Origin of the sequence: Escherichia sp. MOD1-EC6098, from assembly GCF_002965865.1 — a bacterium.
Taxonomy (GTDB): domain Bacteria; phylum Pseudomonadota; class Gammaproteobacteria; order Enterobacterales; family Enterobacteriaceae; genus Escherichia; species Escherichia marmotae.
Map to the genome: position 1 here is coordinate 1 of NZ_PTSN01000029.1, position 49,087 is coordinate 49,087.

Consider the following 49,087-nt stretch of genomic DNA (forward strand, 5'->3'; position numbering starts at 1 on the left):
TACCCAACTCCAATCAATCAATGCGTTTTAATCGACAATACAAATAATATAAGACGCGTGAGATGTCGCCCGGTGATTCGCTTTCTGGTGTTTTTTCGATCTTTCCGGGTTTTAAATTCCTATCGATGAACACGACTTTCCCGTTGTTATTCTTCAGCACCGCAGCCTTCTGGTTATCAACCAGCACCGTTTTCACACAACCACCGAAGTAGCGGAAGGCGCGAACCAGTGATTCGTAGGTATGCTCAGTATCCTGTTTTGGTGCGGCGAAGACATGGAAGCGGCGGGAGAACCCCAGCGTATTAACCGCAAAGTTAACTTTGCACCGTTGCCCGGCAACCTCCACCTCAACTTCGCCCCAGTCGTGCTGGAGCTGGTATCCAGGCTGAGTTTCGAAGCGAACTGTTCTTTTTGACGGACGCATTTTACGTTTGGGCTGGATGTAGTAACGCAGCATGGAACGTCCACCCGTATAACCCATTGCCTTAATCTCCGCGAAGATAACCTCGCTATTCCAGACATTCTCTGCCAGGCGCATGTCGATGTAATCCATAAACGGTTTCAGCTTAACCATTTTGTGGCGGGTCTTTCTGGCTGGCGGTTCAGGGTATTTGAGGTAGCGTCTGACCGTCCGTTCAGAGCAACCAATCTGAGTCGCAATATCGACAATGTACGCGCCCTGCTGGCGCATTTGCTTTATCATGTAAAAGTCCTCTCTGCTCAGCATGTTGATGTCCTTTCTGGTGTGAGAACCTTAAGGAAACAACATGTTGGGTGGAGCGGACAATCCAAATGGTGAATTACCGTCTTATATCACTGGCGCTGACACAGAAAATAGGAGCTAACAGGAAGGAATGTATGATTGGGAAAATAGGACAGAATAATATTCTAAATTCCAGCCAAAATATACAAGATGTCAGAGAAACAGGCCAACTTGGAGGCCGGGTCGTAAAAGTTTCAAGGCATCGTATTGCTCAGGAAAAACAATCAGAAATAGATGGTAAAACGGCTTCAGGCGTTTATCTATCAATGCGAGTGCTGGCTGACGATGTTGATAATTTTTTAAAGCCACTGGATATTCGCTTATATCCAGAAAGGTTACATAAATATATTAAATATGATGGCAACACTCCATATATCGAGATGGGAGCAGTCAAAGCAAAAGTTTTTGATTTCACAAATCAACGTCTTGTTGTATTTTATGGGGTTGATTCATTGCGTGATCTTCATTTTATATCAAAAAACATGATGGGGTTTGGGAAAAAGGAAATGGAGGATGCTCTTTTTATAATATCTTCTTTTAAAAATAAATCTAATACAACACTTGTTGGTCATTCAATGGGGGGCGTATTTGCAACATATGCTGGAGTTAAAACTGGCATGAAAGTGGTTAATTTTAATGCTTTAGGTTTAACCAACAGAACAGTAAAGAAACTACAGAGTGACTATAAATGCAATAATATAATAAATGTAAATTCAAAAAATGATTGGGTTAATGAAAAAATAAATCCCAAGTTTAAATTAAATCAAATTGGCAAAAGGTTTTTTGTTGATAACTACGAAAGCCACAATCCGATAACAAAAAATAAAAGTATATTAACATCTATTAGCGATTATATCGAAAAAGAACAGGGCGTCAGGTTCTGAGATAGCAGATTGCACTGCGGGGTAAAAGCGGAAGTGCAGTGGATACAGTCCGATCTCCGACTGAGGTGTACAGGCAATAGCAGACACCACCATGACACCGGCGTTATTACGTTAAACTCAGGCTACCTCATATGAAGCATGAGAGTTACCTCGGGTTTTGTATAAGGATTCGACATCCATATCAAAAGCGGTAACTCTCAATCTTTCAAGGTTATGTGTCAGATCAAGTCGCGACTGGTACAATTAAATGATGAGGCTTTTAAGAACTCTTTGGAGTATATTTTCGCCATAGTTCTGGCTCTCTCTCCCAAGGAGCAGAAACTTCAACTCCATTTTCATAAAAATGTAATTTACCTTTTAACTGTTCTCTTAATCTATAAGCACAGCGTAACTCCACTCCCGTATAAGAAGGCATGTTTATTGGTGAATAAGAACTATTTTTAGTAACAACACTATTCATATCAATTCCATCCAGCGAAAAATGTATATGATACTTGCTACTATCAAGTGTGACGGCCATAATCCCAGCCTTACAACTTCTTTTAATTATATTATAAAATTCCTTGGAAAGTAGACGCAGAGAATCATCATCAAGTTTTTCTCTTGCACCAGTTAGTTTTTTTTCCAACTTATAAAAATCTTCAAATCTTTTTCTGGTATTGAACTTTTGATCTTTTTCACCGATAGCGTCTTGTTGACGCATGGTATGGATATATGCATCAATATCTTCAAAAGACTCATGATTTTTACGAAGTTGAGTGTACTCATCATTGGCTGAGCCTTTATATACTGCATGCCAGGCACAGTCTCTTTTCGCCTCATTCATACTGTCAATACATTGAATGTGCGTATCTTTAAGTTGATCGCTGGGATATATTCTCTGTAATAGTTTAAACCTCTCTAGCCCAAGTCCATACACAAGGTCTCCTCGCTTAGAAGAGAATTGCTCTTTAATGCTCCGCCCTGATAAATAAGATAAAGAGGGCAAAGATTGTTTTTTTGCAGGCCCCCAGACAGAAGGTTGGTTTTTTGCAGGCCCTAAGACATATTTATAAGGTTGCTTTGTGCTTGTTTGTTGATTTACAGAGCGTTTCTCTATTCTTCTGGCGTCAGCAATTTTCTTTTGAGAATTAGTGATGCCTGAACGATGAAAAATATTCGGCATGCTATTGACTCTCCTTATTATTCTGTTTCCCGAATAACCGGCTTCGCCAGAGCTTTGTGTGTGCTGATGTAAACGTATGGAACCAAGACTTCCATTATATTGGACACGCCCAATCATTTGTACCTCACTATTTAACTAAAAAATCACCTGTTTTATATTGCAAATAACATTAAAACAACAACATCATTATAAAATAACGGAGACAATGTCAACTTGTAAATGCCGATAATTATCTGATTTTAGGCTGTTTCCACATTATTGAAGATGGCATAATATTAATTGAACGATAGGAATTTAAATCCCCAAAAGATACCCCTCCCCAAAAAAACGAATGGTTATTCAACACTGGCTGCGAGCCATGAATGCAGCACTGACAATTAAAAGGGGGTTATTGATTGATACCTGATAACAGTGACGCTTTTTTGCTCCATTTTTCTGAAAATAGACGCAACTTCCCCTCTGCGACTCTCAGCCATGCCACCGCATTCGGACCAGCGGCTCATGCATCATAACCAGCTCTGCCAGACGGTCCCCCCTCTTCAGCCCCGTAAACCGCATCTGACTCCCGCACAGCACGTACTTCAGCGGATCTACCTTCAGTAACCGCTGACACTTGCCGAGCAGGCGCTGGAATTCTTTAATCTGCTTCATGACGGCAGCAAGTTCAGAAGCCGGAACTTTATTATTTCTTATTCACTTTCATATCAGAAATGGCTGACAGATATCACGGAGTTCCAGCTTCCTGCAGGAAAGGTCTGGCTATTACCGGTGGTGGACTGCTTCGATGGAAAAGTTGTGAGCTGGTCTCTCAGTACATGCCCCGATGCTGAACTGGTCAACACTATGCTGGATAGCGCTGTCGAAACGTTAAATGCTGGCGAACGACCGGTGATACACAGTGACAGAGGTGGGCATTATCGCTGGCCAGGCTGGCTGGAAAGAGTGAATGCAGCAGGTCTTATTCGCTCAATGTCCCGTAAAGGATGTTCACCTGATAATGCCGCATGCGAAGGCTTTTTCGGCAGACTGAAAACGGAAATGTATTATGGGCGTAAATGGTCGGGCATCACGCCAGAAAAGTTCATGCAGCAAGTGGATGCTTACATCAGATGGTATAACGAGCGGCGTATAAAATTATCGCTGGGTGCCGTCAGCCCCAAAATGTACCGCCAACAATGCGGGCTGGAATGATAAAGCAGTCCAGGAAATCGTCCGCATCACCATAACGGTCAAACATCGTGGCGTTGACAAACTTCATTATCTGTACCCAGAGACAGCGCATTCAGCAGTGCCGGTGGGACGGTCAGCATAACTGAGCCGCCAGCCTTCTTCAGTCGGGTGGTATGCATTCTTCACCCCCATAAAAGTTATATTTAAATATAACATCCACTAAAAAAACACACCAGGCTTTAACGCGCAATGTTTAATAAAAATATAACTTTCAACCAAACAGTAAACCCAGCGTGGTTGCTTCCATATGCAGCAATACCGGCAGCAGCAGGCCACCACTTCTGATCCTAGTCGCTGATGTAATCAACCCCACCAAGAACAGTTCTACCAGTGTCAGCAGGTTCTGATACTGGCTGTGCGCGGTGACGTACAACAACGACGTTATCAGCGCCCCCAGCCACATCGTCCAGCAGTACCGTGAACGGAAGACGTTTAGCATAATCCCCCGGAACAGCGTTTCCTCATTCAGCGGGGCAAGGATAAAGATGGCCAGCAACGTCAGGTATGGACTTATCGGCAAAAAGTCTCGTTATAAATGGCTCAGCAGGCAGAGCTAGCACCTTACCGAGCAGAAATTCACCGACATACACCGCGGCCACCGCACCGACCAGCCACGGTACGCCAACGTTGCGCAGCTAACCAAAGATCGGTAGCGGAGCTATCCAACGGAGGTATACTAGGAAAACACACAGCAGAACAGCACCATGACTGAAGAACAAATAGTTTTTTCCTGACCTATAAAACAGAACTGCCTGCTCCATGACAAATCTGGCTCCCCAGCTAATGCCCCATGCAGCCAGCATAACCAGCAGATATTGATTACGTGTCTGAATCATTGCATCTCCTGTAAATTTTTAACTTGTCCTATTTTTGTCATTACCACGTATATACACATGTATATCAATTCAGATATCGTCACCAGGATATGCCGCACCAGCGGCATGGAAGGAGGCACTCAGTTGTTTCATATGACACTGGAGTAAAACCGCCGAAGCCCGGCATAAGCCGGTACTGATTGATAGCTTTCACCTTACCCATCCCCAGCCCTTGTATGTAATAGGGCTCGATGGCTAGCTACCATCATATGAAGCAGAGTGAGCTTGTCCCAGCCCTGAACAGTCAGACTTTGATTAGCAGCAAAAGCCCTCTGCTTCACCTTTCACGCCAGCATTAACATTGAACGGTTGCCAAGAGCGATGACTCTGCATGTACAAGGGGAATAGGCGTGATGGTTTGGTGAAAGGAGAATATTCATGTTTCAGTTAGGTATTGATGTCAGCAAGAAAACGCTGGATTTGTGCCTGCTGCGCGAAGGCGTAAAAGGCAGAGTTAAAACCCGAAAGCTTCAGAATGATATTAATGCTGTCAGCGCGGTAATAGCCTGGCTCAGTAAGCAACATTGTAAACCTGAAGATGTCCATATCATCATGGAAGCCACTGGTGTTTATCATAAATCACTGGCTTACGGGCTTCACAAAGCCGGGGGCCGGATATCACTTGCCAACCCACACAGGGCAAGTGAGTTTGCCCGGGGTATGGGAATGCTGACCAAAAATGACCGGGTTGATGCTTATATGCTGGCTTGCTATGGCGCGCTTAAAGCACCGGAGCCATGGCTTCCTCCACCGGAAGAAGTCCGCCATCTCAGTGCACTGCTCCGCAGACGTGATGCTCTTGTGGCTGACAGCACTCGCGAAAAAAACAGGCTGGAAAAATACCTGGCAACAGACACACCTTCTGTTATAGCTGAATCCGTAGAGGCAATGATTGGTCAGTTGAACGCAGAAATTAAACGTCTGGACAGACTGATCCGTTCACACCTTAACCAGCATCCTGAATTAAAAAAGGATTTTGACCTGCTGACGTCAATAAAATCCGTAGGTTATCAGTTAGGTCTGAATATGCTTGTCATCCTGCGGAGCCATGATTTCGCCACAGCAGAACAGGCGGCTACATTTTTAGGTGTCGTTCCCGTTGAAAAATATTCCGGCACCTCGGTCAGAGGGTGTCCGAAACTGTCAAAAATTGGTCCGCCGGAAATCCGGGCAAAACTGTATCTGGTTTCGTTGTGTGGTCTGAGATTTAACCCATTGATGAAAGCGATGTATGAGCGATTATGCCTGAGAGGTAAGGCCAAAATGTGTGCCATTGGTGCGCTGATGAGAAAACTCGTGCACTGGTGCTATGGCGTACTGAAGACCCAAAAACCGTTTGATGTGGGCTATTTGTCTTCATATGCGCGTAGCGCATGTAAGGCGGCATGATGTAGTTACATATGGTACAGGAGTAACACCGCCGAAGCCCGGCGTAAGCCGGTACTGATTGATAGATTTCACCTTACCCATCCCCAGCCCTGCTAAGCCATACCCGCTTTCAGCCATGATAGAGCATCTGTGCGCGGTCGGAGTGGCCCCGACAAGGGTTTACCCGAAGTCGGGGCGTATCTCCGCGTTAGCGGGCCTTTAGGGCCGCTTACGAGCGTGTACTCAATACGTCCAGCCAGAATACTGACAGCGATGATGTTGGATAGTTACAACATTCATAATTAAAAGCGACTCTGTTCCGGCCCGAAGGGCCGGGGCGGCGGCGCTTTTCAGTTATGATGGAGGGGCTTTGTGGTTTCAGTTCTGCGCGAAACCGGGGTTTTTCCGGGGTTTATGTTTGCATGTTGTAACTAAATCGGCTCCGGTCGGGGCCCGCCGCTTGCGGTGGGAGGTGCATATCTGTCTGTCCACAGGACAGGCAGTGAATAGGTTTTCTTTTTAAATGAATGTAATTAAGTAGTTTAAAGGAGATATAAACAGGTGTTTAAAAGATACATTGCACCCTGTAAGGCTGGCGGCTGGCGCTTTATGACATAAGCGGTTGTAACCTTATAGGGAAGTCCCTTGCAGTTTAATGTGGATAAGCAAAATTACCCGTCTGTTAGACGTGTTTTGAATCAAAAACAGGGGGAACCGGATGCAGCAGAAGGTGGATGATGAGGTTGTTTTTGTATGTGGTGCTGCTTTTTTTGTGCACTGCCAGGCTTCAGGTGTGCGGATACCTCCGGCGCGGGCCGGATTATTCTGAGGAGGTCACTTTCAGGGGGAAGCTGTGGCCAGCCGGCTGTAATTACGGTTACGTGACAGAATCATGCGCTCCTTCACACGACGCTCAACTTCGCGTTTTACCGCCTCACGACTGGCAGTGAAACGTCCTTCCGCGATTTCACGCGTCAGCTGCCGTTTCACCAGGGTGACGATATCCTGACGTTCCCTGTTCGCATCACGACGCGCACGGGCACGCTTTATTCCCCGGGACTTAAGCTCTGTCTGGTAACTGCGGAAACGCTCACGCACAAAACGCCAGGCTTTCGCAATCAGTTCATCCATACCCAGGGTATCCAGTCCCTGCTTTTTACGCTGTCTGTTTTCCCATTCCACGCGGCTGCGGCGTGCGGAAGCCACTGCCTCCTCAGACACATCGAGAGCAGCAAACAGTGTCGGTGTGAACGTGATATCGGTAGGAATGTAGCACCCGATAAGCGGGTCATATTCCGTCTGGTAGGTAATCAACCCCAGCTCTGACAGGAACGTCAGGGCACGGGTGGCACGGGTGATAGAGAGTTTTCCTGCACCAGACTCCGTCGCCAGCCCGCACTCAATGGCCAGCGTGGTGATGGAGCACTGGACACGGTTGGCCAGCGGGTCATAGTGGAAACACAGCCCCTGCAGCAGCGCATCAATAGCCCGTCGACGCAGCACCGGTGGCATGCGCCGACGCAGTCCCTTCGAACGGGCATGCGCCACATGAATAGCGAAATCAAAACGGGAGGTGAAGCCCACCGCCTTTTCCATCAGTTTTTCGCAGAACTTCAGCGTTCCGGCACCTTCACGGGGTGTGAACACCGGATTCGGGTTCTTTACCTGGCGGTAATACGTTTGTTGAAGATCAGTCACACCATCCTGCACTTACAATGCACAGAAGGAGTGAGCACAGAAAGAAGTCTTGAACTTTTCCGGGCATATAACTATACTCCCCGCATAGCTGAATTGTTGGCTATACGGTTTTTAGATGGCCCCGGTAATCTTTCTAGCTCGCCAAAGTTAAAGAAGATTATCGGGGTTTTCACTTTTCTGGCTCCTGTACATCCACATCAGAACCAGTTCCCTGCCACCTTATGGCGTGGCCAGCCACAAAATTCCTTAAACGATCAGTAATCTAGCATCCGCAATTCAAATGCTCAAGAAAGTAACTTAGTTACCTTCTATTCGCATCATCCATCGCAGCTTTTTCTTTCAAAATCCAGTGCTCTATCATTTCTTTTTGAGTTAAGCCCGAATCTTTACAAAGCTGTGTCAAATCATCTTTGAGTTCACTCTGGATGAAAACATTAATCGCTTTATGTGTCCCCTTTTTCCGGGAAACAGATATGCGTTGTTTCTCGGCTCCGGTTAACGGATTACCTTTTCTGTAAATGCGTTTCGGTGAGGAAGTTACTGCATTTTCGATCTGCGACATCTCGCCTCCTCAATACTCAAACAGGGATCGTTTCGCAGAGGATACTACAGTTTTTTGAAATCAGCGACTTGAAAGTTGTGACGATGATCTGTGTTGGCGCACAAATCATGTCTGATTACGACCGTTTAATGTGATTTTGATAATGAAATGACGAAAAAACAGAAAATAACTAAACATGTGTGCCGGCCCCGGGCGGGATCGGCGATTTCTAAAATGTGAAAGCTAGTCCGAGGGACTATCGATTTACATCATTATAAAGCTACGCCCAATAAAATTGCGTAACATCAAATTTTATAAAACAAGGTATCAGGTGCCACAACTGACTGAACAAAACCAAAATGCTCATAAAAAACTCTGGCGTCATCATCAATTGCATGAACCATAACAGCCTTAATGCCAACCTGTTCAGCCAGATTGGCAACCCGATGAATGGCATCACTCAGCAGCCATTTACCGAAACCATGTCCCTGAGTACAAACATCGACAGCCAGACGCCCTAAAAGAACAACAGGTACAGGATTGGGCATATTATGGCGCAAACTGCGCCCAAGCTCGGCATGTGTGACAGAACCAGTAGCTAATGAGTAATACCCCACAACACGTAAAGTATCCTCCAGACAAATGACGAACGTGCGGGAAGCATTGAGCATCTGGTTTTTCATAGCCCGACCACGCAACCAGTTACTTAACACCTCATTCCCACAATCAAATGGCTGAAGTATATGCTCATCTGTCAGCAATGCCGGCGCGGTGACATTTATTTCCATTCAGGCTTTACCGCCATCAGACGTTCACGCCCTTCTGCATTCTGTACAGGAGCTTCCAGTTGCGTAATAAACGAATTATAACGTTCGTTATCCAATACAAATAAACGTTGATCCAGAATGATGTTTTTAGCTTCCTGGTAAGCCAGTTCAATGATGAAATCGGTACGATTCTTATTGACCAGGCTCGCAGCATAATCAATAACGGCTCTTTCCTCATCAGTTGCCCGGATGTTAATCTGATTTTCTCGCGGTATTTTACGGACGCTTGCTGTAGTGGACATAAAACCTCCATTGGTAACGATTTGCTATACAATGAATATTATCGCAAATGGTAACAGATCGCTATACAAAATCACTTACGGGAAAAATACCCCCTGATAAAAACAATGATAGAGACTTGAAAATTGTGACAATGATCTGTGTTGGCGCACAAATCATGTCTGATTACGACCGTTTAATGTGATTTTGATAATGAAATAACGAAAAAACAGAAAACACCTGAACCTGCGTGCCAGCCCCGGGCGGGACCGGCGGTTTCTGGCATGTCGGGTGTCTGCCCCTGAAATACCTCACACTTCCGGAAAGCGGGGACTTCCGTCCCCGCCCGGCAGCTTACTTCCGTGCTTCGTAGGCCAGAGTTACCTGCACCACTGTATTTCCCCTGTGAATATTCAGCTCACATAACCGTTCCCTGAATATCAGCGAAAAACACAACACCGTGGCGCACACGGCGAGCAACCCGATAAGGGCATATTTCGTCATAAACTTTGACCTCTCTGCAAGGAAGAGGCTACAATCAGTAGTGTCGAGATACTTCATGCAGACCTCACGAGTTAATGGATTAACGAGTGGGGTCTTTGCATTTCTGGAACCTGCGTCTTGCCTGAACCAGAAAGGCTCAGACACCCGCCGCGATAATACCACATTCCTGTCTGGTTACGACGACCTCCATGCCCCCGCTTTTTATTGCAGAAACGCCGGAAGCGGGGAAAACTTGCTTTTTCCCGTTTCCGGGGTTGGACAACTGAGCAACGCGAAGGCGTCAGTGTCCGGAGTTCTGCCACGTATCAGTAACTCCCGTACCACCACTCATCGTCGCTTTTTTCCAGAATAATGGTGATACTCCGGACGTCATCCGGCAGTATTTCCCTGCAGAATCTGGCCGGAAGCGTAAACGTACCTGAAGACAACTTTACCCCTTCTTCATACGAGTCCGTCAGTTTCAGTCTGATTTTCCGGGCTTCTGAATCAAGTTCAGCAATAATAAATTCCTGCTTCCCCCGAACGGCAACCGTCACATAACACCCGGCAGAGCCTGAGTCTGTTCGTCTTATCGATAACCGGGTCTTGCTTGCATATCTGTACGGCGCTTTCTGTCTTGTCATGGAAATAAATGCCATTATTGATTTTCGACCTTTCTGTTTTTATAAAAAATATAATTCTATTTTCTGCTGCCTGTATTACCAGATGATTTTATTCCCCGGAATTTTCATTACCCCGCGGCGAACCAGTTCATCCCGGATACCATTGGTCAGGACATCACGCCATTCACCACGCATCTGTGATTTTAAATAAATATTAAATGCCCTTTCTGTTACCGGCATATTACGAACCTCCCGCGCTGCCTGTTGAATTTTGTTTGCCCACCGGATAACGATATCCATGTCGGGTGCAGCCATCTTTACTGATGACGCCTTATCCGGGGAGACGCGACGGCAGCGAATCCCGCGCGCCTGCAGTGTCCGGACAATACCGTCATATCCCTTGTCAGCGGAAACAATATGGTATTCCTTCTCCGGCCCGTAACGGCATACACACTGCCCCAGCTCCAGCACCAGATGAAAATCAACATTGTTCCGGGAGACTTCACTGACATGCCGGAGTGTGACTTTTACTGCTTCAGGGAAAGCGTTTACTGGCAGTGCCACATTATTCTGTTTCGCGCCCGCGAATATAATTAACTCCGTATATATATTTAAGGCAATTTCTGTCAGGTTACTGCAGTTCTCGTAATCGATAAAGGCAATCACCTGTTGCTTCTCTGATTTTCCGGTCGCCATTTTCTCTTCCTGATTAACAGACTTCACAACCAGATAAAAGAGTCATAAATAACACTTAACATCGCCTGATATTAACAGCCGGGCAACGTGATGTTATTATTTTGCTCTCCTTACTGAATGCATTTGTCCCTGACAGGACAACACTGACCGTCATATGACGGTCTTTTTTTTATCCATCTGACAGTTTATGGTCACAAAAAACATTCTGACAGATATTAACCACGTAATGACTGTGTGTTATCTTTCTTCCCGCAACCTCCCGGCATTAACCGGTGGTAGCTTCACAGGGTTGATGTACAGAGCATTCATTCAATGTCAGTGATACGCTATGAATGATTTTTGGCCTCCTTTGCTCAGGGGAGGTCTTTTTTTTGGCCGTTTTTTCGTTATCCCCGCCGCTGGCAGTGCTCAGCTCTCTGTCGGGCAAACTGCTGCCAGTCTGTACGGGGCGCCACACGGGCAGCCAGGAGCCATGCTTCAGCGGCCTCCTTCCGGAATCCCCTGACCTCCAGGCTGACGGCACGGCTTCCGGCACGCTGGTAACGCCAGACCTGAGCGTCCCGTGAATGGCTTCTGAATCCGTCCATTTGTATCTGCCCTCTCTTTCCTCTGTCAGTATTTCTGTGTTAAATAATTCACTGAACTGACTTCCTTCGGGTAGGAAGTTGTTTCCTTTTGAGCATTATTGTTTGCCTCCCTTGCTTCTGAGGGAGGCTTTTTTACTGTTTATCCAGCACGGTCTGAAGTTCGGCTTTTCTCCGGTTCTGGCGACGAATTTTTGCCAGACGCGCTGCCGCATACGCTTCCTCTTCCTGAGAAATATGCTCCGTCACATACCCTTCCGTGTCATACCGGCAGGCACCGGCTTTCATTGCGCCAAGATAGCTTTCTGAACGGGTAATGGCCTTCAGCGCCCTGCGCAGTTTTTTATGCGAGAGCGGGATATTCCGCCGCGCCACGTCTTCCAGTAACACGTCACGGATACCGCAGGCCAGAAGCCGGGGCGTGTCACCGTCAAATAATCCCGGCCACCAGGGCTTCAGGGTATTCACGGCCTCATCCAGCGTGGGCAGGGTCAGATAAATGGACAGCGCCTGTCTGGCCTGCGCCTTTTTAGCCGCCAGCTCTGCTTCCCGGGCCGCTTTCTCGGCCAGCTTCTGCTTTTTCACCTTCCATTTTGGTGGCGTGGTGACATTGATGATGGTTTTCCGGCTGCGGACAGGTGTTGTTCCCTCTGTTTTCCGCTTCAGTGTCAGTACCGGTCGTTTCTGCTCTGTCATTTGCGAATACCTGTCGTTATATTCTGCCGCTGGCGTTGCTTCAGCCTTTTATGCCATATTTCATCACGGTATGTTAAGCATGCACCTGCAGTCCGTTAACCATCCCGGCAATAATCAGCAGATGCAGGGCATAACCTTCTGCAAACCACCGGCTTATCTGCAGGCGCTTTGATGATGCAGGTACATACTCATGCACAAAACACAATACCATCAGTGTCATGCCCATACCGGCCAGCACGGGGGCGGCACCGTTTGCACTGTTCAGCCATACAACAGAGCACAGCCACAGTAAAAATAACCGCCCCTGGTACTGCTCCGGCACCTGCCAGACGGATACAGCTGCCAGCAGCATCACCAGTCCCTGCCAGCCATAACTGGCAGTACTGAACGGCAGATACAGTGCCAGCATGGTTCCGGTTATGGCACCTTTTATGGCATCAGGGCGTTGCCAGAAACAGACCACCTGCATCACCACGGCAAAGCAGAACAGAATGTTCAGTTCCCACCACTGATTTCCTGTCCCCCGAAATGCCAGCCAGAATACGGGTTGCGCCAGCACTGCCATCAGCCACAGGCGATTTACGGCAGCCTGTCGTATCTGCCGCCCCGCCAGGTTACAGCCCGCCATCAGTGCGAAAAGCGGGAAGGCGCACCGCCCGGTCAGGTTAAGCCAGGGACTCCCCACATGAAATGCTGTGGCAATGTGGTCACCTGCCATCGCCAGAAATGCCACGATTTTGATAATGTCACGTTGTAATGGTGCCAGAGACAACAAAGGCAAGGCACCGGGATTCCGTACATCATCCTTACAGGAACACTCTTTGTTTTCCATCAGAGCGTCTTCTCTCTGTCAATCACCAGTTCTTTCTCCATCTGCCGCAACTGCTCCTGTGCGTTTATGCGTTTCAGGGCAGCCACTTCATACTGAAGTAATTGTGCGTTTTCTTTCTCTTCACGGGCTGCTGTCTGTCCGGCTGCCCTGATTTCCTGTTCTGCCACCGCATTTTCTGCAGCCTGCATGGCCTCATTATCTGCCGGCAGTATGTTCCGCGTCTCATCCTGCTGCAGGGTTTCCCTGACCGCTTTTTCTGCCTCCTGGCGTGCCCGCTCCTCCGGCGTCTGCAGACTGAGCTGTTCTGCGTCGGTATTCTGTGCAGCCTGTGCAGTGTTCATGGCTTCAGGTGTCATTTCTGCCTGTCCCTGCGTTAACTTCTGAAGCAACCAGCCGGGAAGTGGCGCGGTATCCTGTTGCAGCACAACACCACTTTCAGGGTACTGTCGGGCCAGCGCCAGTGCAGATGCCGGGTCTGATGCCGTCAGCGTTACGCCATTGTGGCTCTGCTGCAGAACCACAACGCCGGCATCATCACGCCCCAGCCATCTGCCCTGCTCATCCAGTCCCTGCATTCGCCCCTCTTCATCCATACGGATTTCCTGCAACCAGACACCCTGTTGTCTGCCGTTCCGGTCGTAAGCCGGCCAGGCCACATGCGGTGCCGGATATTTGCGGCTGCCACTGATGAAGCGGGCTTCACTGTGGTCCGGTAACCCGGTTTCCCGCAGTAACGCCCGCCCCAGCGCATTCTGATTAAGCGTCCGGGCACTGTCCCACAGATTCTGAGCTGTTGTGGCATGAACATCCTGTTGAACGTCCAGCACATCATGCGCTGTCTTCCGGCTTTCACTGGCCGCCACGGATGCCAGCCATTTTCCGGTATCATCGGTATACACCTGCACATGCTGCTTCATCCTCGAGAGCGCCACATACGCATCACTGAGGGAGGCAAGCCGCTGGCGCGCGTCAGTTGCCCCGGCCAGGGCTATCACAAAGGCTTCACTGGCCCCCTGTGCCCGGTGTGCCGTACCGGCATAGCCGTAATCCAGATGCATATCCGACATCTCACGCCCCGGCTGAACCAGCCGGGTATTTTCACCGTGCTTCAGCGTGATATCACCGTTATCAGCTATCCCGGAAACCTCCCACAGTGTCTGGGTATCCCGTCCCTGTTCCCGGTCCTGGCGGGTGAAGCGCACCAGGTCACCTTCCGACAGCCGGATTTCACGCCGGGAAAATACCGCAATATCCCGCAGACTGCTTTCAAAAGCGGAAAGCAGGTGGTCCCGGCCTTCTGCATCACGCAGCATCACCACACCGTTTGCTGCATCAGGGCTGTGAATGGTGTAATACTGCTGATTTATCAGCGCCACACCGCCATTATGCTGTGCCAGTCCTGCAACGGATTTCAGGGCTTCTGTCTGTGTTTTTTCCCTGACCAGCACCGTTACCGGAAGTTCCTGCTCTCCGCTCTTTCCGGCCTCATGCAGACGGTCATGAATGCCGGCATTTATGGCCATTGCATCCGCGTTTGTCTGGGTGACAATCAGCGTCTGACGCCGGGCCTCTGCAGTGCGTCCGGTGTAATCATCCACGATGGCGGATATCACCCTGTCTCCCTGCGTTTCTCTCTGTTCGCGGGTCTGGCGAATTTCAGTCACCGATGATGCCGGTACATATGCGCCATTATCCCGGGGCACCTGTTCCGGTGAAACGCGGCGTATCGTGTCCAGCGCCTCGCCGGTACGCCCTTCCAGCAGGGCATACACCGCCGGTCGCAGTTCCGGTGACTGACGCACAATGTCTTTCATCACCGCCACATCGATGGCGCTGCGCTGCTGCATCAGGGTAAAAGGCGCACCACTGGCCACCGGCTGTAACTGCAGACAGTCACCGGACAGAACCGCACGACCTCCTGCGGCGGCGATGCGGACCAGTGCGTCAGCCATGTCCCGGTTGCCCACCATGGAGCTTTCATCGATAAGAAACAGGGTATTTGAGAAGTTAAGCTGTTCACCACTCTGCTGACGTCGCTCCGTGTCCATCAGAAAAGAGGCGATAGTCTGTGCTTTCACCCCTACACCCTGCATTTCACTGACGGCCCGGTGCGTGGGCGCCAGCCCCAGCACAACCGGCCGCAGCCCTTCCGGCAACGTGTCCAGCGCCGCCAGGACACTGCGAAACTGTGTGGTTTTCCCCACACCGGCATAGCCCTGAATGGCCACAAAACGGTCCGTGCTTTCAAGAATCAACCGGCTGGCTGCCTGCTGGCCTGACGTCAGACCAGTCAGGAGAGACGGGTCCACAGTTTCCATCAGCGGGCGTTGCGTGTTCTTTCCTTCTGCCATTGTGCGCAGAATGGCTTTTTCCTGCAGCCAGGTTTCAGCCGGCACATAACGACCGGCACTTCCGTCACCCGGCACGGACAGGATTTCTCCGCGCTGAACCAGTTCTGCAAATGTGTGGTGAATACCGTATGGTGTCACTGACGGATGCGCTTTCAGTGCCTCCAGTACCACATCCTGACGGGAAAAGACCACACTGCTGCCCTGTGCCAGCGTTATGGCCTGACGTACCGCTTTTTCAGTCACCGGCATCACACTGTCCCGGGCCTGCTGCATGGCTGTATCCAGCGGCTTACCCTCCGGACTGACCTGCTCCCGGGCCTGCCGGTAAAGTGGAGAACGGGCAAGACGCGCATGTGCGTCTTCTTCTGACAGTGACGTATAAATTTGCACCCGGTCACCACTGGTGGCCAGTGTGTTCAGCGTCTGTGCCTGCGTGTCACGGGCAGAGACGGCAGCCAGAACAACGCCCTGTTCACTCACCGTTTTTCCGGGCGTGGTCACGTATCCCTGACTGATTTTCAGTCCGTCTGCAACCGGAAGGCGATGCCGGCGCTCCCCCTGCCGGACCGTCAGCGTCCGGTCTGTGATGCGTTCAACCGTGACACTGTCACCTGCACGCAGTTTTCCGTGACTGCCGAGCAGCATCAGCTTTTCACCTTCAGCCACCGGAAGCGTTCCGGGCTGATACAACCGCCAGCTGCTGTCCATGTCCCGGACCTTTATCAGCTGACTTCTGCCTTTCTCATCCGTCAGCGTCAGTGTGCGACTGCGGGCCGTCACCCGGTCAATGGTGTAACGCTCAGACCTCCGGCGCTCTGCATCATACCGTTCCAGTATCTGTCCTTCCCGGTAGCTGTCCGTCAGTCTGCGGTTTTTACTGTCGAGGAACACCGGCGTCAGCGTGGATACCGTTACCTCCCTGTCGCCCAGCTCTCCGGCCGCTTTCAGTGACTGACGGATGGCCTCCGTCAGCGCCCGCTGCTCACGACCAGGGGCCTGCGCCACCACGCTCTCGCCCTGTGTGTGCAGAACAGCATAATCCAGGGCCAGCTGTTCATAACGCTGCCGGCGGTCACCGTGACTTATCACCGACACCCTGACGCCCCTGTCCGTTCCCCCCTGAAGCCGCACCACGCCGGCGTCTTCCAGTGTGGCCAGCGCATTTCCGGTGCCCTTACGACCCCCGCCATCCATCAGCAGCACCTGCACATTGTTACGCAACGCCTGGTCAAGCAGCGTGACTGTCTCCTTAACAGACAGTTTCTCCGCGCCGGCAATCACCAGCGTACTGTCATGCTTCAGCCCCTCCCCGGTCAGCAAATCCTTCCCGCTCACTTTTCCGTTCAGCCCCTGCTGCTCTGCCAGAAAAGTAGTCATCTTCCTGTCCGGTGCCATCACCTGCACCTGCCGTCCCTGACCTTCTGACATCGCCACTACAGCCTGTATCTGCTCCCGCTGTGTCGCCATTCCCCGCCCGGTGCTGATAATGGCCACCGCAGGCAGTGTGTCAGCCAGAATCGCAGCCGCGCCCTGCAGGGGCATTTCAGGTCGCATGGCCACCATTACCCGGTTTTCGCGCATCGCCTGCTGTGCCAGCTGCTGCACACTCAGCTCATCGAGCAGATGAATGGAGGAGGTGAAAAGCCCTTTTTCCTTATCAAGTGGCACCAGTTCGCCGCTGCTGATGGCCTGCTCAATCCCGGCACGAGCCATGGCAATACTGCCCGGTTCAGCCTCCACCAGTGCCAACGTCCTGCTCAGGACATCGGAGTAGGTAAACTGCGCCCTGCGGTCGCTCAGCAGGGAGATAGCCTGTGACACAGCATCCCGCATCACTGACGGTACGGTCACGCCTTCACGCTGGTCAGAAGTGGATGAAGACAATTGCTCCCGCTGAGAATACCCTCCGGCCTCTCCTGACAAAACAGCCTTTTCCGGTTCAGAAACAGAACGGGCAGACTGCAGCAGGGCTTCCCGTTCTGCCGCTTTCTCCCGCAATGCCCGGTAACTGAATCCTGTCCGGTCAATACGCTCATGCCACTCTGTCAGCAGTTCTTCTCTGTCCGGCTCTTTCTGTTTGGCACGACGGGTATCCAGCGCAGCCACACTGCGGGATTTAGCCGATGCATCATCCCCGACCGCTTCCCGGATTTGCTGACTGCGGGTTGAGAAAATATCGACCGGAACACCTTTAATCTCCCACAGACCATTTTTCCCGGTATCCACCGTCTCATAGCCCATCGCCTCAACCTGACGGCGCAATAAATTCAGTTGTATCTGCCCCAGAGCTAACTGGTTCGCATAAACAGCTTCAATAAATCCGTCTTTCCTGACCGTACCGCTTGCCAGCGTTCGCCAGCCACTTTCCGTTGGTGTCATATTCAGGAACAATGCATGGGTATGAAGTTGCGGATCCAGATTCCGTGAAGTGTCATGATTAAATGTGGCAATAACCGCTTTCTGTGTCAGTTGTGTCTCTGTCTCTCCCTCTTTCATCACCCGGCTGGAAACCAGCGATTCAACTTCTTTTAGCGTTTCACTTACTGCCCTGTTCCAGGCCTCCAGTAAACGATTCTCACCATACAGCGCAATCAGTACAGACACACTTTTGGGGGCAGAAAATGTCAGATCATAACCGCTGCGATGCACATTAATGCCGCCTTCCATTCTCTCCAGACTGACGCCATTGGGCAGACGTCCGGCAATCAGCTCATCCAGCCGGAAAGCATCCACCGGCCCTTCCAGTTGCAGCAATTTTGCCCCTTCCCCTAACCACCGGGACTGCATGCTGCCCAGAAAATAGTAGTTATCCTGCGATGTGTAATAGCCTGCGCCACCACCGGCAATGGGTGCAATACTCAGCATTACCAGTTCACCTCGCGGTCATCATCCTGTTCACGCGCTTCATTCGTCTGGTGACTCACCAGATTGCGTTCATCCTGTCGCATTGCTTCCTGTGCCTGGCCTGAATCTCTGCAGAGTTCGTCATACCGCTCATCGTCCGGATACAGGATTTCCCCGGTTTCTTTGTCCACAATTTCAGTCAGCTCCGCCACAGGTGCCTTTTCTTCCACAGGGTTGCTCTCACCCGTCCCGCCTGTCATCGCAGCCGCTGTCCCCTGAGTCACCGCTGCAGCCAGTACCGGATTGTTAAGTGATTCTGCCTGTTCAGGCTGGGGCGCCGTTTTGTTCTGTTCGTCATCTTTTCTGACCTCACCCTGCTCCAGCCGGGCCAACAGCGCCGTAATATCGCCCTCTTCCTCTTCGCGGCGGCTGATTTCAGATTCAATCTCCGGATCAAGGCTGTCGTTGATTTCCCGCATCTGCAGATCCTCTGCACAGTCCTTTATCTTTTCGTAACGCATACTCATACGAACAGCCGGATAATCACCGGGAAACGTGACATAGCAGCTGAGATTGGGCAGTTTCTGGATATCGGTGTAGTTCACCAGATAGCGGTCTTCTTCCACCTTGCTGAAGGAGACACCGTCACGCACGGTATCCGCACCATAGCTGTACTGCTCACTGAAAACCTTATCCCGGCGCTGCCCAATCTCACGTTGTACCCATTCCGCTTCTGTGCTGGATGGCGATCGAAAAAAGAAACGGGTATTCACCAGCCCCAGCATGGCGTCAGCCGTCTCTTTTCCGTAAGTAAAATCCATCTGGGCTTTGGCCTGAAACCCCAGCACAAAACACCCACCAAATCGTCGTGCCTCAGCCAGCACGCCCGGCAACTCCGGCAGTTTGTTCAGTGAAGGAAGCTCATCGTAGATAAACCAGACTCTGCGGTGCAGGTTTTCCCCCATACCCAGCAGACAGTTAGCCGCCTGCGCCAGCCACATGGAAATCAGTGGTTTCAGTGACTCATGCTGGCGGGCATTACTGGTCACCCACAACCAGCCATGTTGCTTAATCTGTGGATCGTTGACAGCACTCATCCACTCCCGGATGGTAAACGGACGACGTCCGGTACGTTCAATACCCTGCAGATAACGCAATGCCTTGACATAGTTGGTCAGCACACTACGGATGGAGATGGCAGTCTTTTCCACCTTCTCTTCCACCAGGTTGCTGGCCTCCGTTCCGGCCAGATAGTCACGCAGGGCCTTCAGATCAATGGCAAGCAGCGTACGCAACAACGCGTTGTAGGAGTGGATACCTTTCTTTTTCTGACGATATGACACCGCAGAAAAAATGGTACGGGCGGAACTCTGCCAGAAGGGGTCTTCTTTTGTGCCCATCGGAATCAGCGTGCTTGCTGCACTGTCAAAATCCGGAATGGACTCAAACTCACGGAACATATCCCAGTACGCACAGCGGCGATCAAGCGCATTAAGCAGGGTGTCATCCCGTTCATTAAAGTGCTTTTTAATCAGGGAACAGCCTTTATCGTAAATAATGGCCATATCGCCGCGTGCCCGGATTTGCTTCAGCAGCTTGTTGATGGTGTTGGACTTACCCGATCCCGGCGTGCCGTACATCATCAGATACTGCACTTCGCCATTTAATATCAGCGGAAGCTGATCGATACAGATAGAGGAAGCCTGCCCACGACGATGCATCTCCCGGGCCACAGCTTTCACATCATCAGTCAACTCACGGCCCCCCATGCGCTCATCCTGTGCCTGTTTTTCCCCCAGACGACGCAGAAAACGGAAAATCAGAAAGGCCAGCACGCCGACCGCCACAGAGGCCCAGAACAAAGCCAGATACAGCTCCTGGAGGAACATATTGCCGGCCCAGACCATATAATCGTCTTTCAGGATCTGCTCCGACGTTGCGTGCAACACCTGCCCGTTCCAGGGAATGTCATAGACAGGCGGAACCCGGTACAGCGCCTTTTCTCCACGGGCAGTAAGTGACAACCACCAGTACAGTCCGCCATTACGGATAGTTTCCCAGGGCAGACGCAACCAGAAAAATAGCGGCAAAAAAATAACGAAAAACCAGATTAACCAGAATGAAACGCGTTTGTTTACCTGCATGAACATATTCAGCATATAGCTGAATACCTGCCCACCCTGCGTGATATGTTTGGTTGAGCTCATATAAGTACCCGGTTATTAAAGAACATCAGAAAAATAAAAATCAGATATGGCGAATAATACTGGCGGCGACGTCATTCACCTGTTTAACAGAACGGGGCCGGTGCAACGGAATACCGGCCTGAATGACAACCAGATTAAATAACGCATCCCGGCGCTGACGTTCCGGGCGCAGATGAGAGCGATCATCCAGTTCGATAATGGCCCTGACAGTGAAATCCTGCTGATCCACAACCACATAATCACAGTGCCATTGCGAAATCTGCCGGAATAACCTTCTGTTCTCTGCCTCAGAGAACCCGGGGCAAACCTGAACCACATCAACCAGACGAACCTGCGCCATCACCAGCAAAGGGTATCCCGCCAGCGCGCGGCAGAGTTCACGAAAAAATTCACGTTCGCGCGCAGTCATAAAATGCTTTGACTGATAACAACGATGTTTTTTTAAAAGCCGGTCAATGTATTTCTGATTCCCTGTATATTTCTTCGTTCTTCCGGGAAGGATCAGGATAAGCAGTATTACTGCCAGAAAAACAACATACTCCATTTATTATCAGTCTCCATTCATATTCCACGTATATCCCTCTCCCCGGAAAATATGCCCTCCGGCACGATAGCCGCAGTTCATCATGTGCAATGCTCTTTCAATTAATCCAATGACAAACTGAATATCTTTTCCGCTTTTATACTGAATTTGCAGACACAGGCGCTGATGTGTTTCCGGGCCGCCAGATTCTTTTGGTCGAAAAAAATATCCGCCTTCCGGGTTGATTCTTCCTGAAAGTATTTCGCCGGATTTTTCATCCAGGCAGGCAGAATGCAATGCCCAGGTCACATTATCCTCCTGAATCCCGTCAATACGGCTTATTCCCGGCATCCAGACCAGCTGTTGCCCATGCTGACGAATGATATCCCCGATCTGCTGACAAAGCTGTAACAATGGTAACGTATCCGGAGCCACAACAACGAGAGTAAGGAGATGGTACTCTTTTCGCGTTGAAAGACACGCAGAATAGTCATAACACTCAACAGCGTGATTTTCTTTATTTCTCCGAAAAAAGAACCAGGCAATTATCATTACCAGAATAAAAAAACATAAAACGGTCATTATACCAATATTATCATTAATAAAATCGACAAGGTTATATGCGGGTTTATTGATATATTGTATGTGCGTGGTTGGTATTGGTGTTTCATGAATATATTCTGGCGGCGCAACAAGTTTATCTTCTACAGGAGTAGCCATAGAAACTCCATTATGTGAACAGGTCAGACACTGCGAAAAGAGAAATTATTTTTTTCGCTGTTGAATAAGATTTTGTGAAATGTCAGTAAAGGCATTCCCGCTGGCGGATTCAGCGGGAATCAGAAAAATTACAGAATATTAGCAATAGATTTTGCTAACTGATCTTCAAGAACCGGTTTGGCTTCTTCAAATTTCAGGTTAACTTTGTTGGCACTGGACACAATACGCGTCTGATATTTATGCTGGTTACCTGTTTCACTGCTGGTCTGCACTTTATAACCCGACGTTCCCTGCTTCAGCGCAGCCACATTGTCAGTCGTCACCTGCGCGGAAGTGCGCTCTGCGATCTGCACATCAGTTACCATGGTGTAGTTGATATCTTCCACCATCGCATCAGCCGCCATTCCCACAAGGCCGGCAGCCAGTCCTACCCCCAGCGTGGCACCGGCAGAATTGGAGTTATAGGCTGTAATGCCTGCCCCTAACGCCGCAGCCTGAACAGCCCCCTCGTACCCCCGACTCAGAAAGCCCTGTGCTTCCCGCAAATCCATTTTATCGGCTTTCAGTACGTTCGCCTGAATCCAGTAATGCGCGTCGGCAGGATTATTCACGATACGATAGCCTTTCGCCTGCACCTGGCTGTTAATTTTCCCCTGAAGGCCACTCATGTCCTTATCGGAAGTATTTTTGATTTGCAGATAAACGGTGCGATCCGTGGAAGGTTCAAGCCAGATGGTTTCACTCATCTGGGTTTTGACTTCCAGATTACGCTTTTTAATTGCAGTGCTCATCGCACCACAGCCAGAAAGGAGAAACGCCCCCAGAACAACCGCAGCGATAAAGTTATTTTTACGATTTAATAACATAGATTTATCCTTAAACGAAAAACAATTGCTGATAACACCTCTGGGTTATCGCATGAATCGTACCTGCATTTTCACCAACGGTCATCCCAGCTATGGCTATTGTGATTGTGATGGTGATCATTATAAAAATGGGATGTTGTCCCCAAAACATCTCCGTTAATATCAAAAGACTCATTCACCATTGGTAAACCGGATGCTGAATTGAATCCTGTTGATATATTATCTATAGAGTTGTCAAAAAATGTAGAAATACGATTTGACTGCAAAAAATCGCATCCGAAAGGGTTGCCTGCAGCATCGAATGCATCATTAATCATAGGAATTCCTGTTGCTGGGTTAACTCCACCAGAAAAAAAACTTTTACGTTTTTCTACTAATGAATTGTTACTCACAGCATTTATTTGCGAAGAAACTTCCTCAATAGATAATTGCTTCATTACTTCTGGTTGCAATCGCCCCATATTTTGCAAGTATTTTATTCTCAAAATATATAGAAATTCCTTAGGAAGGATACCATCTATCTTAAATGCAAAAAAAACAGAAAATATCAACCCTGTTATTGAAAACACACAACCAGAAAAAAATAAAAATGAAGAACTAACCGTAACACCAATAGCGATTACACTCAAACCAAGGCAAAGTCCATATACAACCATACTCTTTTTTATAGCCTTAGCCTCAGAAATAAGTTTTGACATCGGTAAAATATCTTCAAGTATCCCAAGCACCAAATGCGTCTGCCATAATATAAAAATCGTAATGATACCAAGAAATAAACAAAAGCCTCCTAAGCAGAACATGCTAATCCAAAACTCGCCATTATCAGTGACCGACACATATACAGCCATAATTAATGATATAATAAAACATACAGCAGAAATCTTTACACCAGGCTTACAACAGCGCCAATTTCGAGGCCTATCAGTACTCCAGTTAAAAGTGTTTAATTTTTCTGACCAATATGCAATAGAGTTATATTCCATAACTAATTACCCTTTCACTTCACAATATCCTTCAGATGCCGCATATTTTCTTCGTCCTTATCTGAATTCCACCCAAACGACTGCTCTGAATGCTCCTGCTTTAATGCTTCGTTATATGCTCCTTCACTCTCCTTATGCTGCCCCGCAAGCGTGTTCCGTTGTGTCTTCAGTTCCTGCTGAGATGATGCCATTTCCTGCTCATTTTTCAGCACCTGCGCTTCCACAGTCTGACGGGTATCACGCACCTGTTTCTGGATCTGCTCTGCACCCTGAACCGATGCGCCGGAAGCCCGTTGCTGCATATCAGCAAAATTCTCTGCATACGCTCGCTTCAGGTCACTCTGCATATCCACGGTCGGCCCGACGCTGCCCATACCTTCTGAAGCCCGCAACCGGTTTTCCCTGAATTCCTGCTCCAGCTGGGGTTTCAGTTTCTCATCCACAAATGCCTGCGCCAGTTGTTCCCGCTCTGCCCGCAGTGACGGATTTCCGGCATCGGTCAGCACGGTCGTGGCACGTCCCGGTGCAGACTGATGCACATAGTTAACAAACTCCTGGCTGTAGTTGCTGTTAATACTTGCACTGTTGTTTTCCGCATAACTGGCCATCTGAGCATATTCATGGCTGCGGTTAAGTGCATCATTATACTGCTTAATCTGGCTCTGCAAATCGCTCAGGTTGCTGGCCAGTTGCTCAGACAGGGACGAAGAGGCATTGTCGGTATGGCTGCTGTTATCCGTCGTGCGATGGTTATTAATGACATCCATGGCATCACGCACATCTTTGGTTTCCTGCGCGGTCAGGCTGCGATCATGCCCAGATCTTGAACTGATATCCGAGCTAATGCCATGCGCCGAGCCATTCGTACCTGTATACCCCAAATCGGTATACAGTTTCCCCCCTCCGCTAACTCCAGTTGTAAACTCAACAAGCTTTCCGAGTATTGGTTTTTTAGTATCTACCCCAATTTCAGCATGCCCGCCAACATTAAATTTCATATCCTGCGATTTATTCAGTACCTCCGTAACCGCTTCAGACGTACTGATACCGGCACGTTTTGCCAGTGAATCAGCCACGCTGTTCAGTTTGTTGATGGCCTGCGTCAGTGTGGTGGCCCGGCTGCTGTCAGCACCGCTTACCACTGTATCGCTGTTGCCCCGCTGCTGCGCCCACTGCGTCAGCTGACTGCCGACCAGCTGGCTGCCATGACTGATGCTGTTACTGAGACTCTGCACCTGGCTTTCCGCCTCGCGCTGTTGCGCCTGATAGCTGCTGCTGAGCATGCGACCAAACTGAATATCCGTCGCCAGACTGGAAATCGCCGATTTACCATCATGCAGAATGCCACCGCCTGCTGTTTTTGTTGTTGTCGCACCGCTGGCATGCTGGGTCAGCATCTGACCGTCACGCACGGACTGGTTGGTGTCCCATTTAAAGCCGGAGACATTCTCCATCTGCATGTTGTTAAACGCCCACGTACCGTCTGCAGCCTGAGAGGCAGCAGACGAGGCTGTGCTGTTAATGGATGAGCCCAGATAGTTCCCCGCCTGTGAAACCACACGCCACAGACCAAACACCAGACCGGCAGCAATAAACGGAATCGAATTTGACAGCCAGGCAGTCATCAGCCCGATATCACTGTGAGTCTGCTGGATGGTGTTCAGATTCGACAGGGAGAAATTCATCCCCTTCGTTTCGCCTTTCAGGTAAAACGCCATCGCGTAGTTCAGAATGGCATACAGTGGTGGCCAGCTCTGCAGATAAACAAGGGAGAACACATAGCCTTTCAGTACCGGCAGTGTCAGACCATGAATGGTGGCCAGCAGAATGATTATCGGGAACATTCCGACCAGCATGGCCATCAGGACAGTATGCATCACCGGCACAAATGTGGCTGCCAGACCACCTGACGCCGCCCAGCTGAGGCGCATTTTGCTGTTCGATGACTGGTCCGCCATATTCACCAGGCTGGCGACGTTGCCGCTGGCTGCCGTATGGGTGGTGATACCCTGTTTTATGGCGTTCATCACCACATTCTGGCGCAGAATTTCACTGGCATCCCGTCCGCCCTGATAGTAGAAACCATAGCTGTCCGCCATCATCAGACCGAACAGCGTATCGGCGCTGGCACGGGGGCCAATGAAGCGGTTAACATAATAATCCCAGGTCTTTCCGCCCTTTGTCGTATCCACTTTCAGTTCACGCTTCAGCACATTGTTGGCCAGCGCCTCACAGGTCTGGAATCCTGCCTGCGCCAGGCTGTTGCCACGTGGCACAATCACGCCACGCAGCGGGCTGGGTTTGCGGAAGATGATTTCATAAGGGTCGGATGACTGCATCAGTTCAGCCATGCTGTACTTGTGTGTCAGCATAATGTCGCCGATTACACACTGCTGCACATACTCGCTCAGCAGCATGGCCAGGTCGCCGTTCTGTGCCACCACATCCGTGGTGTTGGCCATCAGGGTGGCACCAAACAACATACCGGTTTTGCTGTAGGCCACAGAGTCCGGGGTATGGAACACGGAGTCATAAATTTTCGTCAGGGAGCCACCAATACTGGTGATAAACCGGAACGGCACCGACAGCCCGGTCGGCACATTGTCCACCCGCAGCACCAGGGTGGGATTCGTCATATCGATGATATGCACGGTACGTTTCGGAATAACCAGCACACTGGTTATCAGAATGAACACCGCAATAAACTTCAGCACTTCCTTCGGGTCATGACCCCGGATATAAACAAAAAAGAGTGCCATCGCGGAGAAGAATCCCACTATATGAAACAGGGAGTCCCATGTGGATGTGCCGATAAGCGTGGCCACGCCATTAAATGCCGCCTGGAAGAACTCACCGCCACTCATGACATAAACGGTATCCACCATGCTCATCAGTTACCTCCTGTCGTCAGCTGTGCAGAGGATACAGATGTATAGTTCAGGTTCTGCTCATAACGACTCATCAGTTGCGTGGATACCTGCTGGCGCAGATAGCCCATACGCTGCTCCAGCTCCATCAGCGTGTTCGCCTTCACATCCACCTGGGCCTGCAGCCCTTCCAGCTGGCGGGAGGCTTCAGAGAAGTTCTCCCGTAACATCTTCATCTGCTCTTCCGGGAAGTTTTTACTGCCGGCCTGCACCCGGGCCTGACTCAGCAGTTCGTTCAGGTACTGCAGCAGGATGTCATAGGCAATGTAATCAGAGAGTGACGGGTAGAAGGTGGAGATGTTCAGCATCTGCGGGTCCACCAGGTAACGCAGAATGGGCACGCTGGTGCTTTCAATAAAGCCTTTTTCCTGACTGGTCAGCGGGTCATCACTGACCAGTTTGTCAGAGATATTCTTTATCATGTTCTGCACACGCTGATTCAGGCTGTTGTTCTGGCTGACCGTCACTGTGCGGTTATTTGTTTTGGTGCATTTTTTAGTATCCGTGCAACCAAAAATAGTGGCCTGTCCTCCGTACATCAGTGCACGAATGAGTCCCTGATGATTAGCCTGCGGGCCAATAAACTTAATTTCACCTTTATCATCAAAAATCAGCGTTCCGGTCACATTCATGACCAGCTCCATCAGCTCGGTGTTGCCGTTCATCATGTCGTTCTTCTGCAGGATATCCCACATCAGATTGCGGTCTTTCATCACCTGGTCTTTCATGTTCTCCGGCGCTTTATCCAGCACCTTGTCCATCTGACCACCTACAGTGCAACCCTGTCGTGACGCCGCCCAGTCTGAGAACATGTTGGTTTCACCGGCAATGTCCTGACAGATTTTCTGTGACTGTACGGAGTTCTTCGGCCACAGGCCGCCGATGATGCCCTGCGCGGCCTGACAGGAGGAGACATTCATGTTGTTGAGGTCGCTGGCCAGCTTCTGCATAAAATCCTTAACCTGTTTCATCCCCGGTACGGCAGTCTGCAGCGCCAGGTCAAAAAAGTACCCCACAGCGTTCCCCATCAACTGCTTCACAAAACGCTCAATCTGTTCGCTGTTGATAAAGGAAAAGGACCCCAGATAGGCATCAATACCACCACAACCGGCGGAAATATGCGGTGGAGTGAAGGAGGCTATCTGCAGATTATTCACCTGATTGCGTAAGAACAGATTACCGCCGGTGGCATAGCCTGCCGCCTGCCCCTGCCAGACAGCTGCGCGGGTGGCATTGCCCTCGAAGCCCAGCTTGTTGAAGAATTTGTTCAGGTCGTTATTGACGTCAGCCTGCGCAGGAATAACCAGAACTGCAGCCACAAGGCATGACAGTGTTGTCTGCCGGAGCAGAGATGAAATTTTTTGGTTCATGGTGACCAGAATTCCGTCGGAGTAATCAGAAGAAAAAAGGGAGAATCAGAACTTAGCGTGGAAATTCAGGTGATGCTTTCATACTGCTGCCTGTTCCTGTAACAGCAGCATTCGCAAATCCCAGCCCTTCATCAATACGCTGCCTGAGCGTCTGCTCGTCCACAATGCCATACAGCAATGGCAGTGTTTTCAGGGTATTCACTTCCACCAGGAACGCTGCCGGGGTCACCGGTCGCATATTGCTCCACATATCACGAATCACAGCTTCTGTTGCCGGAATGGCATCCGGGAAAGACGCATCTCCCATGCCGTCCAGGGTGTACGGGAAAACATCCAGCCCCATCTGTGCGGTCACGCGCTTCAGTAACGGGTCAAACTGCTGGCAGTAACCACAGCGTGACTGCATGAACAACACCAGTTTGTAGTTCTTCAGATTGACCACCCGGCCGTCCGGCAGACGGTAATCCCGGCGTTCAGGGACTGCGGGAGCCACAGGTGATGAAGAAGTGGCGGCAGTCTGTATCTGGCTGGCCTTACCCGGCGTTGTCTTGTGCGCTTCAAGCTGGCGCAGTTCTTCCAGCGTGGACGACGCCTGCACACAGGCGGCAACCAGCAATAAACCCGTCAGGGCCTGCTTCCACATATCACTGTTCCTCTGCCGGTGCTGTGTGCCATTTCTTCCAGGCATGAAAAGCAGCCAGTCCCAGACCGGATAATCCCAGCGTCGCCCCGATAACAAATATTGCCAGTGCATCACGAACCAGCGTCATCTGGTACAGGGCATATGCCAGTTCATCACTGACAGCCTCTGCAGGCAGGGACAGAAGACCGGCCAGATAAAACCAGATAACGGAAGCAACCATCAGCGCCATTCCCGGGTACATCAGCAGATTTTCAGTAAAACGTTCGCGTGTCATACATCTCTCCGTTTCGTTCACGACCGTGGCGCAAAATCTGTCGCCACACTTAAAAATCGTTTCATCAGGTCATCCTGCGTCATAAAGCCATAAGCCAGCGGCTGGTAACGCTCTGCCCCCGGTTCAACCAGGAAAAGTGCCGGGAGATGCGTCACGCCCAGCCGCTGAGCCTGACCACTGTCAGGACGCGTCTGCGGCAGTGCCTCGCTCCGGGCACCGTCCATACTGACCGGAATCAGCGCAACGTTGTATTCGTCAGAGAAACGCTGCACCACCTTTGCAAGCTCACCATCCAGTGCATCATTCCCCCGGTAAAAGAAGAACAGCCCGTACTGACTGGCCAGCTGACGAATGGCTGCCACCTGACGGTTCTGGTCAGCCTGCAGTTGCAGCGGAACCGTGCTGTTGTAGTGGCTGTACTGCAGGTTGTAATCCAGCTCCGGATGCATCAGCAGGGATTTGGTGGCCACGGCACTGAAGCGACTGGCCTGACTGGTCCAGAAGTTCTGCATCTTCATGTAGGCCGTAAAATTCTCCACCGTCGGGTAGAGAATGGCGGTATTCAGCCGCTCCTCCGTCATTCGCTGAAGGACTTTCATCTGCGTTGTCGGGGGGAGAGAGGTCAGGGGAACTGTGGCCGGTGGCGGCGTTTCCTCCTCATCCTGTTTCTGAGGTTCGTTGTACCAGTGCCAGCCCACTATCGGTTCGTCCACATAGGTACGGACCGGTTCACGTTGCGCTCGCCCATGACCGGATATCAGCAGCCCCAGCGAGGTAATAAGCAGTAAAACAACCGGTCTCATCTTACTGTCCCTTTCCTGCGGACTGCTGCAGCGCCGAAGCAACCTGCTCTTTCACACGTTCAGCCAGTTCACTGTCTGACGGAATGGTGGTGCCGGCATTCAGGTCACTGTAGAAGTTGCTGAAATCCATCCGGTCAAACCGCAGCGACTGCAGCTCTTCCACCGTGATGCCCCGGCAGTCAGGATGCTTTCCGCTGCCAAAACCGATACCCAGCTGCCCTTTGCGCCCCTGAGCCTGAACAATCTGTGCCAGCTTCGAATCAAACTGACAGTAGGCTTTCTTCTTCTGCAGGCACACACCCAGCGCCTTCTTCGAGCAGTATGTGCCGACATAAACGGTGAGCAGTTTTTCTTTGGCTTTCCCCAGCGCCTTTTCTTCACTGTCACAGTGTGCCAGACCAATGCCCTGTCCCCAGCCGGAGTCCTTACAGCAGTTGTTAAATCCGGCGATGGCCATCCGGCACTCCACTGGTTTGCCGGTGAACGCCCGGACATTCACATCATTCATGGCAGCCACATCCTGTGCCGCAGCCGTGACCGCTGCCAGCGCCGATACCGCCTTACCAAAACCGTCAGATGTTCCGTTCTCAATAGCGTCACATTCACCATTTGCACAAACCAGCTGACCACTGCATAACTGCGCTTCCCCGGTCACCTTTTTCTCGCAGGAGAAGGTCACTTCTTCCTGAAGACAGGCGCTGCCACTCTTTTCCTGGCAGTTCACGCGCGATGCCGTACAGGCCGGATTCTTCATATACACATCACAACTGCCGTTATCCGCTTCCTGTTTCAGATACGTGTCTTTCCAGGCCCAGCAGTCGCTGTAAACGGTATAGGTTTTCCCGTCGATATTAATCGTCCTGTTCCCTCCGGCTTCCGTGCACTGACTTCCCTGCAGGACTTCTTCAGCCTTATTAAACGGGCAGGTTTCCACCCACTCCACAGAAGGCTTATGTTCGGTAACCTCAACATCCAGAGTCAGTGTTATTGTCACCTGCACAGAGGCCATGTTTTTTAAAAATTCAAAGGTCTTTGATGTCTTCATCACCGGGAATGACTGCCCGGCTGAAACCTGCATATCCGTATCAAACGTCTGATGAATCCGGCCCCATCCATCCCGCACAGGATATGTGCAGTGTGAATTCTGCCCTCCCGTACAAATAGTATCCCTGCGGGGATACACCACAACGTCGACAGGAAAGTCCCGCCCCATAAGACTGATGGTCTCTCTGACAGAAGCCTTACACTTCTCTGAAATGCTTTCCCGGTTACAGTTGCTGTTCCAGGGAATAATCAGACGCTCACCATCAACGGCAACGTGCAGCAGTCGTCCCTTTTCCGGGATACTCAGTGCACCGTTCCATTTCCAGTTTGTAGTGCTGTAATCAAGCGTGACAACCTTCTGGTAAGTTCTGCGTACTGTTTTCCGGACAACATTGTCCTTTATGCTGGCCTTACGGGTGCAGGTCAGCTCGGCCGCCGGTGTCCGCTCACAGACATGCGACGTGATTTCCGTTTTACTGACATTCACGGTTTCACAGTTATCATACGTGCCGTTCGTGACGATATCGGCTTTATCCTGGACATCAAAACCGCCACTGATAAATGGCGCATCCATAGAAATGGGGTCTTTGGGGCGATTCATGATGACTTCTGACGTCAGTTTCCCCACTTCCGAATTATTCAGGGCGCTGGCACCTGCGCTCTCAAGGCTGGCAGAACTGGATGATGTCACGCCACCGTAATGCGCCGATTCCGGCGGATTTTCGGTATAGCCGGGAATCACCTCTCCCGGCTTAAAGTTATTCAGGACACCTGAGCCATTTCCCTTCAGGCTGTCCGCAAACTGTTTCCCTGAACCGTATTTATCACTGGCCTGCAATCCCGTTCCGAAGGTGGTCAGTGCTGCCAGCATCATCACGATAACGCGTTTCATCGTTCACTCTCCCTGAGAATCGCCTCAGCCACCGGGGCACACTCTCCTTCCTTCGCCACCCGCTCCAGCGCCGCTTTCAGGCGGATATTGCCGCGAATCAGGTCATACCGTTCACCACAGGTCACTACCAGTGCCGGCACGGATGTGATGCCGTATTTTGCAAACTGCATCGGGTCTATCTGAACACCGCCGGTATTTTTCTCCCGGGTAATACGGAATACGGCCTCTGCTGTTTTCCGGAAGTCATTGTCGATGAGTCCGTTAACCAGTGCGGGGATACCCAGCGTCCTGGCCTCCGGCAGCATGCGAATCAGACCATCTTCCGGTATGGAAAACGATAAAAAATACAGCGCACGCGGTGTTTTTTTACTGCGGGCGGATGCCTGCTGTGATTTTCGGGTCAGACGCTGTATCCACGCATCGTTATGTTTTCCGGGCGCCGGCTGCTGCAGAAATTCCGGTACAGTGGCCTGCCGGCGCAACATATCGCTCTGGTCACGCAGGGATTCAATAAAAGCTGCACTGTCCTGCGAAGCACAGACAATGTCGGGTGACAGCATGCAGGTCATCGCTATGCTGCAGACAGAGACAATCTTCCACACAGTAATACTCCTGATTAAAATTTACGGAAAAACAGTCAATGCAGAGGGGATGTGGTATTCAGAAAGAATTTTCATTATTGGCAGCATCGGCTTTATCTGCGCGCAGATATACCGGAACAACAGATAATCATGACAGACCAGCACTCAGGTGCCGTACTTGATATTATCACTTATCTGGTTTCTTATTATTCCCGTCTTCATTTATGCTTACACACCTCTTCGACATGAATTCATCAGAACTTAAATATTTAAAAAACACAGACACAAAAATGCACACAAATGCAACCTTCAGATATAAGCAAACAAAATATACCCCCCCTGATATATTTGTTATTTTACTATTCTTAAACAATATCACTGAGAACACTATCAGGAACAAAAATATAATAATATTACGAATATCGTTACCACTCCCAAAGGAAACAACATTACTGTTTCGCTTATGAACAGCGCCAGTGAAGCATATACCAGTGCCAGTATTGCCCATAATGCAGAACCTCGTTGCATCAGTGAACGGTCAGTCTCCCTAGCATACTCTGCCGCATCTCCCCGGCGAAAACCACACGTTACAGACGGAGGCATTGCCAAATCAGAACCAAGATTATCCGTACAGTATCGGACCGGATATAGTCCGGCTGGTGTTCTGTCTCTTACATATTCGATCTCCTGAGCCAGTAATTTTCCCGGCGTGGTATTGTCCTTCCATAAAACCAGCAGAGCCATCAAAGCCATCGTGCCCAGCGGCAGAATAATAGTGTACATCAGACACCAGGACAGCCCACGCAGAACACAGGCAACAACATACCTGGCAGCAGAGCATGTCCTGCGAAAAAACGGAATATTTTCCATTGACACTTCCTTTCTGATTACGGTAATTAAATTCAGCCTTTTTTATATGAATGTCGATAATTTCTGTCTTCCTGATAGCATATCTCGGGGAAACTGATAACAAACTCAACGGTTTCACCTTTATCATGACTAAAAAGAGGCTTTAGTATTTCTTCGTTTTCAAATTCAGTTCTGAATGCTGCCACATTCCGTACAAAGCAGGACATATATTCATATTTTTCATTCCTGAACATCCCCTGTAAATCTTCACCATATTGAAAAGCATACTGACAGATTCGCTCGTACAGGGATGATTCAGTTACCGTGACATAAACTGCGCCTTCTGTAATGAAATTACTGACACGGATATCCGCACTAATATGAACTTCACCTCTGATTCTGTTACTGAATCGCTCTTTATCATATTCTGCGATCATAAAATCATCCTCAGATATCAATTTTTCAGTATCGTTTTTACTGTCATATTTTTCACTCACAGGAACACACAATTGCGCTTGCGCCAGATAAGGTAGCCGTAGTTCTTTTTGGTATTGGGGGACGCATGACCGGCCTCCCAGGCCATCACCGTTCGCCCGAACGGGTGACAGGCTTTCGTATCCGGATGCATGTTCACCATCTGATAGCGAAAACGGTCTTTCGGCATAATCGGCGAGTAATATTCCTTGCAGACCTTCTGGTCCTCACCGATGCTGTTCAGGATCATCCCCTGACGGTGCAGTTTGAACGCCATACGCTCCGATAACAGCACCGACGACTGTTGTGGGCTGAATTCATCAGAAATATTTCCGGTAAACGGGTACAGACTGCCGTGTGAACCGGCACACCAGAACAACGCATTGATGGGTTTCCCCTTCACCGTTTTAATCGCATCTGCGGCACAGGCCCCCTGTGCAATCGGGTTAGCAACCACCAGAGCTTCCGGTGAGAGAATTAACGACAGCGCATCATCATCCCAGGTCGGATCAAGTTCAGACAGATACCCAATATCCAGATCACCACGCTGCAGACAGGCAATCGACATGATGATATTCAGCCAGTATGTCAGCGGGTATTTGTACCAGTGCACATGATAAAAACCACCTGCCACGGGTCGGTCTTCCTGCCCTGCATTACCAGCACCGACTTTTCCGACCGGAATATTGAAGCCGCCCAGATTAACCATGCAGTACGGCGAACGGGTCACGTCCGTCAGCGCAAAAGGCTCCCAGTACCCAATCGCCATGCCGATGCGGTAACCCACCGGCACCAGAGGACAAATCTGCAGGGGCATGGACGGGTTATCTGTATCCGGTGCATCACCGTCAAAGACCGAAACATCTCCGATGCTCATCGGGAAAATGCACTCCCAGCAGATATCGCTGATCGGGTTAACAAAATTCCCGTCACACATTTTATCCTTGTCTTCTGTCAGCACATTTCCGGAATACAGCCCCAGCGCAATCAGAACGGCTGTCAGCGTCTTTCTTATCACGATTTTCCCTCCGGCATAGCTGCCGATGTGACAACCAGTGAACTCCCGTCCTGACGCACCACTGCCGGTATCCAGGTCAGCCCGAAGCGACGGCTCAGGGTGCCATCCTGATCAAAATAAATTCGCGTGTTCAGCGCCTTTGTGGCATCACGGATATTTCCCCCGACCAGTATCACCTTACGGTTCAGTTCTGCCGGCTGCTGCTTAAACCATGCCACCTGTCGTTCATCATCCGCATCCAGAAAATACAACGGACCGGCTAATGACACGGTATCCAGCGGGTTAATACGCTGTCCTTTACGGGCAAAAATGCGCCCGTTCTGATCTGCCATATCGGCTGTCACGCTCACTGTCGGATCAACACGGTGTGTGTGCGACCGGGTGTCTGTCTGCAGCCCCTCCACCGGCTTCGGACGCAGCGTGTTCTGCACCACCCGTTCCTTAAACTGCGTCTGCATCTCTGCCAGTTGCCCGCTGGCCTCCATGCTCTCCAGCCGTTGATGGATCAGGGAAAGCATGCTCTGCTCCTGCACCGGCCAGAGATCACCCTGCACACCCAGATCCTTCGCCGCCAGCGGCAGGCTGATCAGCAGCCCGCACCACATCCACTTCACTGCCACCTCCTGTAATGGCGGGCCTGAATCTCCTGTACCTCCTGGCACCCCACGCATTTCCGCACACCCGGTATCAGCCGGCGACGTTCTGCCGGGACCGGCGCACCACACTCATCGCAGAACAGGGCACTGATGCCCGTTAACTGCTGACGGATACGTTGTATGCGATCGGCTTCCAGCATCGCCTGATGAGACTGAAAACGTTCGATTTCATCTGCCATACTCACTTCCCTTCCGCCATACGTGCAGCCACTGACTGCTGAATCTCTGCCGTAATATCTTCTGCTCCACCCACAACGGCCGGCGCCACAATAATGACGGCCCGGTGATCGCGCTGATATGCCGTCAGACTGTCAGAGAGTGCGCGGTTAAAACGTGCAGTCAGCGCCTTTATCCGGGCTTCATCCAGTGCCTGCGCCGCAGCCTGTGACATAAAACTGTTCACGGTTCCGGCCATATCAAAACTGACCGTTTTTGGCTGGCGCCACTCTGTCAGTAACAGGGAGACCGCCGCATTCAGCACCATCATGCCTGCCACCACACCGGCGACAGACTTCAGATAACGACGGCGACGGGAGCATTTAGTGGGGGATTTTTCCGGTGTACCGGCAGAGGGGATCAGTGATTGTGTTTTATCCATTCCGTCAGTGTCTCCATTTCCTGCGGGAACTTACGCCAGGCCAGTTCTCCGATGATGTCGTGGATATCTTTACCGGCACGGAGTCCGGCTTCACGGTAGTCAAAATCCTCACCGTCGGATGAGAACATGACGCGACTGATAGGGTCGAGCAGCAGGCGGTGGAATGATGTCTGCCCCCCGTAACGCAGCATAAAGGCACTGAAATGCGCCTCACGGGCTGCCGGAAAGCCCTCGATGACCTCCCGTTCAAACCGGTTAAACTGTTCCGGGTTATCCAGGCAGTATTTACGGAACGCATCGCGGTTCTGACGCAGGATGATTTTGAAGGAGGAGTTCGCCCAGGCCGCTTTCGCCGCGCCACTGGCTTTCTGCCCGTCGAAGTCTTCAATCCCCTGGGTGATGGTGATATAGGCCCCGTTGTATTTACGCGCCGTGCGGTAGCCGTTCTCAATAAAGTCTTCCGCCCGCTTGTTGTCCTTCGACAGCAGCTTCCAGGCCTCATCAATCAGACAGACCTTGTGTTGCTGACGGTCAGAGAGATACATCCGCTGCTCGACGTAAATCATCATCGAGAACATCACGGCAGCCAGCAGGTCAGGCTTGTCCTTCAGCTCCCCCATCTCCAGTACGGAGAAACGCACATTGTCATCCAGTGACGGCTTTTCACTGTTGAAGTACTCGCCATAAAGCCCCCAGGAGCAGTACTTTTCCAGACCGACGATAATCTCATCCATACGCGAACGCACGGTGGTGGTATCGCGGTATTCCGGCTGCTCCAGCGCTTTCCGCATGTAGTGCACGATATCGTCAATCTGGGCTGTGTTCTCCTTCTGGTCCCAGACTTCCTTAACCGCTTTCAGTAACAGCGACATAAAGGTGTCGTCGCAGTTACCGGACGGGTTGGCCAGCACGACCAGCAGGTTGCGGACACTCTCGGCGGATGCTCTAATGTCCTTAATGTTGGCAAAGGGGTTGAAGCGCAGGTCGAGCGCGTTCAGGTATACCCCGCCCACATTACGGCAGAGTCCCTTGTAGGAGTCCCCCATATCAAACACCCAGGCCCGGCCACCGCTGTCCAGCACCTGCCGAATGATGCCCTGCATCAGGAATGACTTACCGCCCCCGGAGGTACCGGTGACGGAGAGGTTGTTGTTATCCGTATCCAGCCCCGCATTGCGGTCGAACAGGTTCAAAAAAGAAAGTTGGTTGCGGTAAGACGGTATGGGCAGCCCCTGCAGGCAGACCTGGTTATCCGCCACCACCGGCAGAATATTGGCCACATTGCTGGCCCGTGCCCGCTGAATAGCATTCGAACGACAGATATCGCTCCACAGCCCTTCCGGCATCATGAACGGAAAGACGGAGAGGTAATTACGCAGCTGCATAAACTCCGGCATATACATCGACAGCCCGTTACGGCGGAAGGTGTTCAGCACCGCCATCTCCGTTTCCAGCGCCACTTCATCCCTGTCCTCACAGAACAGCGTGACGTTAAAGTAAAAACGCGCCAGTGAATCCTGGTTGGTGCTGAGGGATTCACGCAGCCCGCCCCACTCTGCAGCCTGCTTTTTCACCGACGGCACAAACTTTGCAAAGGGGGAACTGGCCTTTTTGTCCAGCTGGATAAATTTGCGGTTGGCCTCCCGCTGGGTACCGGCCTGCTCCTCCACTTCCAGCGCCAGCGTCATTACAAACGGGCAGGAAATGGTGCACAGCGGGTCCGTGACGTTGCTGATATTGTCCCCCATCTGCCACAGGGCATACGGTTTCTCCGGATTTTTTTCCAGCATGAAATTAAGAATGCGTGTGCGCTCACGTTCACCACCACGTTGTGACTGCAGGCTCTGTTCAATGCGATCCGGATGCAGCATCAGCCGCAGGGAACGGTCAATACATTCTGTATTCAGCGGCTCAAACTCCGCCACATCCCCGCCCGGGGGTTCAGTATTGCCATGCCGGAAATTGGCCAGTTCACGCACCAGAGAAACCAGCCCGTGTTTATCCACCCGCGTCGACCACAGGCCGGCAGAAGCCAGACCAGCCACAACACGGTTGGCCACCTGGTTCAGCTCAGTTTTCTTCTGTTCCGTCAGGCTGCTGACCTCTTCCGCATACGAGACAAACAGACGGTAATGGCGCAGCGTCAGCGGATAGCCTTTTTTATTGGCAAATTTTGTCAGGGCGGCCCGTTCATAATAGGCACGGGTGATGGCATTGAATTCATCCCCCCGCTTTCCCTGCCAGCGAAAATCAGCCAGCCCACGCTCCAGCATCGGACGCACACAGGGAGAACCAACCAGCATGAATGTCAGCGGAACTTTGCGGGGGATTTTATCCCGTAAAAAATAATCCAGTGATTTACTGATGGCCTCATTGGCACCGGATAACGGCGCACACTCGAGGATAAACCCTGCCGTTCTGGCATTAATGAACAGCTCACTGTCCGGATCATACCGGCGGTACGGCAGAAGACTGGCGAAAGACGGATAATCCATTTCATCCAGGATTTGCTGCGCCTGCTGACTGCCATCCGGCGTTTTCCAGCCACCCAGCAACTGCGACAGTAATACCTGCCAGCCTTTTACCTCCTGCTGTTCAGGTTGTCTTTCCCTGCTCACTCTTTACCCCCCTGCTGATGTAACCAGCGCGACGGCGTGACCTCAAAGGCCACCAGTGACGGCTGATGCCATACATCCTGTTCATCAGTCCAGGCGGCAATCCACATCCGGGCCGTTGTCGCCTGTAACCGGACGGGTTCCTGCGCCGCGCGCCGGGATTTCTGGCGTGTGCTGTCACCGTCAGTAACAATGCGGCTCCCCGTCGCGGTGTTTCCTGATGTCCGGGATGATACCGGTGAAGCCACTGAATCCGGTGCTCCTGCAGGTGTCTTTACGGCAAACGGGACGGTTCTGGTTAAGGGTTGTGAACCTGAAACGGCAAGGCGGGGAAGTGAGGACTGTTTTGTTACTTCAGAACGTTCAGTGGCTGAGCGGGCTTTATTGTTTGCCTCATCCATTGTCATACAGCTGTTACTGGCTGTGGCACTGCAGTCAAATTCACTCTTCATTCCCGCACAACCACTCAGCAATAAAGCCAGTGCCACGGGCGTCAGATACAGAATCTTCATGTCTTTCTCCGTTATTTGGGCGTCTGTATGGCAGGCACCGTATCCCCGAGGTTAAGTTCCTGCAGCATCTGCTGTGATACCTGAATACCATTATCCACCACCGCTTTCGCCTGACGCGCCGGCGTGGATGCCTTGTCCTCGTCCGTGTACTTCAGCTGAAAACCTTCCTGAAATACCACCGTCACTTCCGTTCCTGCCCCTACAGGGATGACCGGGTGATACTGCTCTGCCCGCTTGATGTAATAATCACTCAGCGTTTTACCGACCTGCGATGCCCCGCCACCCAGCGCGCTGTTCATCACTGAACTGCCGGAAACCGAGGCCACAGCCCCCGCACCCGGTGTTTCCTGACCAATTTTGGCCACACCGCTGCCAATACCATCCACGGCACCGGCTGCAAATGCCCAGCCAATAATTTTGCCGTTACGCATGACCGGCTCACCTTTGATGCCGTTCTTCCCTTTAAAAGAAACATGGCCTTTAAAAGGCATATCAATCACATGCCCGTTTTTATGGCAGGAAAGACGATCGGTACGGATCAGCGCCCGCTCACTGGAGATATCACCATAGGCCCCGGCGGTGACCATACAGCCTGTCAGATCATACATTTTATCGTTGGGCATCCTGACCAGGCCGGTCAGGCGGAACTGCATCGGGGACGGATCGCTGTTACCGGTGACGGAGGCATTGGCATCGGCCCCTTCAATAACAACCGCCGGCGCAAAGCTGGCTGACGGGATATAAGGCAGAGGTGGTTTATTGCTGACAGCAGATTTTTCACCATAATCCACGGTCATTGAGGACAGGCCTTTCTCAGGCTTTGGTGTCACCTGATACTGCGTGACTGGTGCCAGATTTACGTTCTCATTACCACTGCCCGGCGGGTAAAATGTGGTTGGAGGTGGAACAGCCGCGCCCGGGCCAAAAGAAGGTGCAGGTTGCCCGGCGGGTAATTCCGGTGCGCTGTTTTCTTTCATTGCCTCCTGTTCGGCCCGCAGGATAGCCAGCTCATTCTCCTGCTCTTCAATTTTGGCCCGGTAGTCCTGCTCCCGCTGCTCCATTTTCGCCAGACGGGATTCAAAGGCTTTCAGCTTCTTTTCCGCCTCACTGGCGGTATGCTGAATATCTGCAACCGCCGCATCTGACACCTTTTTATCGAAGGTCTGTGAGACCACACCCGTCATATTGGGCGGCGGAGCTTTTTGTTGCTGTGTCTGCGCTGCTTTTCCTGCATGCTGCGCGGAAGACAGATACCAGGCGGCCCCACCCACTGCACTGATCCCCAGACCAATAAGCGCCATTCTGAGGTTTTGTTTACGACGAACCAACTGATTGATATTAGCCATCCCGCGCCTCCGTCTGTCCGACCATCACCCAGACATCGGTGGTCGCTCCGGGTAACAGGGTTTCTGCACGGGGATAAATCACCACACTGCGCACACCCGGCGCACTGAACTGAGATTCAGATAACACTGCCGCATGTTGTTGCCTGTTGCTTATCCGGTAGCGATATACCCGCAGAAGATCACCACTCCACATGCCGTCTGCCCGGGCAACCAGTCCGGCAGGCAGTGAGAACACCGGCGCGGCCACGACCGGAGAAAAGACATATCCCGGGGGAATATCGCCTTTCATCAGCGTCCTTTGCACATCAACCAGCAACGCCACATAATCATGGCTGCGCTCCCAGGCGGCGGCAGCCTGGTGGCGAACCGGCCGCTCACTTATCAGATGTACCACCCGCCCGTCCCGGGCCTGAGGCTGCCCGATAACGGAGACCACCAGGCCACCTTCGGTACGGATATAAAACGTGAAGGGCGCGGTTTTCTCCGTCATCAGGATCACCCCACCATTTGCAATACCTGTCTGTCCGTACTCTCCGGTATTCGTGAAGGTTCCCTGCGCACTGTCCACGCCCACAATACGATCGCCGGGAACAACCAGCAGGTTAGGCTGTGTGTTGCTCAGCGCAATACGGGCCTGTGCATCAGGCGAAACCGGAACCTGTACGGGTTTCTGTGCCATCGGTGCGGCCTGTACGTTACCGGCCAGACCGCACAGCAATGCGGCCATCCCCGGAAGAGTCCGCCATTTATTTCGTTGGTTTTTCTTTCTCATTCACCAGTTCCTTAAATGACCGGATAGTTGTCATCCCGTCCCTGTAACCCAGTTCCAGCCGGTATGCCTTTTCTTCCGGCAATGCCTCGCGCCGTCCAATCCACGTCTTCAGCGTCCCCCTGAAATCCACCACCCCGGCATTCGGATACACATCAATCCCGGTCATATAAAACGCAGAGCTGGCATTGTTGGTAATAATCTGACTGGCCTCACCATCCAGAATCTCTTTCATCTGAGGGCGGGTTGTTGTATCGAAATAACGCAGCAGGGCCTTATGCTGGGCTTTTACCGATTCCGGCGTGACATTAAGTCGCAGAAACATCAACGACTCCGCCACCTGCTGCAGATAGCTGGCATCAGCCACATTACGGGACAGCGAAAACGGTTGATTAAAGAACATGGGGATGTAGGTTTCTTTCTGTCCCCGCTCCAGATCTTCAATTCGTAACCAGGCAAGGACATTCGCGGCCAGACTCAGACCAAGAAAAAACAACAGGATGACAAATGTCAGGGATGTGAACTTCAGGGCTGAGCGATGTGCGCTCAGATCCATAAATCTCTCCTTATTTTAACCACAGTCGCCGGCATGACTCCGGCAGCACCTTAAACTGACTGTTCAGTCCTGGCAGATGCCAGTAACACATATTAAAAAGCCAGGATGTCCCCTTTCCCTTTTTGAAGTGGGTTAACGCAAACCAGAACAGAAGCCCGACAATCAAACCGGCCAGACTCTGGTTGAAGTAAATCCCGATACACGGAGGAGTCAGTCCAACGGTAGCCTCATCGAGAGGGATCCCGATGAGGCGTTTCTGTTCGGTCAGCGTCTGAGGGAAGATGTAACGTTCTTCCACGTCATCACGCATACCTTCATCTCTCTGTGTGATGTCCGAAATCAGCCACCAACGATGGAGAAAATGACTTTGGTCACCACGATGAATACCGGGCTCAACACAAAGGTTGCCGGGTTGTGGTTACGCAGATAGAGCATAAAGACCAGGAACACTTCGGCGATCATGAAGTAATAAATCATCGTGGAGTCCTGACCAAAGGTCGCTTCCACGTCTGCTTTACCGGCTGAGGCCAGATCCGTTGCCTGTGCCATTCCCTGTGCCGCCAGCCAGAGAGCCAGCGGCGCAGCCACATATTTCACCAGGGCTTTGGCAGTTGATTTATTAACAACAGCCAAACAACGTGACAACAAACCCGGCTTACGTTTTTTCGCAGACGTTGCCATGACATTATTTAAAACAGCCATTTCAGCCATATAAATTCCTCTTTAAAGGACAATAAAAAGTTATATGGGCGGAATTGCCCTCTGAATACCCGGGAGTGGATATTCAGAATGAAACTCCGGACTGCTTCAGACACGCTACCGCCCTCGGGTGCAAATCCGATCGTGACCGGAAAATACGGTCTGCGGGGCGCAAAAGTTCCTGCCCGTAAATAACAGGGCATAACAAATGCAAAAGAAGCTCTTTCTCCGCAAAAGACAAAAGAGTATTGCTGATATTTAAACTCCCGCTACGGAGGCTCTTTACTGAGCAAAGATTTAAACGGCTAAATCAATTCTCCTTCAATATCTCCCAATAAATCTCCTCAATATCCGGGACATGTTTAAGGCTATGAGCTAAACGCAACATAGCTTCATGACGGACTTTACGCCCTGAACGCTTAGCGGCCTCATGAAGACGTTGTGCTGTAACATCGCTCATTACAACCGATACTGATTTATGTCGTGATCTACAGCTTTTCATAAACCCACCCCCAAAAACTTAATGGATATATTGTTTCAGAAAAAAACAAATAGCGAAACGGGTACACCTGTACCCGTCATTTTTACAAAAATGTTTTCTAGCATGTTGCTTTAGTTATTTTTAATAGTTTTGTAACACTTTTTGGTTGGATCGTTTTGGGTATATATCTTTCCCATCCATACAGCCCTGAAATATAGAGAAAGTTTTTTAAAGTATGTACATTCAATGTTCTAAATGAACGATTAAGCAGCTCTGCTGTATTTTTCAAATTTCTCCCTGTAATTTTCGATATATCACGATAAGAATATCCCATCAAACATAGCCAAAGCGCACACCATTGTGAGTCATTGAGAAAATCAAGAGGATTAAGTTCAGAAAATTCTCTGACTGGCTTTTCGAGAACACTATCTGTTGAAGATTCTTTTGATAACATCTTATTATAAGACATAAAACTAAAACGCCTTAGAGAGCACACATCAATAACTCGCGTTATTGTGTGAGGAAAATACTTTCAGAGGAGAGATGAGGCAAAAAGCATCCCGGGGCTGATTCGGAATTTCGGGGCATTGCCTGTAAAGCACAAAAATGGCATGCTCACGCCATAGTATTGACACTATAAATAGTAAATGCATGCATAAGATTATCGCCATTATCCTCATAATGTTTGCAGGAAATACATATTCCTCTGACTGTTTTGAACTTGCTGGCAGAGATTACAAAATAGCTCCCGATTTACTGAGAGCGATTTCATGGCATGAATCCCGTAACAGGGTTAATGCTATCGGCATTAACCCTGTTACGGGATATGGCTCCGGCCTGATGCAAATCGACTCCCAGCATTTTAAGGAGTTGTCACGTTACGGAATAAAACCAGAACACCTGGTTACAGACCCGTGCATGAATATTTATACCGGTGCGTATTACCTGGCAATAGCGTTCAAAAAGTGGGGCGTAACGTGGCGGGCTGTCGGTGCTTACAATGCCGGTTTTCGCAACACAGAGGAACAGGAACGACGCAGAAAAATTTATGCTACAAAAATACAGAACATTTATCGCAATATAAAGAACAAACGAGGGTACTGAAAGATGTTATGCCGCGACAGCGGCATGGAAGGCCACACACAAAAATATCATATGAGTGATAATGTTGACTGGCCGAAGCCCCGCAAAGCGGGAACCCATCTTATATATATCCGGTAACTGCGCAGCCTCCTGCCAGACCATTTTTCGCGGGCACAATATTTACAGACGACCGGAAAGCCAGTTGATGAAATTGAGACATATCAGACGACACAACAATGCCGCAGAATGATAATATAAGTAAAGCCCCGAAAAAATTTTTCGGGGCTTTACTTATATTATCATGACTTCCACTCCCTGAACTGTTCGGCAATCATCCATAATGCTTTGTTGATTCGGATATCACCATCAATGCCTGTAATGGCTCTTGTCCTTGTATTTTTACCGGAGGCACTTTTTCCCGGTAATCCACCTTTTATCATATTCTCCTGAACCCGCTGCCAGGTCGTCCAGAGATCGTTCTGTTTATCCTCCCGACGACGGGGAGTAATTATTTGTTCAGGCGTCACTGGCGTTTTATTTTCATCCTCATACCTGACCATCAGTGCAGCCCTGCCAAATAAATGTTGCTCGTCACTGTTAAGATGAATTTCTTTCATCGCCTCCATATTATCAGTGACCTTATCAAAGACATCGAGCACTTCATATGCTCCCTCGATAACCTGCCCGACAATATCGCCTTTATGCGGAATGCGGATTTCACCAAAATTATTCCCGCACACCAGGCCATTTGTGCAGACAAAACGAAAAATTCCGGGGATCATCTGATAACTGGATGAACCATCATGTGAATTAAGCAGGATAATTTCAGGAACTTCCTGCCCGTTAATATGCCCTTCCCTGCGAAGACGTAACATATGTTTACTGTATTCGCGACGCCCCAAATCACGAACCCGACTCTGACAGGCAAAGAACGGCTGGAAACCTTCATCACGTAACTTATTGATGATATTGATGGTTGGGATATATGTATAACGCTCACTCCGGGATTCATGTTTGTCACCAGAAAAAACAGACGGCACAAACTGCATTAATTCGTCATCCGTTAACGGGCGCTCACGGCGAATGGAATTATATCGGCCAAAACGGGAAGCCAGTCGCATAATATTCACTCCTCGCTGAAAGAAAAAATAAGTCAAAAATTTTTTCGCTTAATTTCCTGCCCCTGATTATTATTAACAAATCGACAACAATCAGGGGAAAAATCATCACACCGGACTGGTCATGGGCTGACCGGCCTGTTGGCTGAAAAGCATCATCAGTGCACTCAAATCACTGGCTTTTTGTCTGATAACTGGCGTGTGATTTTCCAGGCTATCCAACAGCGCCCCCAGTTCATCATTGATTTGCCCTAACTGTTTCATCAGCGTTTCCGCATCCAGGCTGCTCTGGTATGCAAGATTTGCCTGAACAGCACGATTCTGCATGATGTCGATTTGTGCGATTGCGTCCTTCTGCTGATCGCCGGTTGGCTGATAAGTGGTGTTAAAAGAAAATGCGCTCATAATTCCTCCTGCATCTGATGTTTTCAGCCCCCATCACCCGTTGAGTTTCGGGAGCCGCGGTTTTGACGTTTTGCGGGGACCTGCCGTTTGTTCCCTCCGGTATTAACCATCACCCGTTTGAGAACCTTCGCCGCAAGGGGCATCACTGCCACGGCCGGAAACGACTGTCCGGGGGCAGACCGCAAAAGTTTTTGCCTGCTTCCGGGCAAAAAGTTTTGCGGGATGTGCATTTCACCCCTGGACTGGCGGAGACGGTTGTGGCTGTCTTTGCCCCCGGCGACAGGGGCTTAAACGGGTGTATGGCACCGGACACAACAACGGGCAGGGACCCGCCGCAACGACGGAGAGCGCGTGCGCGAAACGGCGTTGCCCCTCACATCCCGGCGGCCTTTTGCCGGGATGCCGGGATGCCGGGAGCGCAGGCCACGGCGCGACAGAGGCGGCGCGACCGTTCCGGTCGCTGCAAGCCCGGGGTTTCGCGTCAGGGATGGAAGCCCGCCAGGGCGGAGACAGCTCCGCTGGCTCCGTTCACGACAGCCCGCCCCGCCAGGGGGACGCCCGGAAAAGGCATAAGCAGGAGAACAACAAAACAGACAGTAATCAGGGCAGCAGTAATCAGAACAGGAGGGAAAAGAGAATAATCACAGGGAAGCTGATGTGATTTCTGACTGGCCATAACCAGAGAAGGCGGGGGAGAAGAACGGGCGCCGCAGGCGCGCGTTCATCCCCGTTCCCGAAGGGAAACGGCCTTCCCGGCAGTCTGGTTGTTCATGCCCGCACAATGCCAGTAAGGAAAAAGGGACTGCCGGAAAATGGACGAACCAGCAGCCCCTTTATAAAGGCGCTTCAGTGCAGTCAGACCAGCATCAGCCCTGAAAAGGCGGGCCTGCGCCCGCCTCCGGGTTGCTACTTACCGCCGGATTCGTAAGCCAGACTTGCCGTAACCTCCCTGTATCCGTCCTTCAGCCGGACTTCGCACAGACGATTCCGGGTCAGGAGTGTGAATATCAACAACGTGCAGCACACGATTAATACGCACCAGATAAGGGCATTTCCCGGTAGTTTCATGGTTTACTCCTCCTTGCAATTTGCACGGTAAGAGGCCATACTGACGTGGATGAGACATACAGCGGGCCTCGTGGGTTAATGAAAATTAACTACGGGGCTTTCTGCTTTCTGCCACACAACACGGTAACAAACCACCTTCACGTCATGAGGCAGAAAGCCTCAAGCGCCGGGCACATCATAGCCCATATCCCTGCACGCTGACCACACTCACTTTCCCTGAAAATAATCTGGTCGTTCAGCCAGTTCACGGGCAATCCGTGTGATTGTTGCCGCATCACGCCGCCTCCCGGAGTTTGTTCGGCACCATCCACCGTTCCATCTCACGGACAGCATGACCGGCCTCCCTTGCTGCCATACCAGCCTCTGCGATGACCTGCCAGAATGGCATATCCTGCCACTGCCAGCGTTCCATTCCGGCCAGTGACGGAAAACGCTCGCCCCACTGCCAGAACAGGGTTTCCAGGTCATGCTCTGCCACCCGGTCACTCCAGCGGGCATGCCAGCTTCCGACTGTTTCCGGTGAATGGAATGCCAGTTCGATTTCAGCCTGAGCAACCAGCGCCTGGTACGCACGGGCTTTCTGCTCTGCCTCCCGTGCCTGCTGACGGCTGTACTTCTGCATGACCAGCGCGGATTTATGGCGACTGCGTTCCCTGACACGGAACCGCACCGACGGGAACAACCGCTCTGCCGCATCACCGGGAAGGGGAAGGAGGCAGACCTCGCCCTGTGTTTCAATCAGCACATCGACGGCATACAGCCACTGAAGACGGTTACCGCGCAGTTCTTCTGCGGTCAGGGATGGCATGAAAAATCGCAGGTCAGACAGCGAAATCCTGCGGCTTCCGTTCAGACAGCGGAAAAATGCCCCCGCATACGGATATTCCGCCAGCATGTTTCCCTGATGGCGGCGTTTTTCTGTCTCCGCCACCGCCCGCCATGCGGCCTGTTGCTCTGTGCTGAGAGGAACCAGTGCCTGTGAACGTGCGCTCATACCTGACCTCCTTCCGCCATCAGGATATGGATGATGTCGTTAACGCTGTACCCCTGCGCATCCAGTGACGCCGCCAGTGCCAGTGAATGGCTGACAGCTTCCGGTGCAAACCGCCGCTGCACCTGAACCACCGCAAACGGCTCACCACCGGCATTCACCAGAACCAGCACCCAGACCTGAGAGACATCACCCGGCGAACATAACGCCAGGTGGAAACGTTCGTGGGCAGGTGTGAAACGGACCTGGACGGGGAAAAAGCCCCCGAACTCGCTGCCGTACTCGCCGTTCAGCGTCCAGTTGTCCGGCGCATCCAGCTCCCGCATCACGGCGTGTGTCAGCTCACGACGTTCATCACTTCCGGCAGCCCGGATATCTTCGTATTCCTGTGCGCTCATGGTCTGTAATACATTCAGGGTCAGTTCAGGTTTCATCACGGTATCTCCCTTGCTGCCGCCCGTCTCCGGCGGGGCGGCGTGATAAATGGTTTATAACTGGCGGTCAGGCGGCATCGGCCTGGTTGCCACGGTATTCCGTGGTTTCCGTCTCTGCCTGTGGACGTGGCGCACACATCCAGCCAGGCACCCAGCGGTTGTCTTTCATATGGAACTCTGCATGTTCAGCCGCATCGCCTTTCTTCATCTTCTCCGCATCCCGTGCGGCACCGGACAGTCCGGCCTCATTCAGGGCAGCGATAATCTGCTGTTTTTTTAACGCTCCAAAATAATTCCCTCTGGTTGGCTGCCACCAGTCGCGCATGTGGAACCCGATAGCCGTTTCCAGCGAGTCAAGCGGACTGCGTGACGTGCGACCATACTCGCGGGTCTGAACGCCGTGGATGCTGCACGTGGTGCAGAAACTGAGCAGGGACAACAGCACCTCCTGACTGAGTGACAGGAACGTCGTCATGTCCCGTGCCCATCCATCCGGCAGCAGGGCTGCAAGACGGGCTTTTTCTGCCATCATCGCCATGAATGCGGCACCTTCCTTCCCCGAGGGCGCATCGCTGGTCAGCGCATAATGCTCACATTCCAGGCGGATTTTTGCGGGATTGCTGTAAGCTCCGCTGCCAAACACATTCAGGCAGAGCGTCCATGCCAGCAGTGCCAGGGATTTGTCCGGCTGCTGCATCAGTGCCGCCTGGACTGCCAGCGTGCGTTCGGAAGACATTTTCGTCAGCAGTGGCAGACTGATTTCCTCCACTGACGCTTTTTCCTGCACCTGTTCCGTGCGGTCAGCGTCGTCAGCCACGTCATCTTCACTGCGCAACTGCACACCACGCTGGACACACACATTGCCGTAACGCCAGGACACCACCACACCGCTTCCGGCACGCA

48 protein-coding genes and 9 pseudogenes are annotated in these 49,087 nt (G+C 51.0%); 6 read left to right on the forward strand and 51 right to left on the reverse strand.

Annotated features, from left to right (window positions below):
* Positions 1-127: 127 nt before the first annotated feature.
* A pseudogene (gene istA, locus C0K55_RS22470) lies at positions 128-727 on the reverse strand (IS21-like element IS21 family transposase); the annotation flags it as partial.
* Positions 728-858: 131 nt separating this feature from the next.
* Between istA and C0K55_RS22475 the strand changes: the two are divergent.
* A complete protein-coding gene (locus tag C0K55_RS22475) occupies positions 859-1,647 on the forward strand; it encodes a hypothetical protein (RefSeq protein WP_105225206.1) in 789 nt (262 codons plus the stop codon).
* A 259-nt stretch (positions 1,648-1,906) separates the two neighbouring features.
* Here the strand turns inward: C0K55_RS22475 and C0K55_RS22480 are convergent, their stop codons facing one another.
* Together C0K55_RS22480 and C0K55_RS22485 are read right to left on the reverse strand one after the other, a co-directional pair.
* On the reverse strand, positions 1,907-2,812 hold the full coding sequence (locus C0K55_RS22480; protein WP_105225205.1) for a hypothetical protein: 906 nt from the start codon (positions 2,810-2,812) through the stop codon (positions 1,907-1,909).
* Between the two features lie 468 nt (positions 2,813-3,280).
* A pseudogene (locus tag C0K55_RS22485) lies at positions 3,281-3,430 on the reverse strand (IS91 family transposase); the annotation flags it as partial.
* Positions 3,431-3,517: 87 nt separating this feature from the next.
* On the opposite strand from C0K55_RS22485, the pseudogene C0K55_RS22495 reads away from it, so the two are divergent.
* Positions 3,518-4,003 (forward strand): annotated as a pseudogene (locus C0K55_RS22495) (IS3 family transposase); the annotation flags it as partial.
* 59 nt (positions 4,004-4,062) lie between these two features.
* Here C0K55_RS22495 and C0K55_RS22500 read toward each other — a convergent pair.
* Together C0K55_RS22500 and C0K55_RS27035 are read right to left on the reverse strand one after the other, a co-directional pair.
* Positions 4,063-4,161: pseudogene (locus tag C0K55_RS22500) on the reverse strand (AbrB/MazE/SpoVT family DNA-binding domain-containing protein); the annotation flags it as partial.
* Positions 4,162-4,253: 92 nt separating this feature from the next.
* A pseudogene (locus C0K55_RS27035) lies at positions 4,254-4,878 on the reverse strand (lysostaphin resistance A-like protein).
* A gap of 417 nt (positions 4,879-5,295) precedes the next feature.
* Here C0K55_RS27035 and C0K55_RS22510 point away from each other — a divergent pair.
* Positions 5,296-6,306 carry an IS110 family transposase gene (locus C0K55_RS22510; RefSeq protein ID WP_105267048.1) on the forward strand — a complete coding sequence of 337 codons (1,011 nt, stop codon included), beginning with the start codon at positions 5,296-5,298 and terminating at the stop codon, positions 6,304-6,306.
* Between the two features lie 819 nt (positions 6,307-7,125).
* On the opposite strand, the gene repA (C0K55_RS22515) is transcribed toward C0K55_RS22510, so the two are convergent.
* The 6 genes from repA (C0K55_RS22515) to C0K55_RS22540 all read right to left on the reverse strand — a co-directional run bounded on the left by repA (C0K55_RS22515) (position 7,126) and on the right by C0K55_RS22540 (position 10,131).
* The gene (repA, locus tag C0K55_RS22515) at positions 7,126-7,983 is read right to left on the reverse strand and encodes an incFII family plasmid replication initiator RepA (protein ID WP_123057546.1); all 858 of its coding nucleotides are present in this window, start codon (positions 7,981-7,983) and stop codon (positions 7,126-7,128) included.
* Positions 7,976-8,050, reverse strand: a complete 75-nt coding sequence (gene tap / locus C0K55_RS22520) for a RepA leader peptide Tap (protein ID WP_001367777.1) — start codon at positions 8,048-8,050, stop codon at positions 7,976-7,978. The genes repA (C0K55_RS22515) and tap overlap by 8 nt, the downstream gene beginning before the upstream one ends.
* Before the next feature lie 234 nt (positions 8,051-8,284).
* Positions 8,285-8,545, reverse strand: coding sequence for a replication regulatory protein RepA (gene repA / locus C0K55_RS22525; RefSeq protein ID WP_000078108.1), 261 nt, complete (start codon positions 8,543-8,545; stop codon positions 8,285-8,287).
* Between the two features lie 284 nt (positions 8,546-8,829).
* Positions 8,830-9,312 carry a GNAT family N-acetyltransferase gene (locus C0K55_RS22530; protein WP_001558270.1) on the reverse strand — a complete coding sequence of 161 codons (483 nt, stop codon included), beginning with the start codon at positions 9,310-9,312 and terminating at the stop codon, positions 8,830-8,832.
* Positions 9,303-9,593 carry a type II toxin-antitoxin system TacA family antitoxin gene (locus tag C0K55_RS22535; protein ID WP_105266892.1) on the reverse strand — a complete coding sequence of 97 codons (291 nt, stop codon included), beginning with the start codon at positions 9,591-9,593 and terminating at the stop codon, positions 9,303-9,305. Before C0K55_RS22535 ends, C0K55_RS22530 begins: the two co-directional genes overlap by 10 nt.
* Positions 9,594-9,924: 331 nt before the next feature.
* Positions 9,925-10,131 (reverse strand): Hok/Gef family protein, encoded by a 207-nt coding sequence (locus tag C0K55_RS22540; RefSeq protein ID WP_001558272.1) that lies wholly within the window; start codon positions 10,129-10,131, stop codon positions 9,925-9,927.
* On the opposite strand from C0K55_RS22540, the gene C0K55_RS26155 reads away from it, so the two are divergent.
* Positions 10,130-10,426, forward strand: a complete 297-nt coding sequence (locus C0K55_RS26155) for a hypothetical protein (RefSeq protein WP_105288950.1) — start codon at positions 10,130-10,132, stop codon at positions 10,424-10,426. The two genes, C0K55_RS22540 and C0K55_RS26155, sit on opposite strands and share 2 nt — an antisense overlap.
* A 346-nt stretch (positions 10,427-10,772) precedes the next feature.
* Here C0K55_RS26155 and C0K55_RS22550 read toward each other — a convergent pair whose 3' ends face one another.
* From C0K55_RS22550 to C0K55_RS22705, 32 genes are all read right to left on the reverse strand, one after another.
* Positions 10,773-11,372, reverse strand: a complete 600-nt coding sequence (locus C0K55_RS22550) for a PIN domain-containing protein (RefSeq protein ID WP_105266893.1) — start codon at positions 11,370-11,372, stop codon at positions 10,773-10,775.
* A gap of 386 nt (positions 11,373-11,758) precedes the next feature.
* Complete coding sequence (locus C0K55_RS22555) at positions 11,759-11,959, reverse strand: ANR family transcriptional regulator (protein WP_105225230.1); 201 nt, start codon at positions 11,957-11,959, stop codon at positions 11,759-11,761.
* 132 nt (positions 11,960-12,091) lie between these two features.
* Positions 12,092-12,652 carry a fertility inhibition protein FinO gene (locus C0K55_RS22560; RefSeq protein ID WP_105266894.1) on the reverse strand — a complete coding sequence of 187 codons (561 nt, stop codon included), beginning with the start codon at positions 12,650-12,652 and terminating at the stop codon, positions 12,092-12,094.
* A 73-nt stretch (positions 12,653-12,725) separates the two neighbouring features.
* Positions 12,726-13,484 carry a type-F conjugative transfer system pilin acetylase TraX gene (gene traX, locus C0K55_RS22565; protein ID WP_105266895.1) on the reverse strand — a complete coding sequence of 253 codons (759 nt, stop codon included), beginning with the start codon at positions 13,482-13,484 and terminating at the stop codon, positions 12,726-12,728.
* On the reverse strand, positions 13,484-18,700 hold the full coding sequence (gene traI / locus C0K55_RS22570) for a conjugative transfer relaxase/helicase TraI (protein WP_105266896.1): 5,217 nt from the start codon (positions 18,698-18,700) through the stop codon (positions 13,484-13,486). The genes traX and traI overlap by 1 nt, the downstream gene beginning before the upstream one ends.
* The gene (gene traD / locus C0K55_RS22575) at positions 18,700-20,886 is read right to left on the reverse strand and encodes a type IV conjugative transfer system coupling protein TraD (protein WP_105266897.1); all 2,187 of its coding nucleotides are present in this window, start codon (positions 20,884-20,886) and stop codon (positions 18,700-18,702) included. Before traD ends, traI begins: the two co-directional genes overlap by 1 nt.
* Before the next feature lie 40 nt (positions 20,887-20,926).
* Complete coding sequence (locus C0K55_RS22580) at positions 20,927-21,295, reverse strand: DUF2726 domain-containing protein (RefSeq protein ID WP_235639524.1); 369 nt, start codon at positions 21,293-21,295, stop codon at positions 20,927-20,929.
* 141 nt (positions 21,296-21,436) lie between these two features.
* Positions 21,437-22,129 carry a hypothetical protein gene (locus tag C0K55_RS22585; RefSeq protein ID WP_000235175.1) on the reverse strand — a complete coding sequence of 231 codons (693 nt, stop codon included), beginning with the start codon at positions 22,127-22,129 and terminating at the stop codon, positions 21,437-21,439.
* 128 nt (positions 22,130-22,257) lie between these two features.
* Positions 22,258-22,995 carry a conjugal transfer complement resistance protein TraT gene (gene traT, locus C0K55_RS22590; protein ID WP_000926075.1) on the reverse strand — a complete coding sequence of 246 codons (738 nt, stop codon included), beginning with the start codon at positions 22,993-22,995 and terminating at the stop codon, positions 22,258-22,260.
* Between the two features lie 71 nt (positions 22,996-23,066).
* Entirely contained in the window at positions 23,067-23,978 is a 912-nt protein-coding gene (locus C0K55_RS22595; protein ID WP_001558283.1) for a hypothetical protein, read from the reverse strand.
* A 14-nt stretch (positions 23,979-23,992) separates the two neighbouring features.
* Positions 23,993-26,869 (reverse strand): conjugal transfer mating-pair stabilization protein TraG, encoded by a 2,877-nt coding sequence (gene traG, locus C0K55_RS22600; RefSeq protein WP_105266847.1) that lies wholly within the window; start codon positions 26,867-26,869, stop codon positions 23,993-23,995.
* Positions 26,869-28,275 carry a conjugal transfer pilus assembly protein TraH gene (gene traH, locus C0K55_RS22605; protein ID WP_105266846.1) on the reverse strand — a complete coding sequence of 469 codons (1,407 nt, stop codon included), beginning with the start codon at positions 28,273-28,275 and terminating at the stop codon, positions 26,869-26,871. The genes traG and traH overlap by 1 nt, the downstream gene beginning before the upstream one ends.
* Positions 28,276-28,327: 52 nt before the next feature.
* The gene (trbB, locus tag C0K55_RS22610) at positions 28,328-28,918 is read right to left on the reverse strand and encodes a type-F conjugative transfer system pilin assembly thiol-disulfide isomerase TrbB (protein WP_097736374.1); all 591 of its coding nucleotides are present in this window, start codon (positions 28,916-28,918) and stop codon (positions 28,328-28,330) included.
* 1 nt (position 28,919) lies between these two features.
* Positions 28,920-29,192 carry a hypothetical protein gene (locus tag C0K55_RS22615; protein WP_097736373.1) on the reverse strand — a complete coding sequence of 91 codons (273 nt, stop codon included), beginning with the start codon at positions 29,190-29,192 and terminating at the stop codon, positions 28,920-28,922.
* A gap of 17 nt (positions 29,193-29,209) precedes the next feature.
* Positions 29,210-29,995 carry a type-F conjugative transfer system pilin assembly protein TraF gene (gene traF / locus C0K55_RS22620; RefSeq protein ID WP_097316171.1) on the reverse strand — a complete coding sequence of 262 codons (786 nt, stop codon included), beginning with the start codon at positions 29,993-29,995 and terminating at the stop codon, positions 29,210-29,212.
* 1 nt (position 29,996) lies between these two features.
* Positions 29,997-31,931 carry a type-F conjugative transfer system mating-pair stabilization protein TraN gene (gene traN, locus C0K55_RS22625; RefSeq protein WP_105266845.1) on the reverse strand — a complete coding sequence of 645 codons (1,935 nt, stop codon included), beginning with the start codon at positions 31,929-31,931 and terminating at the stop codon, positions 29,997-29,999.
* Positions 31,928-32,533 (reverse strand): type-F conjugative transfer system pilin assembly protein TrbC, encoded by a 606-nt coding sequence (gene trbC / locus C0K55_RS22630; protein WP_236942445.1) that lies wholly within the window; start codon positions 32,531-32,533, stop codon positions 31,928-31,930. Before trbC ends, traN begins: the two co-directional genes overlap by 4 nt.
* Positions 32,534-32,902: 369 nt before the next feature.
* Positions 32,903-33,382: a conjugal transfer protein TraP gene (locus tag C0K55_RS22635; protein ID WP_106426290.1), complete on the reverse strand. Its 480-nt coding sequence runs from the start codon at positions 33,380-33,382 to the stop codon at positions 32,903-32,905.
* Positions 33,383-33,414: 32 nt separating this feature from the next.
* Positions 33,415-33,858, reverse strand: a complete 444-nt coding sequence (locus tag C0K55_RS22640) for a hypothetical protein (RefSeq protein WP_001291976.1) — start codon at positions 33,856-33,858, stop codon at positions 33,415-33,417.
* A complete protein-coding gene (gene traU, locus C0K55_RS22645; protein ID WP_242456721.1) occupies positions 33,855-34,826 on the reverse strand; it encodes a conjugal transfer pilus assembly protein TraU in 972 nt (323 codons plus the stop codon). The genes C0K55_RS22640 and traU overlap by 4 nt, the downstream gene beginning before the upstream one ends.
* A gap of 23 nt (positions 34,827-34,849) precedes the next feature.
* Positions 34,850-35,467, reverse strand: coding sequence for a type-F conjugative transfer system protein TraW (traW, locus tag C0K55_RS22650; RefSeq protein WP_000871842.1), 618 nt, complete (start codon positions 35,465-35,467; stop codon positions 34,850-34,852).
* Positions 35,464-35,688, reverse strand: a complete 225-nt coding sequence (locus C0K55_RS22655; protein WP_000752803.1) for a TraR/DksA C4-type zinc finger protein — start codon at positions 35,686-35,688, stop codon at positions 35,464-35,466. The genes traW and C0K55_RS22655 overlap by 4 nt, the downstream gene beginning before the upstream one ends.
* Positions 35,689-35,690: 2 nt before the next feature.
* Positions 35,691-36,107 (reverse strand): type-F conjugative transfer system protein TrbI, encoded by a 417-nt coding sequence (gene trbI, locus C0K55_RS22660; protein WP_097736370.1) that lies wholly within the window; start codon positions 36,105-36,107, stop codon positions 35,691-35,693.
* Positions 36,086-38,725: a type IV secretion system protein TraC gene (traC, locus tag C0K55_RS22665; protein ID WP_105266842.1), complete on the reverse strand. Its 2,640-nt coding sequence runs from the start codon at positions 38,723-38,725 to the stop codon at positions 36,086-36,088. Before traC ends, trbI begins: the two co-directional genes overlap by 22 nt.
* Positions 38,722-39,234 (reverse strand): type IV conjugative transfer system lipoprotein TraV, encoded by a 513-nt coding sequence (traV, locus tag C0K55_RS22670; protein ID WP_105266841.1) that lies wholly within the window; start codon positions 39,232-39,234, stop codon positions 38,722-38,724. The genes traC and traV overlap by 4 nt, the downstream gene beginning before the upstream one ends.
* A gap of 11 nt (positions 39,235-39,245) precedes the next feature.
* Positions 39,246-40,580, reverse strand: coding sequence for an F-type conjugal transfer pilus assembly protein TraB (gene traB, locus C0K55_RS22675; RefSeq protein ID WP_105266840.1), 1,335 nt, complete (start codon positions 40,578-40,580; stop codon positions 39,246-39,248).
* A complete protein-coding gene (traK, locus tag C0K55_RS22680) occupies positions 40,573-41,352 on the reverse strand; it encodes a type-F conjugative transfer system secretin TraK (RefSeq protein WP_024257355.1) in 780 nt (259 codons plus the stop codon). The genes traB and traK overlap by 8 nt, the downstream gene beginning before the upstream one ends.
* Positions 41,327-41,905: a type IV conjugative transfer system protein TraE gene (gene traE, locus C0K55_RS22685; RefSeq protein ID WP_000365870.1), complete on the reverse strand. Its 579-nt coding sequence runs from the start codon at positions 41,903-41,905 to the stop codon at positions 41,327-41,329. The genes traK and traE overlap by 26 nt, the downstream gene beginning before the upstream one ends.
* 10 nt (positions 41,906-41,915) lie before the next feature.
* Positions 41,916-42,215, reverse strand: a complete 300-nt coding sequence (gene traL / locus C0K55_RS22690) for a type IV conjugative transfer system protein TraL (protein WP_001204091.1) — start codon at positions 42,213-42,215, stop codon at positions 41,916-41,918.
* Positions 42,216-42,244: 29 nt separating this feature from the next.
* The gene (locus C0K55_RS22695) at positions 42,245-42,616 is read right to left on the reverse strand and encodes a type IV conjugative transfer system pilin TraA (protein ID WP_105266839.1); all 372 of its coding nucleotides are present in this window, start codon (positions 42,614-42,616) and stop codon (positions 42,245-42,247) included.
* Positions 42,617-42,914: 298 nt separating this feature from the next.
* On the reverse strand, positions 42,915-43,106 hold the full coding sequence (locus C0K55_RS22700; protein WP_307723284.1) for a TraY domain-containing protein: 192 nt from the start codon (positions 43,104-43,106) through the stop codon (positions 42,915-42,917).
* 97 nt (positions 43,107-43,203) lie between these two features.
* Positions 43,204-43,554, reverse strand: a complete 351-nt coding sequence (locus C0K55_RS22705; RefSeq protein WP_236942617.1) for a hypothetical protein — start codon at positions 43,552-43,554, stop codon at positions 43,204-43,206.
* Between the two features lie 182 nt (positions 43,555-43,736).
* On the opposite strand from C0K55_RS22705, the gene C0K55_RS22710 reads away from it, so the two are divergent.
* Positions 43,737-44,189 carry a transglycosylase SLT domain-containing protein gene (locus tag C0K55_RS22710; RefSeq protein ID WP_105267019.1) on the forward strand — a complete coding sequence of 151 codons (453 nt, stop codon included), beginning with the start codon at positions 43,737-43,739 and terminating at the stop codon, positions 44,187-44,189.
* Between the two features lie 278 nt (positions 44,190-44,467).
* On the opposite strand, the gene C0K55_RS22715 is transcribed toward C0K55_RS22710, so the two are convergent.
* The 3 genes from C0K55_RS22715 to C0K55_RS26390 all read right to left on the reverse strand — a co-directional run bounded on the left by C0K55_RS22715 (position 44,468) and on the right by C0K55_RS26390 (position 45,921).
* Complete coding sequence (locus C0K55_RS22715; protein ID WP_063097562.1) at positions 44,468-45,289, reverse strand: DUF932 domain-containing protein; 822 nt, start codon at positions 45,287-45,289, stop codon at positions 44,468-44,470.
* Positions 45,290-45,394: 105 nt separating this feature from the next.
* Positions 45,395-45,691 carry a hypothetical protein gene (locus C0K55_RS22720; protein ID WP_105267067.1) on the reverse strand — a complete coding sequence of 99 codons (297 nt, stop codon included), beginning with the start codon at positions 45,689-45,691 and terminating at the stop codon, positions 45,395-45,397.
* A gap of 23 nt (positions 45,692-45,714) precedes the next feature.
* A complete protein-coding gene (locus C0K55_RS26390) occupies positions 45,715-45,921 on the reverse strand; it encodes a single-stranded DNA-binding protein (protein WP_105264094.1) in 207 nt (68 codons plus the stop codon).
* Positions 45,922-45,990: 69 nt separating this feature from the next.
* On the opposite strand from C0K55_RS26390, the pseudogene C0K55_RS26395 reads away from it, so the two are divergent.
* A pseudogene (locus C0K55_RS26395) lies at positions 45,991-46,301 on the forward strand (hypothetical protein); the annotation flags it as partial.
* 296 nt (positions 46,302-46,597) lie between these two features.
* Here the strand turns inward: C0K55_RS26395 and C0K55_RS22730 are convergent.
* The 5 genes and pseudogenes from C0K55_RS22730 to C0K55_RS22745 all read right to left on the reverse strand — a co-directional run.
* Positions 46,598-46,720 carry a Hok/Gef family protein gene (locus C0K55_RS22730; protein ID WP_223163518.1) on the reverse strand — a complete coding sequence of 41 codons (123 nt, stop codon included), beginning with the start codon at positions 46,718-46,720 and terminating at the stop codon, positions 46,598-46,600.
* Positions 46,665-46,817 (reverse strand): annotated as a pseudogene (locus tag C0K55_RS26770) (DUF5431 family protein); the annotation flags it as partial. The gene C0K55_RS22730 and the pseudogene C0K55_RS26770, both read right to left, overlap by 56 nt.
* 149 nt (positions 46,818-46,966) lie before the next feature.
* Positions 46,967-47,753: pseudogene (locus C0K55_RS22735) on the reverse strand (plasmid SOS inhibition protein A).
* The gene (psiB, locus tag C0K55_RS22740) at positions 47,750-48,184 is read right to left on the reverse strand and encodes a conjugation system SOS inhibitor PsiB (RefSeq protein ID WP_105267043.1); all 435 of its coding nucleotides are present in this window, start codon (positions 48,182-48,184) and stop codon (positions 47,750-47,752) included. The pseudogene C0K55_RS22735 and the gene psiB overlap by 4 nt, the downstream one beginning before the upstream one ends.
* Before the next feature lie 67 nt (positions 48,185-48,251).
* A pseudogene (locus C0K55_RS22745) lies at positions 48,252-49,087 on the reverse strand (ParB/RepB/Spo0J family partition protein); the annotation flags it as partial.

Bases quoted from the DNA above. Each gene is read 5' to 3' on its own strand.
- traH (WP_105266846.1), bottom strand. From the start codon at position 28,275: ATGAACCAAAAAATTTCATCTCTGCTCCGGCAGACAACACTGTCATGC.
- C0K55_RS22700 (WP_307723284.1), bottom strand. From the start codon at position 43,106: ATGAAAAGCTGTAGATCACGACATAAATCAGTATCGGTTGTAATGAGC.
- C0K55_RS22580 (WP_235639524.1), bottom strand. From the start codon at position 21,295: ATGACTGCGCGCGAACGTGAATTTTTTCGTGAACTCTGCCGCGCGCTG.
- C0K55_RS22540 (WP_001558272.1), bottom strand. From the start codon at position 10,131: ATGAAGTATCTCGACACTACTGATTGTAGCCTCTTCCTTGCAGAGAGG.
- C0K55_RS22720 (WP_105267067.1), bottom strand. From the start codon at position 45,691: ATGAGCGCATTTTCTTTTAACACCACTTATCAGCCAACCGGCGATCAG.
- C0K55_RS22615 (WP_097736373.1), bottom strand. From the start codon at position 29,192: ATGACACGCGAACGTTTTACTGAAAATCTGCTGATGTACCCGGGAATG.
- C0K55_RS22705 (WP_236942617.1), bottom strand. From the start codon at position 43,554: ATGTCTTATAATAAGATGTTATCAAAAGAATCTTCAACAGATAGTGTT.
- traE (WP_000365870.1), bottom strand. From the start codon at position 41,905: ATGGATCTGAGCGCACATCGCTCAGCCCTGAAGTTCACATCCCTGACA.
- traT (WP_000926075.1), bottom strand. From the start codon at position 22,995: ATGTTATTAAATCGTAAAAATAACTTTATCGCTGCGGTTGTTCTGGGG.
- C0K55_RS22585 (WP_000235175.1), bottom strand. From the start codon at position 22,129: ATGGCTACTCCTGTAGAAGATAAACTTGTTGCGCCGCCAGAATATATT.
- C0K55_RS22550 (WP_105266893.1), bottom strand. From the start codon at position 11,372: ATGGCGACCGGAAAATCAGAGAAGCAACAGGTGATTGCCTTTATCGAT.
- traD (WP_105266897.1), bottom strand. From the start codon at position 20,886: ATGAGCTCAACCAAACATATCACGCAGGGTGGGCAGGTATTCAGCTAT.
- C0K55_RS22480 (WP_105225205.1), bottom strand. From the start codon at position 2,812: ATGCCGAATATTTTTCATCGTTCAGGCATCACTAATTCTCAAAAGAAA.
- traB (WP_105266840.1), bottom strand. From the start codon at position 40,580: ATGGCTAATATCAATCAGTTGGTTCGTCGTAAACAAAACCTCAGAATG.
- C0K55_RS22530 (WP_001558270.1), bottom strand. From the start codon at position 9,312: ATGGAAATAAATGTCACCGCGCCGGCATTGCTGACAGATGAGCATATA.
- C0K55_RS22710 (WP_105267019.1), top strand. From the start codon at position 43,737: ATGCATAAGATTATCGCCATTATCCTCATAATGTTTGCAGGAAATACA.
- traI (WP_105266896.1), bottom strand. From the start codon at position 18,700: ATGCTGAGTATTGCACCCATTGCCGGTGGTGGCGCAGGCTATTACACA.
- traV (WP_105266841.1), bottom strand. From the start codon at position 39,234: ATGAAGATTCTGTATCTGACGCCCGTGGCACTGGCTTTATTGCTGAGT.
- C0K55_RS22560 (WP_105266894.1), bottom strand. From the start codon at position 12,652: ATGACAGAGCAGAAACGACCGGTACTGACACTGAAGCGGAAAACAGAG.
- C0K55_RS26155 (WP_105288950.1), top strand. From the start codon at position 10,130: ATGCAGACCTCACGAGTTAATGGATTAACGAGTGGGGTCTTTGCATTT.
- C0K55_RS22595 (WP_001558283.1), bottom strand. From the start codon at position 23,978: ATGGAATATAACTCTATTGCATATTGGTCAGAAAAATTAAACACTTTT.
- trbI (WP_097736370.1), bottom strand. From the start codon at position 36,107: ATGGATAAAACACAATCACTGATCCCCTCTGCCGGTACACCGGAAAAA.
- C0K55_RS22695 (WP_105266839.1), bottom strand. From the start codon at position 42,616: ATGGCTGAAATGGCTGTTTTAAATAATGTCATGGCAACGTCTGCGAAA.
- psiB (WP_105267043.1), bottom strand. From the start codon at position 48,184: ATGAAACCTGAACTGACCCTGAATGTATTACAGACCATGAGCGCACAG.
- traK (WP_024257355.1), bottom strand. From the start codon at position 41,352: ATGAGAAAGAAAAACCAACGAAATAAATGGCGGACTCTTCCGGGGATG.
- C0K55_RS26390 (WP_105264094.1), bottom strand. From the start codon at position 45,921: ATGCACATCCCGCAAAACTTTTTGCCCGGAAGCAGGCAAAAACTTTTG.
- C0K55_RS22555 (WP_105225230.1), bottom strand. From the start codon at position 11,959: ATGGACGGATTCAGAAGCCATTCACGGGACGCTCAGGTCTGGCGTTAC.
- traX (WP_105266895.1), bottom strand. From the start codon at position 13,484: ATGGAAAACAAAGAGTGTTCCTGTAAGGATGATGTACGGAATCCCGGT.
- traN (WP_105266845.1), bottom strand. From the start codon at position 31,931: ATGAAACGCGTTATCGTGATGATGCTGGCAGCACTGACCACCTTCGGA.
- C0K55_RS22635 (WP_106426290.1), bottom strand. From the start codon at position 33,382: ATGGAAAATATTCCGTTTTTTCGCAGGACATGCTCTGCTGCCAGGTAT.
- C0K55_RS22475 (WP_105225206.1), top strand. From the start codon at position 859: ATGATTGGGAAAATAGGACAGAATAATATTCTAAATTCCAGCCAAAAT.
- C0K55_RS22655 (WP_000752803.1), bottom strand. From the start codon at position 35,688: ATGGCAGATGAAATCGAACGTTTTCAGTCTCATCAGGCGATGCTGGAA.
- traF (WP_097316171.1), bottom strand. From the start codon at position 29,995: ATGAGACCGGTTGTTTTACTGCTTATTACCTCGCTGGGGCTGCTGATA.
- traG (WP_105266847.1), bottom strand. From the start codon at position 26,869: ATGAGCATGGTGGATACCGTTTATGTCATGAGTGGCGGTGAGTTCTTC.
- C0K55_RS22510 (WP_105267048.1), top strand. From the start codon at position 5,296: ATGTTTCAGTTAGGTATTGATGTCAGCAAGAAAACGCTGGATTTGTGC.
- traL (WP_001204091.1), bottom strand. From the start codon at position 42,215: ATGCGTGATGACGTGGAAGAACGTTACATCTTCCCTCAGACGCTGACC.
- C0K55_RS22535 (WP_105266892.1), bottom strand. From the start codon at position 9,593: ATGTCCACTACAGCAAGCGTCCGTAAAATACCGCGAGAAAATCAGATT.
- trbB (WP_097736374.1), bottom strand. From the start codon at position 28,918: ATGTGGAAGCAGGCCCTGACGGGTTTATTGCTGGTTGCCGCCTGTGTG.
- C0K55_RS22715 (WP_063097562.1), bottom strand. From the start codon at position 45,289: ATGCGACTGGCTTCCCGTTTTGGCCGATATAATTCCATTCGCCGTGAG.
- repA (WP_000078108.1), bottom strand. From the start codon at position 8,545: ATGTCGCAGATCGAAAATGCAGTAACTTCCTCACCGAAACGCATTTAC.